The following is a 56,880-nucleotide window of genomic DNA, read 5'->3' as shown; positions in this document are numbered from 1 at the left end:
GGCCAGGCGCTGCTCTACACCGTGGTCTTCGGGGTGCTCGGCGTGCTGCTGCAGGCCCTCGCCTTCCTCGCCCTCGACCTGCTGACACCCGGGAAGATGGGCGCGCTGGTCACCGAGGTGGCCTTCCACCCCGCGGCGCTGGTCAGCGCCGCCGCCCAGCTGTCGGTCGCCGCGATCATCGTCGCCTCCATCTGGCCCTGAGCCCCGACCGCCGGACCCGCGGCAGGCCCACCGCGGGCCCGCCGTAACGTGTCCGGCGCAGCGCGGGCCGCTCCCGGATCCCGGGAGGCGGCCCCCATCCGGAAGGCCGGCGACGACGCCGCCCCACCAGCGAGAGGAACTGCCATGAGCGAGGCCACCCCCCGCGTCGCCATCGTCACCGGCGCCGCGCGCGGCATCGGTGCCGCGACCGCCAAGCGCCTGGCCGCCGACGGCTTCGCCGTCGCGGTGCTCGACCTCGACGAGTCGACCACCAAGGACACCGTGGCCGAGATCGAGGCCGCCGGCGGCACGGCGCTCGGCGTCGGTGCCGACGTCAGCGACGCCGAGCAGGTGCAGGCCGCCGTCGACCGGATCGCCGCCGAGCTCGGCGCCCCCGTCGTGCTGGTGAACAACGCCGGCGTTACCCGCGACAACATGCTGTTCAAGATGACCGAGGTCGACTGGGACGTCGTCATGAACGTGCACCTGCGGGGCTCGTTCCTCATGACCCGCGCCTGCCAGAAGTACATGGTCGACGCGAAGTGGGGCCGCGTGGTCAACCTGTCGAGCGTCTCGGCGCTGGGCAACCGCGGCCAGGCCAACTACTCGACGGCGAAGGCCGGCCTGCAGGGCTTCACCAAGACCCTCGCCATCGAGCTGGGCAAGTTCGGCGTCACCGCCAACGCGATCGCCCCGGGCTTCATCCAGACCGAGATGACCAAGGCGACCGCCGAGCGCATGGGCATCCCCTTCGACGACTTCGTCAAGGGCGCCGCCTCGCAGATCCCGGTGGCCCGCGTCGGCCAGCCCGAGGACATCGCCCACCTGGTGTCGTTCTTCGTGAGCGAGGGCGCGGGCTTCGTCTCGGGCCAGGTCGTCTACGCCGCGGGCGGCCCGAAGGCCTGAGCGACACCCCGCACCACCGAGGGCCCGGCCGGGAGATCCCGGCCGGGTCCTCGTGCGTCGTGCCGCAGCCCACCGGAGCTTCACACCGTGCAACCTTGCACATCGTGCAGCGAGTGGGTCATGCTGGTCGGCGTGACCGGACCGGGGCTGCGCGAGCGCAAGAAGGCCGACACCCGCGCCGCCCTCGCCGCGGCCACGCTGCGCCTGGCCGTCGAGCGCGGCTGGGCCGGCGTCACGGTGGAGGCCGTCGCGGCCGAGGCCGGCGTCTCGTACCGCACGTTCTTCAACCACTTCGCCTCCAAGGAGGAGGCGCTGCTGCAGCCCGGTGGGGCCGAGCCCGGCCGCTTCGCCCGGCTGCTCGCCGAGCAGGACGCGTCGCTGCCGCTGCTCGAGGCCGCCCGCGGCGCGCTGCACGCCGAGCTGGCCGCCGTCGACGACCCCGAGGGCTGGCGACGCCGGATGTCGGTGATGGCCGCCGAGCCCACCCTGCTGGCCCGCGCCGTCGCCGTCGGGTCGGCCGGGGAGCGGGAGATGACCGAGGCGTTCGCCGCCCGCAGCGGCCTGGACGCCGACCGGTCCCTGCACCCCGCGCTGCTCGCCGCCGTCCTCGGCGCCGCCGTCCGGGTGGCGCTGGTCCGCTGGCAGTGCGCCGGCGACGGCGCCGACCTGCACGCGCTGCTCGACGAGGCGCTCGACCTCCTCGCCGCCGGCCTGCCGGTCCCCGCCGGCCCTGCCTGACGCTGCTCCACCCCGCCGCCGGCGCCCGGCCGGTGGTCCGTCCCGCTGCACTCCCCGAGGAGCACCCGTGTCCGCTCCGGCCGATCCCGCCGGCCCGCCGACCGCCACCACCGACAGCCCGCCCGGCACCGCTCCCGACTTCACGGCGCCGATGAGCCGCCGGCAGGTGTTGCAGGCGCTGTCGGGCCTGTTCATGGGCATGTTCGTGGCGATCCTGGCCGCCACCGTCGTGGCCAACGCGCTGCCCACGATCATCCCCGAGCTCGGCGGCAGCCAGTCGGTCTACACCTGGATCGTCACCGCCGAGCTGCTCGCCATGACCGCGACCGTCCCGCTCTGGGGCAAGCTCGCCGACCTGGCCGACCAGAAGCTGCTCATCCAGCTGTCCTTCGGCCTGTTCCTCGTCGGCTCGGTGCTGGCCGGAGCCGCGCAGGACACCACCATGCTCATCGTCGCCCGCGTGCTGCAGGGCGCCGGCGCCGGCGGCCTCACCGCGCTGGTGCAGATCGTGATGGCGGCGATGATCCCGCCGCGCGAGCTCGGCCGCTACGCCGGCGTCTTCGGCGCGATCTTCGCCGTCGGCACGGTGGCCGGCCCGCTGATCGGCGGGGTCCTGGTGGACACCTCGTGGCTGGGCTGGCGCTGGTGCTTCTTCCTCGGCGTGCCCTTCACCCTCGTGGCGATGCTGCTCATCCAGCGCACGCTGACGCTCCCGCCGGTGCAGCGCCGCGAGCGCGTGCACGTCGACTGGCTGGGCGCGCTGCTGCTCACCGCAGGCGTCAGCACGTTGCTCATCTGGGTCACCCTCGCCGGCAACAGCTTCGACTGGCTGTCGGCGCAGACCGCGCTCATGGTCGGCGGCGCCGTCGTCCTGCTGGTCCTGGCCGTCGTGGTCGAGGCGCGTTCGCCCGAGCCGGTGATCCCGCTGGGCCTCTTCCGCAACCGCACGGTGACGCTGGCGATCGTGGCGAGTGCGCTGGTCGGCATCGCGATGTTCGGCGGCACGGTCTTCCTGTCGCAGTACTTCCAGGTGGCACTGGGCTACTCGCCCACGCGGGCCGGCCTGCTGTCGCTGCCGCTGGTCGCGGGCCTGCTGGTGTCCTCGACCGTGGTGGGCGGGCTCATCACGAGGAACGGCCTCTGGAAGCGCTGGCTGGTGCTCGGCGGCGTGCTGATGGTGGCGGGCTTCGGCCTGCTGGCCACCATCGACGCCGCGACGTCGACCTGGCTGCTCGGCGCCTACATGGTCGTGCTCGGCGCGGGCGTCGGCATGCTCATGCAGAACCTCGTGCTCGCCGCGCAGAACGACGTCGCCGCCGCGGAGCTCGGCACCACGACGTCGACCGTGTCGTTCTTCCGCAGCCTCGGCGGCACGATCGGCGTCAGCGTGCTCGGCGCGATCCTCGCCGCCCGGGTCGCCGACGGCCTCGGCGCGCTCGGCGGGGGCGCCCCGGCGCCCGGTGGCGGCGAGGCCGCCGCCCCGGACGTCAGCGCGCTGCCGCCGGAGGTCGTGGCGCTGGTGCAGGGCACCTACGCCGACGCCACCGCGGAACTGTTCCTCGTCGCCACCCCGCTGGCCGCGCTGGCCCTGCTGGTGGTGCTCTTCATCCCGGAGAAGCCGCTGAAGACGACGTCGGGGTCCCAGCGGCTGGCCGAGGAGCAGGCCCCGGCTCGCAGTGGCGAGGAGCAGGTCCCGGCTCGCAGTGGCGAGGAGCAGGCCCCGGCTCGCAGTGGCGAGGAGCAGGCCCCGGCTCGCAGTGGCGGAGAGGGCAGCGCGCCCGCGCCGCTGGCGCACTAGGCGCACGTCACGCCGGCCGGCGGGCACAGCGCCCCGCCGGCCGGCGTTGCACCAACCGTGACCGCTCCGCTCCGCCTCGTCGTCCTCGGTGACTCGATCGCGTACGGGACCGGCGCCGCGCGGGTCGAGGACGGCCTCGGCCCGCGCCTCGCGCAGGTCCTGCGCAGCGAGGGCATCGACACCGAGCTCACCGTGCTCGCCGTCCCCGGCGCCGTCTCCCGCGACCTCGCCGCGCAGGTCCGCCGCGCCGCCTCGCTGCGCGCCGACCTCGCCGTCGTCGTGGTCGGCGCCAACGACCTCGCCCGGTTCCTCCCGGTCGACCAGGCCACCGCCGCCCTCGGGGCCGCCGTGGCCGACCTGCGGGCCGCCGGCACCGACGTGGTCGTCGTCCCCGCCCCGGACATGTCCAGCGTGCCGTTCGTCCCGCCGGCGTTCCGCCCGGCCGTGCAGGCCGCCTGCCGGCTGATGCAGCAGCGGCAGGCCGTCGTCGCCGAGGCGCACGGCGCCGTCGTCGCCCCGGTGGCCGCGGAGGTCGCGGCCTCGTTCACCGCGGAGCCCGGGCTGTTCTCGGCCGACCGGTTCCACCCGTCGTCGGCCGGCTACGCGCGCATCGCCGCGGCCCTCGCGCCGACGGTGCTGGCCGCCGTCCGCGACCGGCGGGAGCGCCGGGCGGCCTGAGCCGCCCGGCGCCCGCGCTCACATGTCGCGGTAGCGCTTCGCGGCGGCGAGGGCCTCGGTGAGCCGGCCGCGGTCGAGGTCGGGTCCGTAGCCGGGGGTGTCGCGCTGGATGCGCCAGCCCTCGGCGAGCGGCCCGAGGTCGACGACGTCGAACCCGAGTTCGTCGATGAACGACGCCACCGTCTCCTTGGCCGACGCGTCGTCACCGGCGATCGCCAGCGCGCGGCGGTTGGCCGTGCCCGGCGGGGTGCGGCGGGCGGTGACGTCGGCGGCGTAGATGTGGTTGAACGCCTTGACCACGCGCGAGGTGGGCAGGTGCGCCTGCAGCAGCTCGGCGGTGGTGGTCGACTCGTCGTCGAGCTCGGCGATGTGGCCGTCGCGCTCCGGGTAGTAGTTGTTGGTGTCGATGACGACCTTGCCGGCCAGCGGCTGGACCGGGACGTCGCCGACCGCCTTGAGCGGCACCGTGACGACGACGAGGTCGCCCGCGGCGCCCGCCTCCTCCGCGGTGGCCGCGCGCACCGACCCGCGCCGCGACGGGCGGGCCTCGATCCGGTCGACCAGGTCGGACAGGGTCTCGGGGCCGCGGGAGTTGGACAGGACCACGTCGTAGCCGGCGTCGGTCGCTGCCTGGGCGAGCGCCGTGCCGATGTGGCCGGCGCCGATGATGCCGAGAGTCGTCATGCCTGCGCCCAACGCGGCCGCCCGCCCGTCATTCCCGCGGCCCGGGTGGGCATTGGAAGCTATCCGCACGTTCCCGGCGCCTGGACGTGCGGATAGCTTCCAATGCCTGGACTACTCGCGGTCCAGCGCGTCGGCGAGAAGCTCGGCGAGGTGGCTGCCCGGGCGGTCGGCCAGCGCGTCGAGCTGGGTGCGGCAGGAGAACCCGTCGGCCAGCACGACGGCGTCCGGACCCGCCTCCCGCACCGCCGGCAGCAGCTGCTGCTCGGCGATCGCCACCGACACGTCGTGGTGACCCTTCTCGACGCCCCAGTTCCCGGCCAGGCCGCAGCAGCCGCCGAGCCGGGTGACCGTGGCGCCAGCCGAGCGGAGAAGCCGCTCGTCGGCCGCCCACCCCATCACCGCGTGGTGGTGGCAGTGCGGCTGCGCGACCACCTCGACGCCGGCCAGCGACGGTGGCGTCCAGCCCTCGGTGGCCCCGAGCAGCTCGGCGAGCGTCCGGGTGCCCGCGGCGACCCGCGCCGCGGCCGGGTCGTCGAGCAGCTCGACGGCGTCGCTCCGCAGCGCCGCGGTGCACGAGGGCTCCACGCCGACGATCGGGACGCCGGCGTCGGCCAGCGGCACGAGCCTCCGCACCGTGTCGCCGAGGATGCGCCGGGCGGTGTCGAGCTGGCCGGTGGTGATCCAGGTCAGGCCGCAGCAGGTGTCGTCGCCGGGCACCTGCACCGCGTAGCCGGCGTCCTCGAGCACCCGCGCGGCCGCGTGCGCGACGTGCGGGGCGAAGTGGTCGGTGAACGAGTCCACCCACAGCGCCACCGGCGCGCCCTCCTGCCGGCCCGGCGTCCACGTCTGCCGGAACGTCCGCGGCGCGAAGGAGGGCAGGTCGCGGCGCTGGTCGACGCCGGCGCCCCACCGCGCGAGCCGCCCGCCGACGCGGGACCGCAGCACGGCGTTGACCAGCCGCGGCGCCCGGGCGGCCAGGTCGGACCACATCGGCAGCTTGCCGAGCGTGTAGTGCGACAGCGGCCGCAGCCGGCGGCGGTAGCTCTGGTGCAGCACCTCGGCCTTGTAGCTGGCCATGTCCACGCCGGTCGGGCAGTCGCGCGAGCAGCCCTTGCACGACAGGCACAGGTCCAGCGCCGCGTGCACCTCCGGCGAGCGCCAGTCCCGCACCGGCCCGCCGGGGGCGAGCATCTCCTGCAGCACGCGGGCGCGGCCGCGGGTCGAGTCCTTCTCCTCGCGGGTGGCCGGGAACGACGGGCACATCACCGCGACGCCGGACGGGTCGGCCCGGCACTTGCCGACGCCGGTGCAGCGGTGCACCGCGTTGGACAGGTCGCCGTCGTCGTGGCGGTAGAGCAGCGCGAGGCCCTCCCGCCTGCGCGGCGCGGCCGCGACCCGGATGTCGGCGTCGAGCGGCGCGGGGCGCACCAGCACGCCGGGGTTGAGCACGTCGCTCGGGTCGAACAGGCCCTTGACCCGCGCGAAGAGCTCCAGCGCGGCGGGGGAGTACATGGTCGACAGCAGCTCGCTGCGGGCGCGGCCGTCGCCGTGCTCGCCCGACACCGACCCGCCGTAGCGGGCCACCAGCCGGGCGGCCTCCTCCACGAAGGCGCGGTAGGCGGCCCGGCCCCGGTCGGGCTCGCGCCCGAACGGGAAGTCGATGCGCACGTGCACGCAGCCGTCGCCGAAGTGCCCGTAGGGGACGCCCTGCAGCCCGTGCTGCTCGAGCAACGCGTCGAACTCCCGCAGGTAGGACCCCAGCGAGGTCACCGGGACGGCGGCGTCCTCCCAGCCGGCGTGCGCGGGCCGGCCGTCGGAGGTGCGCGCGGCGAGGCCCGCGCCGTCCTCGCGGATGCGCCAGATCGCCGCGGCGTGCGCGACGTCGGTGACCACCATGCTGTCGAGCGCGCCGGCGTCGGCGACCACCCGGGCGCCGGTGGCCGCCACCTCGTCGACGGTGTCGCCGGTGACCTCGACGATCAGCCACCCGGCGCCCTTCGGCAGGTCCGGGACGACGGCGGCCGGCACGTCGCGCAGCCGCTGCACGATGCGCTCGTCGAGGCCCTCGACGGCGGTCGGCCCGTGCCGCAGCAGGCCGGGGGTGGCGTCCGCGGCGTCGGCCATCGATGGGTAGCCCAGCACCACCAGGCCGCGGTACGGGGCGTCGGCGACCAGGCGCACCGTGGCGCCGAGGACGACGGCGAGGGTGCCCTCGCTGCCGACCAGCGCGCGGGCGACGTCGAAGCCGTGCTCGGGCAGCAGGTGCTCCAGCGAGTAGCCCGACACCTGGCGGCCGAAGGTGCCGAGCTCGGTGCGGATGGTGGAGAGGTCGCCGGCGACGAGGTCGCGCAACCCGTCCAGGCCGGTCACCGGCGAGCCGGAGGTCAGCCGCAGCCGCTGCCCGGTGCCGGTGACGACGTCGAGGCCCACCACGTTGTCCGACGTCCGGCCGTAGCCCAGCGCCCGCGAGCCGCAGGCGTTGTTGCCGATCATCCCGCCGATCGTGCAGCGGTTGGAGGTGCTCGGGTCGGGCCCGAAGCGCAGCCCGTGCGGGCGCGCGGCGGCCTGCAGCCGCGACTGCACGACGCCCGGGTCGACGACGGCGGTGCGCGCCTCGGCGTCGATCGCGTGCACGCGGGACAGGTACCGGCTGGTGTCGACGACGACGCCGGTGCCCACGGCGTTCCCGGCGATCGAGGTGCCGGCCCCGCGCATGGTCAGCGGGACGCCGAGCTCCCGGCACACCGACAGCGCGGCCACGACCTCGTCGGCGTCGCGCGGCCGGACGACGGCCTGCGGCAGCACGCGGTAGAGCGAGCCGTCGGAGGAGTACAGCGCCCGGGCCAGGCCCGAGTCGTCGACGTCGCCGATGCCGGCCCGGCGGAGTGCTGCGGAGACCTCGGTGGGGGGCGCGTCGACGGTCGTCACGCGCCCAGTGTCCCCGGTGCCGCCCACGGCGTGGACGGCACCGGGGAGGAGTGCGTCTCTCCGGCTCAGTCCTCGGTGGGCGGCTCGTCCTTGCCGGACTCCTCCGCCTCGTCGGCCTCCTCCTTGGTGTGGTGCACCGCGCCGTCGGCGTGCTCCGGCGGGCCGTAGACCGTGTAGAGGACCAGCGGGTTCGGCCCGGTGTTGAGGAAGTTGTGCTTCGTCCCGGCCGGGACGACGACCAGGTCGCCCTGCGCCACCTTCTTGGTGGACCCGCCGACCTTGGCCTCACCGACGCCGCTGACGAAGGTGAGGATCTGGTCGATGTCCTCGTGGACCTCCTCGCCGATCTCCCCGCCCGGCGGGATGGTCATGACGACGAGCTGGGTGTTCTTGCCCGTCCACAGCACCCGGCGGAAGTCGGGGCTCTCCTCGGCGACGGTCGCGATCGTGAAGTGGATGACGGACGCCATCGACGCGCACCTCCTGGTCCTCGCGGCACCCGTGCGGTGCCTCCCGGGACCTCCTGCCCCCGACCTGCGCAGACCATGCGCGGAGCACGCGTGCGGACGTCCCCCGGACGGCTGTGACCGGCGCCTCCGCCCTGCTACGGTGACGCCACGTCGGTTCGGATGTCCAACCGACGCCCGTCGATCCCCTGGGGGCGCGCGTGTCCCGCTCGGTCCAGCAGGCTCCTCCCGCAGCGCCGCCGGCCCCCGCGCCGGCGGTCCAGCGGCGCACGCTCGCCGTCGTCGCCACCAGCACGCTCCTCGTGCTGGCCGCCTTCGTCACCCCGCTGGCCACCACGGTGTCCACCGCGCGCGACCTCGGCACCGGTCCCGGCGGGCAGGCGTGGCTGCTCTCGGCGATGAGCGTGGGGCTCGCCGCGGCGCTGCTGGTGGCCGGGTCGGTCGCCGACGACGTCGGGCGGCGGCTGGTCTTCACCGCCGGCCTGGTGCTGCTCGCCGCCGGGGCCGGCCTGACCGCCGCGGCCGGGAGCACCGGTGTCTTCGTGGCCGGGCGGCTGGTCGAGGGCGTCGGCGGCGCCGCGGTGCTCGCCTGCTCGCTCGGCCTGGTCGCGCAGGTCTTCCCGCTCGGCCCGGCCCGGGCGCGCGCCGCCGCGGTGTGGGGCGCGGCGCTGGGCGCGGGCACCGGCGTCGGCGGGCTGGCCGCGGTGGTCCTCGACGGCGACGACGGCTGGCGCGCCACGCACGTCGCCACCGCCGCCGTCACGCTCCTGCTCGCCGTCGCCGCGCGCCTGCTGCTGCCGGAGTCCCCGCGCCCGCGCCGGCCGCGGGTCGACGTCGCCGGACCCGTGCTGCTCGTCGCCGCCGTCACCTGCCTGCTCGTCGGCCTGGTCGCGCCGCGCAGCGGTGCCGGCGCGCTCCCGACGGCGGTGCTGCTGGGCGGCGGCGTGCTGCTGGCCGTCGGCTTCGTGCTGGCGGAGAGCCGGGTGCGCACGCCGATGGTCGACCTCGGCCTGTTCCGCGTCCGCGGGTTCACCGCCGCGCTGGTCGGCGCCCTGGTCACCGGCGCGGCCACGGTCGGGCTGATGTCCTTCCTCGCCACCGTGCTGCAGCGCGGCCTGGGCGAGAGCCTCCTGGCGACGACGGTGCTCGTGCTGGTGTGGTCGGCGGTGGCCACGGCGACGTCGGTGGGCCTGCGCTGGCTCCCCGCCGTCGACGGGCGGCTGCTGCTGGCCGCCGGGCTGGCCCTCTCGGCCGCGGGCCTGGCCGCCCTCGCCGTGCTCGACGTGGACTCCACCGCGGTGCGGCTGCTGCCCGGGCTGCTGGTGCTCGGCGTGGGCTACGGCGTGGCGAACGCGGCGCTCGGGCGGGAGGCGGTGGCGCACGTGCCGGCGGAGCGGGCCGGCATGGGCAGCGGCGCGAACAACACGGCGCGCTACCTCGGCGCGGCGGTCGGCGCGACGCTGGTCGTCCTGCTGGTCACCGCGGGCACCCCGGCGGGCACCTCGGCGGGCACCGCGGCGGGCACCGCGGCCGGACTGCTGGCCGGGTGGGACGCCGCGGCGCTCGCGGGCGCGGCGCTCAGCGCCGCCGGCGCGCTGGCGGTGCTGGCGCTGCGACCGGCGCGCCGCTGACGGCGGCCCCGGCGACCTGCGCGTCCACGGCCACGTCCGGGGCGTGCGCCCGCCGCAGCCGGAGCAGGCCGACGCCCACCAGCGCGGTGGCCGCCCCGGCCGCGACGGCCGCGACGGCGAGCACCGACAGGACGCCGGCCGCGGCGAGCGCCCCGACGACGGCGGTCTCCACCGCCACGGTGGCCCACACCGCCGCGGCGGTGCGATCGGCCGCCGCGATGCCGTTGTAGAGCAGCAGCTGGGCCAGCGCGAGCAGCGTGCCGGCGGCGGTGAACACCCAGGTCCAGCCGCCGAGGTGGGCGCCGTACGCGGCGCCGCCGACCAGCGGCAGCGCGGCCGCGCCGAGCACCGCGGTGGCCAGCGTCAGCAGCCCGCCGACCGCCGCGACGACGCCGAGCGCCGCGGGCAGCGCCTGCCGCCGCGACGCCGGGTCGGCCAGCCGGGGGAGGAGCACGACGCCGACGCCCTGCGGCAGCCAGTAGGCCACCTTGGCGAACACCGCCCCCACGGCGTACTCGCCGGCCTGCGCCGCGGGCAGGTGGTGGCGGGCGAGCAGCAGGTCGAGGTTGACCAGCAGGACCAGCCCGAGCAGCGCGCCCGCCGCCCGGACCGCCGACCGCGCCGGGCCGCGCAGGCCCCGCGACACCCCCGGCCGCCCGCAGCCGAGCCACGACACCAGCGCGCCGGCCGCGCACCCGGCCGCCATGCCCGCCAGCGCCGCCGCCGGCGTCCCGCCCGCCAGCAGGCCGGTCACGGCTCCGGCCCACTTGAGCCCGCCGAAGGAGACGAACACCGCGGCCAGGCGGCCGTGCCGACCGGTGCCCTGCAGGATGCCGTCGTACCCGCCGACCAGCGTCTGCGGCACCAGCGCGACGGCCAGCCAGACCGCGCCGGTCGCCCCGGGCAGGCGCAGCACCGACACCACGAGCGGCACGGCGGCCAGCGCGACCAGGCCCACGGCGACGCTCGCGACCAGCGCGGTGGCGTGCAGCCGCGGGACGGCCCGCGCCGCCGCCGACGCCGGGTGCCGGCCCAGGTGCAGCGCGGCCGCCGTCTGCAGCCCGGTGGCCGGCACCGACCCGACCAGCAGCACGCCGAGCAGCGCGGCCAGCTCGCCGTAGGACTGCGGGGTGAGCGCCCGGGCGGCGAGCACCGTGACGACGTAGGCCAGGCCGCTGACCAGCAGCAGCGAGCCGGACACGAGCGCCGCCGGGACCGCGCCCGCTCCCGCGGGCCGGGCCGGCGCGGCTCCCTCCTGCGGGTGTCGCGGGCGGGGCAGGCTCACGCGGCCCACCTACCCTGCGGGAGACCTGCGGCCGGGCGCGGGCCGGCGGACGGGGACGGAGGGCGCGCGTGGACGACTGCGTGCTGCCCGACCGCTCCCCCTGGCAGGCCCGCTGGCTGGCGCTCGCCGTCGCGCTGCTCGTGAGCGCCCCGGCGCTGGCGCCCGGACACGTGCTGCTCGGCGACCTCGTCTCGGTGCCGCGGCTCGACCTCGACCTCGACGCGCTCGGTCTGTCCGGCGCCCTGCCGCGGGCCGTGCCCGCCGACGGCGCGACCGCGCTGCTCACCGCGCTGCTGCCCGGGGCGCTCGTGCAGAAGGCGCTGCTCGTCGCCACCGTGTACGCGGCCGTGCTCGGCGCCGCCCGGCTGGTGCCACCGGGACCCGGCGGCCGCCGCGGGCTGGCCGGCGCGGTGGCCGGCCTCGTCTACGGCTGGAGCCCCTACCTGGCCGAGCGGCTGCTGCTCGGCCAGTGGACCCTGCTGCTCGCCTGGGCGGCCCTGCCCTGGGTGGCGCGGGCGGGGGTGCGGCTGCGCGCCGGCGAGCCGGGCGCCCTGCCGGGCCTGGTGCTCGCCCTGGTGCCGGCCGTCCTGAGCCCCACCGGCAGCCTGCTCGCCGCCGGCGCGGTCGTCGCGGGCACCGGCCGGAGGGGCGCCGGGCGTGCCCTCGCGGCGGTCGCGCTCCTGTCGGCCCCGTGGGTGGTCGCCGCCGTGCTCAGCCCGGCGGCCGGCACCTCCGACCCGGCCGGCGTCGCGGCGTTCGCCGCCCGCGGCGAGAACTGGGGCGGGCCGGTGCTCGCCGTGCTCGGCACCGGCGGACTCTGGAACGCCGCGGCGGTGCCGCCGTCCCGCGCCTCGGTGCTCGTCCCCGTGGTCACGGCGCTGCTGCTGGCCCTCGCCGTCGCCGGCTGGGCCGCCCGCGCGGTGCGGGCCGGCACCGGGGCGCGGCTGCTCGTGCTCGGCGCGGCCGGGCTGCTGCTGGCCCTCGCCGGCGCGCTCCCCGGTGCCTCGGCGCTGCTCGAGGCGGCCGTCGCGACCGTGCCGGGCGCGGGCCTGCTGCGCGACGGGCAGAAGTGGGCGGCCTGGGTCGCCCTGCCGCTGGCCGTGGGCGCCGGGCTCGGCGCCCGCCGGGCGTACGCGGCGCTGCGGGACCTGCTGCCCGCGCCCGGCGCCCGGGCGGTCGCCGCCCTCGCGCTGCTCCTGCCGCTGGTCGCCGTCCCCGACCTGGCCTGGGGCGTCGGCGGGCGGCTGCAGCCGGTGGCGTGGCCCGCCGACTGGCAGGCCGTGCGCGAGGTGCTCGCCGACGACGACGCGCCGGGCGACGTGCTGGTCCTGCCCGCCGGGGTCTACCGCGCCTTCGACTGGAACGACGGCCGCCCCCAGCTCGACCCGGCCGCGCGCTGGCTGCCCCGGCCGGTGGTCGCCGACGACACCCTGCGGGTCGACGGCGAGGCGGTGCGCGGCGAGGACACCCGCGCCCGTGCCGTCCTGGCGGCCGCCGGCGACCCGGCGGAGCTGGCCCGCCTCGGCGTCGGCTGGGTGCTGGTGGAGCGCGGCACGCCCGGCCCGGAGGTGCCCTCCGCGGTGGCCGGGCTGCCCGTGGCGTTCGCCGGCGCCGACCTGGTGCTGCACCGCGTGCCGGGCGCGGTCGAGGGCCCCCGGCCGGCGGCCGGCCGGGCGGCCGCGGTGATCGCCGCTCACGGCCTCGCGCTGGGGATCGCCGGGGCCTCTGCGTTGTGGATCACCGTGCGGGCGTCTACGGTGGCGCTCCGTCGTCGCCCTCCGGAGAAACGAGTGACCGCGTGAAGACCCTCCTGGCCGTGCTCCTGTCCCTCGGCGCCGGTGCGGCCGTCGGTGCCGCCGCCGTCGCGGGCGTCACCGCCGTCGTCGACCCGGACACCTCCGCGGTGGAGCAGAGCGACCAGCAGCCGATCGACGTCCTCGACTACGGCACCCGCGGCTGACCCGGTGCCGGCGTCCGCCCGCGCGGACGCCAGCACCGCACCCCAGCCCCGCACGCTCGAGTCCCAGTCCAGCCCGGCCGCGTGCCGGGCCGCGGCCGCCCCCATCGCGGTGCGGCCGTCCTCGTCCTCCAGCAGGCGCTCCACCGCGTCGGCGAGCCCGTCGAGGTCGTCGACCAGCAGGCCCGTGCGGCCGTCGAGCACCGACTCGTTGAGCCCGCCCGCCGAGCGGTAGCCCACCGTGGGCGTCCGGTGCGTGCCGGCCTCGGTGACCACCAGGCCCCAGCCCTCCTTGACCGACGGGCACAGGTGCACCCACGCCCGGGCGAGCTCGGCGTGCTTGGCGGGCTCGTCGAGGAAGCCGTGGAACTCCACCCGCCCGGCGACGCCGAGCCGCTCGGCCTCGGCGAGCAGCCGCTCGTCCCACCAGCCCTCGCCGACCACCGACAGCGTCAGTTCCGGGTACCGCCCGGAGAGCCGGGCGAGCACCTCGAGGGCGTGCTCGACCCGCTTGTGCGGGACGAGCCGGCCGAGCACGACCAGCCGCGGCGACGCCGAGCGGCGCACCGCCACGCGCGGGGCCGGCTCCACGCCGTTGGGCACCACCGCGACCCGCCCGGGCGCGACGCCCAGGCCGGCGAGCTCGGTGCGCGTCGCCTCCGAGACGGTCACGTAGCGGGAGCGCCGGTAGACCCAGGGCGCCAGCCGGGACTCCAGCCACCAGCCCATCGCGCCGCCGAGCCGGCCGAAGACGATCGGCCACTGCTCGCGGTGCACGTGGTGGACGAGCACCACGACCGGCGCCCGGGTGACCAGCGGGCTGCAGAACGGCAGGCCGTTCTGCACGTCCACCACCAGCCGCGGACGGCGGCGCGCGACGTGCAGCAGCGCCCGCGGGTAGACGCCGAGGCGCCCGCCGCGGCGGACCACCCGCACGCCGCGGACGACCTCCTCGCGGGGCGCCCGGCCGTGCGCGGCGCAGAACAGCTCGACGTCGAGCCCGGCGGCCGCCAGCCCCTCGGCGACGCGGTGCACGTACCGTTCCGACCCGCCGCCCTCCGGGTGGCTGTCGTCACGCCAGTTGACGAACACGACGTCGGCCGGTGGTCGTCGGCGGCGGGAGACGCAGATCACCCGCGGCACGATACAGACGGGTACCGGCCATTCCACCCGCCCGAATGGTCGACAGAGGAGGCGCGCAGAGAATGGACCGCTCGGCCACCCTGCGCCGGTCCGTCCGGCTGTTCCGGGCGTTCCTGCGCGAGCAGACCGACCCCGACACCTTCTACGGGGTGCTGGCCGAGGACTCCGTGCGGCAGCTGGCGCGCTGGGCCGACCTCGACGGCGCGACCGTGCTCGACGTCGGCGGCGGGCCCGGCTACTTCGCCCGCGAGTTCCGCGCGGCGGGGGCCACCTACGTGGGCCTCGAGCCCGACGCCGGCGAGATGGCCGCCCGCGGGGAGCCCGAGCCCGGCACGCTGCGGGCGAGCGGGGAGGCGCTGCCGGTGCGCAGCGGCGCGGTCGACGTCTGCTACTCGTCCAACGTGCTCGAGCACGTCGCCCGCCCGTGGGTGATGGCCGACGAGATGGTGCGGGTGACCCGGCCCGGCGGCACGGTGCTGGTCTCGTTCACGCCGTGGCTGTCGCCCTGGGGCGGGCACGAGACGGCGCCGTGGCACTACCTCGGCGGCGGCTACGCGCGCCGCCGCTTCCGCCGGCGCACCGGCCGCGAGCCGAAGAACCGGTTCGGGGAGTCGCTGTTCGCCGTGTCCGCCGGGGGGCTCGTCCGGTGGGCGCGGCGCTGCCCCGACGCCGACCTGCTCGCGGTGTTCGCCCGCTACCACCCGTGGTGGGCCGGCTGGGTCGCCCGCGTCCCGGGGCTGCGCGAGATCGCGTCGTGGAACGTCGTCGTGGTGCTCCGCCGACGGGAGCGGTGACCGCCGGTAACGGGTGGTATCGGCCCGCGTGACGACGGTGGTACGCGCCGGTATCCCCTGGACGGGGGAGTGGTACCGGCGGGAACCGGCCGGGTTTGGCGCGTGACCTACCCGACAGTAGTGTGACCCGCGCCGCGACGCCGGACCGGTCGTCGCACCCCTCGAGGAGGTCCCTCCGCATGCGTCGTCGTGGTCTCGGTCTCGGCCTGGTGGCCGTGGGTGCCGTCCTCCTGGGCGCCGCCCTGGCGATCCGGCTGTTCCTCGCGCCCGACCTGGTCCGCCTGCCGCTGGACCAGTCCGCGTCGGCCACGGCGTCGGGCAGCGACGTCACCTACCTCGACTTCTCCACCCTCGAGGAGGTCGACGGCGTCGACGCCACCGTGCGCCTGACGGTCCAGGGCGACGCGGGCTCCGAGGACGCTTCCGACGACGTCGCCGTGTGGTCCTCGGGCACCACGGTGACCGCCGAGGACGGGACCCTGATCACCGCGAGCAGCTACACCGCCTGCCTCGACCGGCGCGAGGCCGCCTCGGTGGACTGCGGCAGCGAGGCCATCGACGAGGAGCCGGCCGACGTCGACGGGCTGACCGTCACGTTCCCGTTCGGCACCGAGCAGCGCGACTACGACGTCTGGAACGTCACCACCGCCCAGACCTTCCCCGCCCGCTTCGAGGGCGAGGAGGAGATCGAGGGCCTCGAGGTCTACCGCTTCGTGCAGGAGATCCCCGAGACGGTGATCCGCCAGACCGAGGTCCCCGGCGAGCTGGCCGGCGTGCCCGACGAGGAGTCGGTCGAGGCCGACGTCGTCTACAGCAACACCCGCACGCTGTGGGTGGAGCCGACCAGCGGCGTGCTGGTCACCTCCTCGGAGGCCCCGGTCACGGTGCTGCGCGCCCCGGACGGCACCACCGGCGCCACGATCCTGCGGGCCGAGTTCGCCGCCAGCGACGAGACCGTCTCGGCCGGCGTCGAGCGCGCCGAGGACAACAGGGACAAGGTCACGCTGATCAGCCGCACGCTGCCGCTGGCCGTCGCCGCGCTCGGCCTGCTCCTGGTGGTCGCCGGCGTCGTGGTGGCCCTGCGGTCGCGCGGCGGCGCGCACCGGGCGGACGCCGCCGGGGCGCCGGCGCAGGAGCCGGTGTCCTTCGCCAAGTGACCGCTCCCCGGGAGGGGCGCGGCCCCTCCCCGGGGCCGTGGCCGCGCCCCCGCTGACGACCGAGCCCGCCGGACCCCGTCCGGCGGGCTCGGTCGCGTCCCCGGCCCGCCCGGGGCCCGCCCGCGCTGACCGGGCCGCGCCGGACCCCTCGCCCCCGGGCCGGCTGCTCGACCGCGCGCGCCTGGCCGTCGTCTGCCTCGGCCTCGTCGCGCTGGCGCTGTCCCAGTCGCCGGGCCGGGTCGTGTCCGACACCAAGCTCGACGTCTGGGTCGACCCGCTCGGCTTCCTCGGCCGGGCGCTGTCGATGTGGGACCCGGAGGGCTTCGCCGGCCAGGTGCAGAACCAGGCCTACGGCTACCTGTGGCCGATGGGCCCGGTCAGCGCCCTGCTCCGCGGCGCCGGCCTGCCGCCCTGGGTGGTCCAGCGGCTGTGGTGGGCGCTGCTGCTGTGCACCGCCTTCCTCGGCGTCGTGGTGCTGGCGCGGCGGCTGCGGATCGGCTCGCCCGCCGCGGTCGTCCTCGGCGGCCTGGCGTACGCGCTCGCCCCGCGGATGGTCACCTCGCTCGGCGCGACGTCGATCGAGGTGCTGCCCATGGCGGTCGCACCGTGGGTGCTGGTGCCGCTGGTCGGCGCCGCGGCACTGGGCTCCCCGCGCCGGGCGGCCGCGCTGTCGGGGCTGGCGGTGTTCTGCGCGGGCGGGGTCAACGCCGTCGCCGCGGCCGCCGTCCTCCCGCTGCCGGTGCTGTGGCTGCTCACCCGCCGCCCGGGGCGGGCGCGGCGGCGCCTGGCCGCCTGGTGGGCGCTCGCGGTGGTGCTGGCCACCGCGTGGTGGGCCGGGCCGCTGCTGCTGCTCGGCCGCTACAGCGTCCCGTTCCTCGACCTGATCGAGACGGCGGCGACGACCACCGCGCCCACCGACCTGTTGTCAGTGCTGCGCGGCACCGACCACTGGGTCCCGGCGCTGGCCACCTCCGCGGGCCCGCTGTGGCCGGCCGGCTGGTCGCTGCTGCACGACGCCGTCCCCGTGACCGCGACCGTGGTGGTCGCCGCCGCCGGCCTCGCCGCGCTCTGCCGGCCCCGGCTGCGCGAGCGGACCTGGCTGGTGCTGGGCGTCCTCGCCGGCGCGGCGCTGGTGACCATGGGCCACCTGGCCGCCGTCGACGGCGTGCTGGCCGGCTGGCTGCGCGAGGCCCTCGACGGCCCGCTCGCGCCGCTGCGCAACGTGCACAAGTTCGACCCGGTGCTGCGGCTGCCGCTGGTGCTGGCGCTGGTCGACCTCGTCACCGCCGCGGCCGCCGCGGCGGCCCGTCCCGGTGCGGTCCGGCGCCCGGGCCGGCCGCTGCCCGCCCTCCTCGCCCGCGCCGCCGCCCCGGTGCGCCGGGCCGCCCCCGCCGCGGCCCGCGTCGGGTGCCGGGCGACGGTGGCCGTGGTCGTGCTCGGCGTCGCCGGGGTGGCCCTCCCGGCGGTGCAGGGCCGGCTGGCGCCGCCGGCCGGGTTCGAGACGGTGCCCGGCTACTGGCAGCAGGCCGCCGACTTCCTCGCCCGCGACACCCCGTCCGGGCGGGCGCTGCTAGTCCCCGGCTCCTCCTTCGCCACCTACGGCTGGGGGACGCCGAACGACGAGCCGATGCAGGTGCTCGCCGAGTCGCCGTGGGAGGTGCGCAACGCGGTCCCGCTCGCGCCGAACGCGCACGTCCGGGTGCTCGACGCGATCGAGGCCCGGCTGGCCGCGGGGCAGGGCTCGGAGGCGCTCACCCGTTACCTGGCGCGGGCCGGCATCTCGCACGTCGTCGTCCGCAACGACCTCGACGTCGGCGCCTCCGGGTCCCCGCGGCCGGTGCTCGTGCACCAGGCCCTGCGGGACTCGCCCGGCATCCGGCGGGTCGCCGCCTTCGGCCCCGACTTCCCCGGCGCCGCCCTGCTGGGGCGCGTCTTCGACGCCGGGCTCGCCCAGCCGCTGCCCGCGGTCGAGGTGTTCGGCGTCGCCGACCCGGCACCCCGGGCCTGGACGGCGCCGCTCGCGGACGCCGTCACCGTGTCCGGCGGGCCGGACGGCGTCCTGGCGCTGGAGGACCAGGGGCTGGTCACCGGGCGGCCCACCGTGCTCGCCGGTGCCGGCGTCGAGGGCACCGGGGGCGTGGCGGTCTCCGACGCGCTGGTGCGGCGCGAGCGGAGCATGGGCCGCCTGACCGACGCCGCCTCGCAGGGGCTGGCGCCGGAGGACCCGCTCCGCCTCGACGCGCCCGCCCGCGACCACCTGCTCGACGACCAGGCGGCCGCGGAGAGCGTCGTCCGCTACACCGGCGCCGTCCCGGGGGCCGCGGCGTCGGCGTCGGACGCCGACAGCTACGGCGGCGCGGACCCCGCCCGCTCGCCCTGGGCCGCCGTCGACGGCGACCCGACCACCGCCTGGTACCCGCCCGACGACGTCGGGACGCCGGCGCCGGTCGAGTGGACCCTGCGCGCCGACGAGCCGGTCGGCGCCCTCGCCGTGAGCGTGACCCTGCCGCCGGACGTGGCCGCCGACCCGCCGTCGGTGCTGCTGGTCGGCACGGACACCGGCTCGCTGCGGGTCCGGCCGGCCGCGTCGGCGGCGCCGCAGCAGGTGCCCCTCCCGCCGGGCGCCACGCGGTCGATCCGCCTCTCGGTGCCGGCGGGCGAGACGCTCGGGCTGGCCGAGGTGGCGGTGCCCGGCCTGACCGTCACGCGGTCGGTCGTGCTGCCCGAGCCCGGCGCCGCGGCCGACGCCTGGGTGCTCGACGCGGCCGGCGCCCCGGTGGCCGGGTGCGCCACCTCCACCGACGCCGACCTGCGCTGCGGCGCCCCGCTCGTCGACGCCGCCGAGGAGCCCGCCGGCCTCGACCGGGTGCTGACCGTGACGGGGGACGCCTCCTACGACCTGGCGCTCACCGCGGTGCCGCGGGCCGGCCCCGCGCTCGACGAGCTGCTGGCCTCCTCGTCGGGGACCTTCAGCCGGGTGGCCGCGAGCAGCACCGCCGTCCCCGACCCGCGGGCGGGCGCCGCCGCCGTCGCCGACGGGGACCCGGAGACCGCCTGGCACGCCGCCGCCGACGACGGCTCGCCCACCCTGGTGGTCAGCTGGCTGACGCCGCAGACCGTCGACCGGCTGCGCGTGGAGACCGCCGGGTCGGTGACCGGCGCCCGGCCCGGCGCGGTCACCCTCTCCGGCGGCGGGATCACCCGCACCCTGCGCCTCGACGACGACGGCGCGGTCTCCTTCACACCGGTGACCACCGACCGCCTGACGATCACCTTCGAGCTGGCCGGGCGCACCGAGTCGTTCGACCCCTACACGCGCACGACCGCCGACCTCGGCGTCGTCGTGGGCGAGCTCGAGGTCACCGCGCTCGCGGTGCCCGACCCCGGCCGGGTGGTCGAGGTGCCCTGCGGCGAGGGGCCCGGAGTGGCGCTCGACGGGCAGCGGTTCGAGACGTCGGTGCGCACCACCCTCGGCGCGCTGCGCGACCTCACCCCGCTGCCGCTCGAGCTCTGCGACCCGGCGGGGGAGACCGTACGGCTCGGGCCGGGGGAGCACCGGTTCACCGCCGCCGGCACCCCGGAGCTCGCCGTCCGCTCCGCCACGCTGCTGCGCACCGGCGGCGCGCTGGCCGCCACGCCCGGCACCGACGTCGACCGCGCCGCCGCCGACGTCGTCCGGTGGGGGACCGAGCAGCGCGAGGTGCGGGTCGCCGCCCGCGACGAGCCGGCGCTGCTCGTGGTGCCGGAGAACGCCAACCCCGGGTGGACCGCCACGCTGGACGGCACCGCGCTGGAGGGGGTGGCCGTCGACGGCTGGCAGCAGGGCTGGGTGCTGCCCGCCGGAGCCGCGGGCACCGTCCGGCTGGACTACGGGCCCGGCGGCACCTACCGCGCGGCGCTGGCCGGCGGTGCCGCGGCGGTGGCGCTGCTCGTCGCGCTGGCGGTCTGGAAGCCGGCGACCGCGCCCGGCCCGCCCGCGCGCCGGTCCGCCCGGCCCGCCCGCGGCCGGCGGCTCCTCGCGGGGACCGTCGCGCTCGCCGCCCTGGCCGGCACCGCACTGGCCGGTGGGACGGGAGGCCTCGCGGTGCTCGCCGTCGCCGCGGTGCTCGGGATGGCCGCCGGGCGCCGCCGGTTCGCGGTGCTGGGCGTGCTCGCCGCCTCGCTGGTGGCGGCCGCGGGCGTCCTGCTGGCGGTCGACGGCGCCGCCGAGGCGCGTCAGGCGCTCGGCGTGGCCGCGCTGTCGGTCGCCGTCGCCTCGGTCCTGCCGCTGCCGCCGCTGCGCCGCCGGCGGGAGAGCGCCACGCCGTCGGCGGCGTGACGGAACCGCCGCAGGGGCCGCTCCACGAGCACGTACAGCAGCCAGGCGACGCCCACCCCCGCGAGCCAGGTGGCCGGCGCGACCAGCACCAGCGGCCCGGTGAACACCGGCGTGCCGGTGAGGTCGTAGCCGCCGGTCAGCAGCACCACGTGCACGAGGAACAGGCCGTAGGAGACCTCGCCGAGCAGCCGCGCCGTGCGGCCGGACAGCGCCGCCCGCACCCGGCCGCGCTGCTCGCCGAGGACCAGCGGCGCCACCAGCAGGACGGCGACGCCGCCGTAGAGGAGGGAGCGGGTGACCGCCTGGCCGGCCGACGGCGCGGCCAGGCCGAGCGGCCCGGCCACCGGCGTGCAGGCGATCCAGAACAGCACCGCCGCGCCTGCCCAGCAGGTGCCGAGGCTGCCGGCGAGCTCGCGGACCACCCGCACCGGCCGCCAGCCCGGGTCGGCGACGGTCAGCGCCGCCAGCGCGACGCCACCGGCGAACCAGCCCGAGAAGGCCGGCAGCCACAGGTCGGTCGGGACGAAGGTGCGCTGCGCGGTCCAGACGGCGACCAGCCAGGCCAGGCCGAGGAGCGCCGCGCCGCCGAGCGCGGCCAGCACCGGCCAGGGGCGGCGGGGGTCGCGCCGGCCCAGGCGCACCAGCCCGCCGGCGGCCAGCGGCAGGACCAGGTAGAAGGCGACCTCGGTGCACAGGCTCCAGGTGTGCGTGAGGCCTGCCGCGAAGCCGCCGTCGTCGTAGACCTGGACAAGCAGCAGGTGGCGGACCCAGGTCGCGGGCCCGGCGCCGTCGTTGCCGGGCAGGAGCAGCAGCGCCGCGGCGACGGTGATCCAGTAGGCGGGCAGGATCCGCAGCGCCCGCCGCCACAGGTAGGGGACCGCGCGCGGCGCCGGCCGCCCCTCGGCCCCCGCCAGCAGGAACGGGCGGGACAGCAGGAAGCCGGCCAGCACGAAGAACACCGGGACCCCGACGTCGAGGTGGGCGAGGACGCGGCCGGCGGCGGAGGACGTGTGGTCGCCCGTGGCGAACGCGGCGTGGGTGAGCACCACCGCCGTCGCGGCGAGGGCCCGCAGGCCGTCGAGCGCCGGGAACGCCCGCTCGGTGCGCGCGGCCGGGCCCCCCTCCAGGGCGGCGGAAGCCGTCACCGGTCCTCCCGTCGTCGCCGGGGTCCCTCCGGCGGGGAGCCCGTCCCGGCCAGCGTAGGAGGGCGGGGCTACCGGTCGGTAGGGTCCGCCCCCGGACGAGGAGGTGCCGTGCGGGGACGCGGACGGCTGGGCGAGCAGGTGCACGCGGACTGGACCCGGCTGGGCGCCGAGGACCCGCTGTGGGCGGTCTGGGTCGACCCCGACAAGCGGGGCGGCCGCTGGGACGTCGAGGAGTTCCTCGCCCTGGGGCGGGACGACGTCGACCGCACGCGCGCGTGGCTGGGGCGCCTGGGCCTGCCCACGGAGTGGGACCGCGTGCTCGACTTCGGCTGCGGTGCCGGCCGGCTGAGCCAGGCGCTCGCGCCGCACGCCCGGGAGGTGGTCGGCCTCGACGTCTCCGCGCCGATGCTCGACCGCGCCCGGGAGCTCGACCGCAGCGGCGGCCGCTGCCGGTTCGTGCTCGCCGAGGACGCCGACCTGCACCCGGTGCCCGACGCCTCCGTGGACCTGGTGCTCACCGAGCGCGTCCTCCAGCACCTCCCGCCCGGCGGCGCCGAGCGGGCGCTGGCCGGGTTCCTGCGCGTGCTGCGGCCCGGCGGCGTCGCGGTGCTGCACTGCCCGACGACGCCGCTGTGGACCGCCCGCGGGGTCGTCTGGCGGGTGGCCCCGACCCGGCTGGTGCGCTGGGCGCAGACTCGGCTGCTCGGCTACCCGGCGCCGATGCTGATGACCGGCGTGCCGGAGGAGCGGGTGCGGGCGGTCGCCGCGGCCGCGGGCGGCCGCGTGGTGGACGTGCAGGCCGTCGTCGAGCCGGCGACGCACTGGGCGGCCGCCCGCTACGTCGTCGTCAGGGACGCCGGCTGACCCCCGCGGGTCAGGAGCGGCGGGCGACCAGCTGCACGAGGACCTCGGTCGCGACGTCGGTGTCCTCGGCCAGCGAGGTCACCTCGCCGCGCTCGACGCGGGCGAGCATCAGCTCGTTGAGCCCGCCCACGGCGGCGAGCACCAGCGCCCGGCCGACCGGGCGCACCTCCTCGGGGTGCCGCTCGGCGAGCTCGGTGGCCACCGCGCAGATGAGCTCCACGTAGCGGTCGATCACCTGGCGGCGTAGGGCCAGCGCCGGCCGGCCCGCGGCCTGCACCTCGACGAGCGCGGCCCAGGCGACCTCCGGGTTGGCCGCCAGCACCTCGAGGTAGGCGCGGACGGCGGTGCGCAGCCGGTCGGGCCAGGCCAGCCCGGCGGCCGCGCCGCGCTCCTGCGCCGCGTGCACCGTGGCCAGCATCTTGTCGGTGGCCCGCGTGTAGAGCTCGAGGAGGCAGTGCTCCTTGTCGCGGAAGTGCGCGTACACGATCGTCTTGGACACCCGGCCCTCGCGGGCGATGTCGGAGATCGTGGTGGCCCGGTAGCCCTTGGCCGCCATGCAGGTGGCCAGCGCCAGCAGGATCCGGACGCGCCGCTGGGCGTCGTCCTCGGTGAGGTCCTCCGGGGTCACCAGGGCTTCCACGCCCGTGATGCTAGGCGTCGCGGGGCCCCGCACCGGCCTCCGACGCGGCCGCCGTCCCGTTCCCGGCTCCCGCGGACGGCCCGGCGAACGACTCCGCGACGACGACGGCACGCGCGGTGTAGAGCAACCAGTCGTACGGCGTGCCCCACACCTCCTCGACCGGCACCTGCTCCCACCGGGCGCCCGGCCCGGTGGCCCGCAGCGCGGTGAGCCGGGAGAAGGGCAGCGCGCCGGTGCGCAGCGCCTCGTCGAGGTCGGGGTTGTAGCCGACGGGCACGGTCACCCACAGGTGCCCGCCGGGGGCGAGCAGCTCGTGCAGCCGCCGCACCGCCCGCGCCGCCTTGCCGGGGTCGCGCGGCTCCTCGTCGAAGCCGACGTGCTCGAGCGTGCTGATCGCCAGCACCAGGTCGTAGCGCCCGTCCCCGTCGAGGTCGACGACGTCGGCGTTGCGGACCCCCGGCGCCCGCTCGTACTTGTCGACGACGTCGTGGGTGACCGGCCGGTAGTGCGACAGGACGTTGCCGACCTCGAGGACGCGCGGTGCGGGCCCGTGCGCGGCCGGCGCGGCGTCGAGCACCGCCTCGGCGAGCGGCACCTCGACGGCGCGCTCGTTGAGCCACGTCCAGTGGTAGGGGTGGCGCAGCAGCCGGTGCTCGGTGCCCTCGTGCGTGACGGTCGCCGTCCACGGCCGGCCCGCGCGGGCGCGGCCGAGCGCCCAGCGCGTCCCCCAGGACAGGCAGGCGGCGGCGACCGGGACGGCGCCCCGCTGCCGGGTGTGCTGCAGCACGCGGGCGGCGATGGCGGAGGCGGGCACGGCGCAGGAGTGTAGGTGTGCGCCCCGCCCGCCCCGGGCCGGCGGCGCGGTACCGGAGGTCCCGCCGGGTCAGCGCGGCGGCATGCGCAGGGCGCCGTCGAGCCGGATGGTCTCGCCGTTGAGCATCGGGTTGTCGACGATCGCGAGCGCGAGGCGGGCGAACTCGTCGGCGACGCCGAGCCGCCGCGGATGCGGGGTGGCCCGGCCGAGGGAGTCGCGCACCTCCGGCGGGAGCCGGGCGAGGATCGGGGTGTCGAAGGTGCCCGGGGCGATGGTGACGACCCGCACGAGCCGCTGGGCGAGGTCGCGGGCGGCGACGAGGGTGAGCCCGACGATCCCCGCCTTCGCCGAGGCGTAGGGGGCCTGGCCGACCTGCCCCTCGTAGGCGGCGACCGACGCGGTGAGCACGCAGACGCCGCGCTCCTCGCCGTCGAGCGGGTCGTGGGCTGCCATCCGGGCGGCGGCCTGGCTCAGGACGTTGAACGTCCCGACGAGGTTGACCCGCACGACCGCCTCGTACGCCTCGAGCGACCCGGGCCTGCCGTCGCGGTCCACGACGCGCAGCGCGCCGCCGCGGCCCGCGCAGTGCACCAGCGTGCGCAGCGGGGCGAGCTCGTCGGCCACCGCGACGGCGGCCGCCACCGCGTCGGGGTCGGTGACGTCGGCGGCGACGAACCGCGTCCGCCCGCCGAGGTCCGCCGCGACCTCGGCACCGGCCGACGCCGGCAGGTCGACCAGCACGGTGGGCACCCCGAGCCCGGCGAGCCGGCGGGCGGTGGCCAGGCCCAGGCCCGACGCCCCGCCGGTGACGACCGCGGATCCTGCCGTGACGTCCATGGACCTGCCCTCCCTCGGGTGCGCGCCGGGCGGAGCCTCCCACCGCGGGTGAGGGGACTCACCGCCGGTGCGGGAACACATCGCCCGCCGCCGCTGTCGTCCCCTGGGTGACCGCCCCGACGAACGAGCGCACGCCGGTGCGCGCCTACGCCGTCTGGCTCACCGCGCTGGCCGCCTACGTGGTCGCCGTCTTCCACCGCGCCTCGCTCGGCGTGGCGGGGGTGGAGGCGCAGCAGCGGTTCGACGCCGGCGCCTCGGCGGTCTCGCTGTTCCTCGTGCTGCAGCTGGCCGTCTACGCCGGCCTGCAGGTGCCGGTGGGCGTGGCGCTGGACCGCTTCGGCTCGCGGCGGCTGATCGTCGCGGGCGGGATCACGATGGCCGCCGGGCAGCTGGTGCTCGCGCTGGCCACCGACGTGCCCACCGCGATCGCGGCGCGCGTGCTGGTCGGCGCCGGCGACGCGATGACCTTCATCAGCGTGCTGCGCGTCGTCGGCTTCTGGTTCCCCGGGCGCACGGTCCCGCTGGTCACCCAGCTCACCGGCATCCTCGGCCAGGTCGGGCAGATCGTGGCCGCCTACCCGCTGGTGGCGCTGCTGCACTCGGCGGGCTGGCGCAGCACCTTCCTCGGCGCCGCGGCGGCCGGCGTGCTCGTCGTCGTCCTGGTGCTCGCCACGCTGCGCGACACCCCGCCCGGGATCGAGCTCGCCCCCGCCGCCGGCCTCGCCGACGTCCGCCGCAGCCTGGCGCTGACCTGGCGGGAGCCCGGCACCCGGATCGGCCTGTACACGCACCTGGTCACCCAGTTCTCCGGCACCGTGTTCGCGCTGCTGTGGGGCTATCCGTTCCTCGTCGTCGGGCAGGGGCTGTCCCCGGCGACGGCGGCGTCGCTGCTGACCCTGCTCGTCGTCGTCGGCATGGGCGTCGGGCCTCTGTTGGGCCGGCTGTGCGGGCGTTGGCCGCTGCGCCGGTCGGTGCTGGTCTTCTCGATCCTGGTGCTGACCGCGGGCACCTGGACCGTCGTGCTGCTGTGGCCCGGGCGCGCCCCGCTGTGGCTGCTGGTCGTGCTCGTCGTCGTCCTCGGCACCAACGGCCCCGGCTCGATGATCGGCTTCGACTTCGCCCGCACCTGGAACCCTGCCGAGCGGCAGGGCAGCGCCAGCGGGGTGGTCAACGTGGGCGGGTTCGTGGCCTCGCTGCTGACCATCCTCGCCGTCGGCGCGGTGCTCGACGCGCTGACGCCCGGCGCCTCCACCGCCTACGACCTCGACGCCTTCCGCGCCGCCTTCGCCGTGCAGTACCTGTTCTGGGCGGTCGGCCTGGTCGGCGTCGTCAAGCACCGCCGGGCGCTGCGCGCCCGCCTGGCCCGCGACGGCGTCGTGCTCGCGCCGCTGTACGTCGCGGTGTCGGCCCGCCTGCGCGGGGGCAGCGCCTACCGCTGAGCGGTCGCGCCCCGCGGGGCGCGACCGGCAGGATCGCGGCCATGGACGTCGTGGTCGGGCTGGACAGCGGGACGACGGCGACCAAGGCGGTGACCGCGGGCGCCGACGGGCGCGTGCGCGACCTGGTGAGCGTCGGCTACCGCCTGTCGGTGCCGGCGCCCGGCCGCGCGGAGCTCGACGCGCAGCGCCTGGCCGACGCCGCCGTCGAGGCGCTGGCCGCCGTGAGCGCCGCCGCCCGCGAGCGCGGCGACCGGGTGGTCGGCGTCTGCCTGTCCGCGGCGATGCACGGCCTGGTCCCCATGGACGACGACGGCCGCCCGCTCGGCCCGGTGGTCACCTGGGCCGACGACCGCGCCGCCGGCTTCGCCGAGGCCCTGCGCGCCGACGGCCGGGCCGGCGGGCTGCACACCCGCACCGGCACGCCGGTGCACCCGATGTCGCCGCTGCTCAAGCTCGCCGCCCTGCGCGCCGAGGACCCCGACCGGCTGGCGTCGGTGCCGCGCTGGGGCGGCGTCAAGGAGCTCGTGGTCTCCGCGCTGCGCGGCGGCCCGCAGGTGCTCGACCGCGCCTGCGCGTCGGCGACCGGTCTGTACGGCATCCGCGCCGGCACGTGGGACACCGAGGCGCTCGACGTCGCCGGCGTGCGCGCCGCCCAGCTCGGCGAGGTGCTGCCGACGACGGCGGTGCTGCCCGGCCTGCGGCCCGAGGTGGCCGCGGCCACCGGCCTGCCGCGCGACACCCCGCTGGTCCTCGGCGCCTCCGACGGCGTGCTGGCCAACCTCGGCATCGGCGCGGTGCGGCCGGAGGTGGCCGCGGTGTCGCTGGGCACGAGCGGCGCGATGCGGGTCGTCGTCCCCGCGCCCACGGTCGACCCCGCCCACCGGCTGTTCTGCTACGCGCTCACGGACGACCACTGGGTGGTCGGCGGCGCGGTCAACAACGGCGGCTCGGTGGTGCGCTGGGCGGCGCAGGCGCTGGCCGACGGCGACGCGCTGGGCGGTGAGGAGGCCGACGAGCTCGACGCCCGGCTGCTGGAGGAGGCGGCGGGCGTCCCGGCCGGCAGCGCCGGGCTGCTGTGCCTGCCCTACCTGCTCGGTGAGCGGGCGCCGTGGTGGCGCTCGGGCCTGCGCGGCGCCTACGTGGGCCTGCGCCGCGAGCACCGCCGCGGCCACCTGGTGCGCGCCGCCGTCGAGGGGGTGTGCCAGCAGCTGGCGCTGGTGCGCGACGCGTTCTCGGCCACCGGGCTGCCGGTCACCGAGGTGCGGGCGACCGGCGGCGCGGTGGCGTCCCCGCTGTGGGTGTCGACGCTGGCCGCCGCGCTGGACCTGCCGGTGCGGGTGGCCGACTCGCCGGAGGGCACGGGGCTCGGCGCCTGCCTGCTCGGCCTGCACGCGCTCGGGGCGCTGCCCGACCTCGACGCCGCCACCGCGCTGGTCGGCGTCTCCGACCCGGTCGAGCCCGACCCGGCCGCCGCCGACCTGTACCGGCGCACCCGGCCGCTGGTCGAGCAGTCGGCCCGGGCGCTGGCCGACGTCCTCACCACGCTCGACGCCCTCGACGACACCCCGTCCCAGACCCCCGCCTGAGCCCTGGAGGAACCGCCATGCCCGAGGTCGAGCCCGCGCTGGGCGCCGGACCGCTGCTCCTCATCGCCGCCGCCGCGGTGGGGGTCCTGCTGTTCCTCATCATGAAGCTCAAGCTGCACGCGTTCCTGGCGCTCGTCCTGGTGAGCCTGCTGACGGCGCTGGCGGCGCGGGTCCCGCTCGAGGACGTCGTCACCACCCTCACCGAGGGGTTCGGCGGCACGCTGGCCAACGTCGCGCTGCTCGTCGGCCTCGGCGCCATGCTCGGCCGGCTGCTCGAGCACAGCGGCGGGGCGCAGGTGCTCGCCGACAGCCTCATCGGCCGCTTCGGCGAGAAGCGCGCGCCGCTCGCGCTGGGCGTCGCCGCGCTGCTGTTCGGCTTCCCGATCTTCTTCGACGCCGGCCTCGTCGTCTTCCTGCCGATCGTGTTCACCGTCGCCCGCCGGCTGGGCGGCTCGCTGCTCACCTACGGCCTGCCGACCGCCGGCGCCTTCGCCGTGATGCACGCGTTCGTGCCGCCGCACCCCGGCCCGGTCGCGGCCGCCGAGCTGGTCGGCGCGGACATCGGCCTGGTCCTCGTCTTCGGGCTGCTCGTCGGCCTGCCCACCTGGTACCTCGGCGGCTACCTGTTCGGCCTGTGGGCCGGGCGCCGCTACGACGTCGCGGTGCCCGACGCCGTCGACGGCGACGGCGGCACCCCGCAGTCGCCGGAGCCGACCGTCGCCGGCACCGCGCCCGGTGTCGCGGGCGCCTCCGGCGGGAGCCGCACCGAGACGGCCACCCGGCCCGCACCGCCGTCGTTCGGCACCGTCGTCGGTCTCCTGCTGCTCCCGCTGGTGCTGATCTTCCTCAACACCGGGCTCACCACGCTCGCCACCGCGGGCGCCGTGGACGAGGGGTCGTTCGTCGTGCGCGCCGGCCAGCTGCTCGGCGCCACCCCGGTCGCGCTGCTGGTCACCGTCCTCGTGGCGATCCTGGTGCTCGGCCGGCGGCGGGGGGAGAGCGGCGCGCAGGTCGAGTCGATCGTCAACAGCGCCCTGGGCCCGGTCTGCGCGATCATCCTGATCACCGGCGCGGGCGGCATGTTCGGCGGCGTCCTGCGCGCCAGCGGCATCGGCACCGCGCTGGCCGACGTCCTCGGGGACATCGGGCTGCCGGTCATCGTCGCGGCGTTCGTCATCTCGGTCCTGCTGCGCATCGCGCAGGGGTCGGCCACCGTCGCGCTCACCACGGCCGCCGGCCTGATCGCGCCGGTCATCGAGGCCACCGACGGCCTGTCGTCGATCGACCTCGCGCTCATCGTCATCGCCATCGCGGCCGGGGCCACCGTGCTCTCCCACGTCAACGACTCGGGGTTCTGGCTGGTCAGCCGGTTCTTCGGGATGGACGAGAAGACGACGCTCAAGACCTGGACGGTCATGGAGACGCTGCTCGGGACGATCGGCTTCGCGCTGGCGCTCGTGCTCAGCCTCTTCCTCTAGCGGCCGGGGAGCGGACGGCGCGCGGACGCCGCCGTTCCGCGCCACGATGACGGCCGGACCGCAACGGAGCGGGGAGGGGTCGTCATGAGGGGTGCGGCGCGGGCGGCGGTGGCCGGGCTCGGCGCGGTGGCGGCGGTGGCCGCCCGGGACCTGGTGCAGCGGGAGCACACGCTGCTGCGCAACTTCCCCGTGCTGGGGCACGCCCGCTACCTGCTGGAGTCGATCGGCCCGGAGCTGCGGCAGTACCTGGTGGCCGGCAACAACGAGGAGCGGCCCTTCACCCGCGACCAGCGCCGGTGGGTGTACGCCTCGGCGAAGGGCGAGAACAACTACTTCGGCTTCGGTACCGACAACGACCTCGAGTACACCGCCGGCTACCCGGTGATCAACCACCGCACGTTCGGCCGCGCCGTCCCGCCGTCGCACCCGGCCTCGGCGGCCGACGTCGCCCTGCCCTCGGCGAAGGTGCTCGGCGGCCCGCGCGGGCGGGCGCGGGCGTTCCGGCCGGCGTCGGTGGTGAACGTGTCGGCGATGAGCTTCGGCTCGCTGTCGGGGGCCGCCGTCGAGGCGCTCAACCGGGGCGCGGCGCTGGCCGGGTGCCTGCACAACACCGGCGAGGGCGGCCTGTCGGTGCACCACCGGCACGGCGGCGAGCTGGTCTTCCAGATCGGCACCGCCTACTTCGGGTGCCGCGACGACCGGGGCCGCTTCGACCTGCGCCGGCTGCAGGACCTGGTGGCGTCGGCGCCGGTGCGGGCGCTGGAGGTCAAGCTCAGCCAGGGCGCGAAGCCGGGCCTGGGCGGGGTGCTGCCGGCGGCGAAGGTGAGCGCGGAGATCGCCGCGGCCCGCGGGGTGCGCGAGGGCGTCGACTGCGTCAGCCCGTCGCGGCACGCGGAGTTCACCGACGCCGACAGCCTGCTCGACTGGGTGGAACTGCTGGCCGACGCGACGGGCCTGCCGGTGGGCATCAAGTCCGCCGTCGGCGACATGGCGTTCTGGGACGAGCTGACCGGGCTGATGGCCGCGGGCGACCGCGGGGTGGACTTCGTGACGATCGACGGCGGGGAGGGCGGCACGGGTGCCGCGCCGCTCATCTTCACCGACTCGGTGTCGCTGCCCTTCCAGCTCGGCTTCGCCCGCGTGTACTCGGCGTTCGCCCGCCGGGGGATCGCCGAGCGGGTGACGTTCGTGGGCGGCGGGAAGCTCGGCCTGCCCGACAACGCGGTGGTGGCGTTCGCGCTGGGCTGCGACACGGTGAACATCGCGCGGGAGGCGATGCTGGCGATCGGCTGCATCCAGGCGCAGAAGTGCCACACCGACACCTGTCCCACCGGCGTCGCCACCCAGAACGCGTGGCTGGCGCACGGGCTGGACCCGCAGCGGAAGTCGGTGCGGCTGGCCAACTACGTGGCCACCCTGCGCCGCGACCTGCTCAAGGTCGCCGAGGCGTGCGGCGTCGAGCACCCGGGCCTGATCGACACCGGGTCGGTGGAGGTGCTCACCGGGCGGACGGCGTCGACCCCGCTCGGCGAGGTCTTCGGCTACGAGCCGGGGTGGGGGCTGCCCTCGGCCGCCGACCGCGCGGAGATCGTCGCGCTCATGACGGCCGCGGCGCCCCAGGGCGGCTCGGCACCCCCGTCGGAGACGGCTCAGGCATAGGAAGCTCCACGCACGTCCTGGGGTCCAGGACGTGCGTAGAGCTTCCTATGCCTCGCCCCGGAGGAGCTGCTCGAAGGAGGGGACGTCGGCGAAGGGGTCCGCCGGGCGGGCCGACGCCGGGCGCCCGGTGACCAGGTCGGCCAGCTCGCCGGCCGCGCGGGTGACCCGGCCGCTGAGCTCGGCGCTGGTGCCGTCGCCGCCGGCCCAGTCCTCGCTCGCCGCGAACACCGCCGTCGGCACGGTCACCGCCCGCAGGTAGGCGAACAGCGGCCGCATGGCGTGCTCGAGCACCAGCGAGTGCCGCGCGGTGCCCGCGGTGGCCGCCAGGAGCACCGGCTTGCCGGTGAGCGCGTCCTTGTCGAGCACGTCGGCGAAGGACTTGAACAGGCCGCTGTAGGAGGCGGTGAACACCGGGGTGACGGCGACGACGCCGTCGGCCCCGGTGACGGTCTCGATGGCCGCGCGCAGCGCCGCGTTCGGGAAGCCGGTGACGAAGGCGTCGGCGAGGTCGCGGGCGTGCTCGCGCAGCTCGACGACCTCCACCGTGGCGTCCTCGCCCCGCTGGCGCAGGGCGGCGACGGTCGCGGCGGTCAGCCGGTCGGCGAGCAGCCGGGTCGACGACGGCGTCGACAGCCCGGCGCTCACCACGGCCAGGGTCCTGGTGGTGCCGGTGCGGGTGGTCATGCGGGGACCTCCTCGGCGGTGCGCCCGGTGACGTCGTCGCCGGCGGCGTGCACGGTCGGGTCGACCGCGCCGCCGCGCGCGGCGACGCGCGAGGCGTGGGTGGGGGCGTCGGGCACGTGCGCGGGCTTGAGGGCGGCGAACTCGCGGCGCAGCACCGGCACGACCTCCTCGCCGAGCAGGTCGAGCTGCTCGAGCACGGTCTTCAGCGGCAGGCCCGCGTGGTCGACGAGGAACAGCTGGCGCTGGTAGTCGCCGACGTAGTCGCGGAAGCCGAGGGTCCGCTCGATCACCTGCTGCGGGGAGCCGACGGTCAGCGGCGTCTCGCGGGAGAAGTCCTCCAGCGACGGGCCGTGGCCGTAGACCGGAGCCTCGTCGAAGTAGGGCCGGAACTCGGCGACGGCGTCCTGCGAGTTCTTCCGCATGAACACCTGGCCGCCGAGGCCGACGATCGCCTGGTCGGCGCGGCCGTGGCCGTGGTGCTCGAAGCGCGAGCGGTAGAACTCGACCATCCGCTGCGTGTGCTCCTTCGGCCAGAAGATGTGGTTGGAGAAGAAGCCGTCGCCGTAGTAGGCGGCCTGCTCGGCGATCTGCGGGCTGCGGATCGAGCCGTGCCAGACGAACGGCGCGACGCCGTCCAGCGGCCGCGGCGTGGACGTGAAGCCCTGCAGGGGGGTGCGGAACCGGCCGGTCCAGTCGACGACGTCCTCGTCCCACAGCCGGCGCAGCAGCGCGTAGTTCTCGACGGCGAGCGGGATGCCGTTGCGGATGTCCTGGCCGAACCACGGGTAGACCGGGCCGGTGTTGCCGCGGCCCATCATCAGGTCGACGCGGCCGCCGGCGAGGTGCTGCAGCATCGCGTAGTCCTCGGCGATCTTCACCGGGTCGTTGGTGGTGATCAGGGTCGTCGACGTCGACAGCTGCAACCGGCTGGTCTGCGCGGCGATGTAGGCCAGCGTGGTGGTGGGGGAGGACGAGAAGAACGGCGGGTTGTGGTGCTCGCCCAGGGCGAAGACGTCGAGCCCGACCTCCTCGGCCTTCTTCGCGATGGTGACGACGTCCTGGATCCGCTGTGCCTCGCTGGGCGTGCGGCCGGTCGTGGGGTCGGTCGTGATGTCGCTGACCGTGAAGATCCCGAACTGCATCTCGTCCTCCATCTAGTTGAGAGCGCAACTACGGTACCGCGTGCAACACCAGGAGCCCCCAGGCATTCCCGGGCCCGCGTGACCGCGCCGTGACCTCCCCGTCGCTCCGGGTGATCGGTCCGGCACGGCCGGATGTGCCCACTCCGGAGGGGCCCGCGGCGCCCTCCCGCGCGGCAGCGGCGGTGGGAGCCTGTGATCACCGTCTCCGGCGCGCCGGGGCGGGCCGGGTCGGACGGGCACCGAGGGGGAACCGGGATGGCGCAGCAGGACGAGGGCACCGCCCAGCAGCGGGCGGAGGGCGGGGCCGGGCCCCGGCCGGGGAGCGGCCTCGACGGCCTCCTCGGCACGGCCCCGGTGTTCACCGGCGCCGTCCGCGGCTACGACCGCGGCCAGGTCGACGCCTACGTGGACTGGGCCGAGACCGAGGTGCTCGTCCTGCGCCGCGAGAACGACCACCTGCTCACCCGCTACGCCGCCGTCTCGGCCGACCTGCAGGCGGCGCGCGCCCGGCTCACCTCGCTCGTCCGCGAGCGGGACGCCGCGCCCGGCCCGGAGGAGGCGCAGGCCCTCCGCGAGCGCGCGGAGCAGGAGGCCGCGGCGCTGCTCTCCGCCGCCGAGGAGGAGGCCCGGCAGGTCCTCGACGACGCCCGGACCGAGGCGGCGGCGCGCCTGTCCGGCGTCGCGGAGATGCGCGAGGCGGTGACGGCGCTGCGCGACCAGACCCGGTCGGAGGCCGCGGCGGTCCTGGAGGCGGCCCGCCGGGAGGCCGAGGGCCTGCGCCGCGCGGCCGCCGAGGAGCGCGACCGGCTCGACCGGGAGGCCGCCGAGGGGCGGGCGCGTGCCGACGCCGAGGCGGCCGAGCGTCGCCGCGCGCTGGAGTCCGAGCTCGGCCCGCTGCTCGAGCGCTGCGAGCAGGCGCGCGGGTGGCTGCGCCGGCTGACCGGCCAGCTCGACGAGGCGCTCGCCGTGGTCGCGGGGGCGCTGCCCGACGACGTCGCCGTCCTCGCCGACCGCCGGGAGGCCGGCATCGGCAGCGGCGCAGGAGGCGGCTCCGGGGACGGCGCGGCCGCCCCCGCGGACGGCGATGCGTCGCAGCTCACGGTGCTGCAGGGCGGCAGCCGGCCCGAGGTCGCGGCGGCCTCCTGACCGGCGCGGACGGCCGCCCGGCGGGGTCCCGGGGCACCCCGCCGGTCCCGGCCGTCCCACGCACATCTCCGGTCCCGTGTTGTCACGGACCGGTAACGACGCCTACCGTGACCGCGTCCGGTCGGTCGTCTCGTCCCCACCCGGGGAGCCTGACCGGACGCCGCCGAGTCGCGTCCGCACCCGCGGTCGCGAGCCGGGGACCCACCGCAGTCCTGGGGTGAATCGCACCCCGGCGAGCGACCGCTCGCCTGGTGCGTAGGGCTTCTTCCCGCCCGAACCCGTCAGCTAACCCGGTAGGCGGCCACGGAAGGAACGGAGAGTCTCCGCATGCCCGCCTCCGGGCCTCCCCGGCCCGCAGGTGCAGCCGTGCGCGCGCTGCGCGCCCCCGCGTCCGCCTGACGCCGGCTCCCACCTGCCCGCTCCCGGCCCCCCGCCGGGACCCGTGGACCGCGACATCCGCCAGACCGCGTGGCACCGCCCGAACCCCGGGCGACCGCGCACTCTCCCTCGGAGCACCCACCCCCTCATGCGTTCCCGTACCCGCACCTCCGCCGCCGACGCGCCCGCGACCGTCGAGGCCAGCGTCGTCGAGAGCACCGCCGTCGAGAGCACCGCCGTCGAGAGCCCCGCCGTCGAGAGAACCGACACCGCCGTCCTCGAGGCCGTCCGGCCCGCGAGGGTCCGCCGCGGCTCCCCGCTGCTCGGCCCCCGCCGCCCCGCGCTGCTGCTCGGCGCCGCGGCCGCCGGCGCGCTCGTCGTCGGCGTGCTGTCCACCAGCAGCCCCGCCGCCTCCGCCGGCACCGACACCGTCAGCGCCTCGGTGAGCGTGGCCGAGCAGCTCGGCATCCCGCAGCAGCCGGCCGCGTCCGCGCCGGCCGTCGAGGAGACCGACCTCGCGCCGCTGGAGGACCTCGCCGCCTCCCGCAGCCAGCGCTCGGCCGACGAGACCACCGCCGCGCAGGCCCAGGCCGCCGCCGACCAGGCCGAGCTCGACCGCCGCGCCGCCGAGGAGGCCGCGCGGATCGCCGCCGAGCAGGAGGCCGCCCGCCGCGCCGCCGAGGAGGCCGCCGCCCGCGCCGCCGCCGAGGCCGCCGCCGCGGAGCAGGCCGCCGCGGCCGCCGCCCAGCAGCAGTCGACCTCCGCCGCCGCCCCGGCGCCGGCCGCCTCCGCCGCCCCGGCCGCCCGCGGCTCCTTCAAGGAGTACGCGATGAGCAAGGTCGGCAGCGGCGAGCAGTTCTCCTGCCTCGAGAGCCTGTGGGGCAAGGAGAGCGGCTGGAACCCCAACGCGCAGAACCCGAGCAGCACCGCCTACGGGATCCCGCAGTTCCTCGACTCCACCTGGGCCAGCACCGGCATCGCCAAGACCTCCGACGGCTACCGGCAGATCGACGCGGGCCTCATCTACATCGAGGAGCGCTACGGCTCCCCGTGCGCCGCGTGGGCGCACTCCCAGTCCACCGGCTGGTACTGATCGCCGCGTGACGGAGGCCGGTCCCCGGGTCGTGCCCGCGGGCTTCGTCCGCGCGCACACCCAGGTCCGCCGTCCGTCGCTGGTCCCGGAGGTGCGGCTGCACGTCGCCGACGACGTCGTCGCCCTCTGGGAGGCCATGGAGGTCGCCGCGGGCGGCGCCGGTGAGGCGCCGCCGTTCTGGGCGGCCGCCTGGCCGGGCGGGCAGGCGCTGGCCCGCGCGGTGCTCGACGGCGCGGTGCCGGTGGGTGGCCGCCGCGTGCTCGACCTCGGGTCGGGCAGCGGCCTGGTCGCGATCGCCGCGGTGCTCGCCGGCGCCCGGCACGTGCTCGCCAGCGACGTCGACCCGTTCTCGCGGACGGCGGTCGGCGTCAACGCCGGCCTCAACGGGGTGGCCGGCATCAGCGTCACCGGCGACGTGCTCGACCGCGAGCCGCCTGCCGTCGACGTCGTCCTGGCCGGCGACGTCTGCTACGACCGCGAGATGACCGAGCGGGTGCTGCCCTTCCTCGACCGGGCCCGCGCCCGCGGCTGCGAGGTGCTGGTCGGCGACCCCGGCCGCCCCTACCTGCCGCACGAGCGGCTGGAGCCGGTGCTCGCCCTCGACGTCCCCGAGACCGAGGGGCCGGGCCTGCGCCGCACCACCGTCTGGCGGCTGCCCTGACCCCCGGCGGCTAGCGTCCGCGGCGTGCGCCCCTACGACTTCACCGGCACCGCCGTCGTCACCGGTGCCGCCAGCGGCATCGGCGCGGCCCTGGCGCCGCAGCTGGCCGCCCGCGGCACCGACCTCGTCCTGCTCGACCGCGACGGCGACCGGCTGGAGCGCGTCGCCGCGTCGGTGCGGGCGGCCTCCCCGGGGCGGGCCGTGGACACCGTCGTCGCCGACCTGGCCGACGACGGGCAGGTGCGCGCGGCCGCCGACGCGCTGGTCCGCGACCACCCGGCGACGACGCTGCTCGTGAACAACGCCGGCGTCGCGCTGGCCGGCCGCTTCGACCAGGTGACCCTCGAGGAGTTCGACTGGGTCCTCGACGTCAACCTGCGCGCCGCCGTCCGGCTCACCCACGCCCTGCTGCCCACGCTGCGGGCCCATCCCGGCGCGCACGTCGTGTGCGTGTCCAGCCTGTTCGGGCTGATGGCGCCGGCCGGGCAGGTGGCCTACGCGACGAGCAAGTTCGCCGTCCGCGGCTTCGCCGAGGCGCTGCGGCACGAACTCGCGGACGACGGCGTGGGCGTCACCAGCGTGCACCCCGGCGGCATCGCCACCCGGATCGCCGAGACCGCGCGGCTGGGCAGCGGCGTCGATCCCGCGGAGGCCGCGCGGGGCACCGCCGAGTTCTCCCGGCTGCTGCGCTACCCGGCCGACCGCGCGGCGCGGCGCATCGTCGAGGCCGTGGAGCGCCGCCGCCCGCGGCTGCTCATCGGCGCCAGCGCCGTCGTGCCCGACGTCCTCGTGCGGCTCGCGCCCGGCTCCTACGGGCGGGTGCTGGCCGGCGCCGCGCGGCTGGCGGGCCTCCGCCGCGGGGCCTGAGCCCGCCGGTGGCCGTCCACGTCGGCACGTCGGGGTGGAGCTACGACCACTGGGACGGCGTCCTGTACCCGCCGGGGACGCCGCAGCGGGACCGGCTGGCGCACTACGTGCGCCGGTTCGGCACCGTGGAGCTCAACGCAGCTTCTACCGCTGGCCGTGCACCGCCGCCTTCGCCTCGTGGCGGCGCCGGCTGCCCGAGGGCTTCCAGATGTCGGTCAAGGCCCCGCGCGGGCTCACCCACGCGAAGCGGCTGTACGGCCCGGAGGCGTGGGTCGAGCGGATGGCCGCGGCCTGGCACGAGCTCGGCCCCCGGCGGGCGGTGCTGCTGGTCCAGCTGCATCCGGCGGCGGCGCGGGACGACGCCCGGCTCGCGTACTTCCTGTCGCTGGTGCCGCCGTGGATGCGGGTCGCCGTGGAGTTCCGGCACCCGAGCTGGCACGACGAGGCCGTGTTCGCGCTGCTCGAGCGGCACGGCGCCGCCTACTGCGTCATGAGCGGCGCCGGCCTGCCGTGCATGCTGCGTGCGACCGCGCCGTTCGTCTACGTCCGGCTGCACGGCCCCGACCCGGCGCACCTGTATGCCGGCTCCTACCCGGACGCCGACCTGCGCTGGTGGGCCGACCGGATCGGCGAGTGGGCGGGGCAGGGCCGCGACGTGTACGCCTACTTCAACAACGACGGCCACGGCCACGCGGTGCGCGACGCGGAGTCGCTGCGGGCCCTGGTCGGCTGAGCGCGGCCCCGCCGCTGCCGCGAGACTGGGCCGGGACCCGCCGGCGGCGGTGGGCGGAGCCGGGGGAGGACGACGTGACCGAGCCGGAGGAGACGCCGCGCGACGGCGGCCGGGTGGCGCGCACGGTCGAGGACTTCGTCGCGCAGCTGCGCGGCTTCACCGACCGGGCCACCCGGCTCGCCGCGGGCGCGGTGCCGTCGGGGCTCGCGCTGCCGCGGCTGCCCTCGCCGCCGGGGGCGATGTCGGCGGCGCAGGTCCGCTCGATCGCCGCGTCGGTGAAGGCGCAGCGGCAGCTGATCGAGGGCCTGGTCGGGCAGCTGCAGGCCTTCGACGAGCAGCTCGCCGTCTTCGAGCGGATCCTCGACCCGCTGGTGGAGTGGAGCTCCACCTGGGCGCGGCTGGAGGAGTCCTTCGCCGACGTCGTCCGCCGGTCACCGACCGATCCTCAGACCCCGTCCTCGTAGCAGGCGGTGAGCGCCGCCACCACGAGCGGGACGTCGAGCGCCGAGGCCAGCTCGCGGCAGGAGTGCATGGCCAGCATCGGCGCGCCGACGTCGACGGTGGTCAGCCCCAGCCGGGTCGCCGTCAGCGGGCCGATCGTCGAGCCGCACGGCAGGTCGGCGCGGGAGACGAACGTTTGCACCGGCACGCCGGCCTCGGCGCACCGCTCGGCGAACCACGCGCCGCCGGCCGCGTCGGTGGCGTAGGCCTGGTTGGCGTTCACCTTCACCACCGGGCCGCCGCCGAGCTGCGGGGCGTGGGCGGGCTCGTGCCGGTCGTACCGGGTCGGGTGGACGGCGTGCGCCATGTCGGCCGAGACCAGCCGCGAGCGGGCCAGCGCCCGGGGCAGGGCCTGCGGGTCGCCGCCGTCGGTGACCGCCACGACCCGCCGGACGACGTCCTCGAGGAAGCTGCCGCGCGCGCCGGACATCGAGCCGCTGCCCACCTCCTCGTGGTCGTTCGCCACGAACACCTGCGTGCGGGCGCCGGGTGCGGCGGCGATCAGCGCGGTGACGCCGGCGTGGCAGCTGGCCAGGTTGTCCAGCCGGGGCGCGGCGATCCAGGTGCCGTCGGCGCCGGTGGTGCCCGCCGGCTGGGTGTCGGCCAGCACGAGGTCGGAGGCGAGCACGTCGGCGGGCGCGACGCCGCCGGCCTCCGCGAGCGCCTCGGTCAGGCCGGGCTCGGTGCCGAGGTCGCGCGACCACACCGGGACCAGGTGCCGCTGCGGGTCGAGGGTCAGGCCCTCGCGCACCGAGCGGTCGAGGTGGATGGCCAGTGAGGGAAGCCGCAGCGGGGCGCCGTCGAGCCGGACCAGCTCCGTGCGCCCGCCGCGCAGCACCACGCGGCCGGCCACGGTGAGCTCGCGGTCGAGCCAGGTGTGCCACAGCCCGCCGCCGTACGGCTCGACGCCGACCAGCCGGTAACCGGCCTGCCGTACGTCGGAGCGGGGCCGCACGCGGAAGGTGGGGGAGTCGGTGTGCGCGCCGGCCAGCCGCATGCCCGCCTCGGCGAGCGGCGCCGTGCCCAGCCGGAAGGCGACGACGCTGCCGCCCCGCACCACGGCGTACAGGCCGCCGGGGGCGAGGGTCCAGGCGTCGTCCTCGGCCAGCACGGTGGCGCCGGCCGCGGTCAGCCGGTGGGTGAGCTCGGCGACGGCGTGGAAGGGGGACGGCGAGGCGTCGACGAGGGCGCGCAGGTCGTCGCCGGGGGAGAGGCCGGGGGAGAGGTCGGGCACCTCCGCGATCCTGCCCCACGGACCGGACGGGCTCGACCCCGGTCGTGAATGGTCATGCGTGAGCGTGCATAATCTCTCTCGTGTCCAAGGTGCTCACGTCCCTGCCCGTCGGCGAACGCGTCGGGATCGCCTTCTCCGGTGGTCTCGACACCTCCGTGGCGGTCGCCTGGATGCGCGACAAGGGCGCCGTCCCCTGCACGTACACCGCCGACATCGGCCAGTATGACGAGCCCGACATCGCCTCGGTGCCCGGCCGTGCCTCCGCCTACGGCGCGGAGATCGCCCGGCTGGTCGACTGCCGGGAGGCGCTGGTCGAGGAGGGGCTGGCGGCCCTGACCTGCGGCGCCTTCCACATCCGCTCCGGCGGGCGCAGCTACTTCAACACGACGCCGCTGGGCCGCGCGGTCACCGGCACGCTGCTGGTGCGCGCGATGCTCGAGGACGGCGTCGGCATCTGGGGCGACGGCTCGACGTTCAAGGGCAACGACATCGAGCGCTTCTACCGGTACGGCCTGCTGGCCAACCCGTCGCTGCGCATCTACAAGCCGTGGCTGGACGCCGCGTTCGTCGAGGAGCTCGGCGGCCGGCAGGAGATGTCGGAGTGGCTGACCGCGCACGGCCTGCCCTACCGGGACAGCGCGGAGAAGGCCTACTCCACCGACGCGAACATCTGGGGCGCCACCCACGAGGCCAAGCGCCTCGAGCACCTCGACGCCGGCATCGAGATCGTGCAGCCGATCATGGGCGTCCGGTTCTGGGACCCGGCCGTCGAGATCGAGACCGAGGACGTGACGATCGGCTTCGCCAACGGGCGGCCGGTGTCGGTGAACGGCAAGGAGTACGTCTCCGCCGTCGACCTGGTGCTCGAGGTCAACGCGATCGGCGGCCGGCACGGGCTGGGCATGTCCGACCAGATCGAGAACCGGGTGATCGAGGCCAAGAGCCGCGGCATCTACGAGGCGCCGGGCATGGCGCTGCTGCACGCCGCCTACGAGCGGCTGGTCAACGCGATCCACAACGAGGACACCCTCGCGACCTACCACACGGAGGGCCGGCGGCTGGGCCGGCTGATGTACGAGGGCCGGTGGCTGGACCCCCAGGCGCTCATGCTGCGGGAGTCGCTGCAGCGGTGGGTCGGCATGGCCGTCACCGGTGAGGTCACGCTGCGGCTGCGGCGGGGCGAGGACTGGTCGATCGTCGACACCACCGGCCCCGCGTTCAGCTACCACCCCGACAAGCTGTCGATGGAGCGCACCGAGGACCCGGCGTTCGGCCCGACCGACCGGATCGGCCAGCTGACCATGCGCAACCTCGACATCGCCGACTCCCGCGCCAAGCTCGAGCAGTACGCCCGGCTCGGCATGGTCGGCGGCGGCGGGAGCGAGACGGCGGTCATCGGTGCGGCGCAGGCCGCGGCCACCGGCCTCATCGACGGCATGACCGAGGGCGGCGCCGAGGCGATCGCCGGCCGCGCCGTCGCCGGGGTCGACGACGAGGCCCTCGACCGCGCCGCCATGGAGTCCGGCACCGACTGACGCCCGGGTCCGCCTCCCGCGCGCGGGAGGCGGACCTCGGCGGAGTGGCCGTCAGGTGCCCCCGCGGAGGGCGTCGACGGGCTCGATGCGGGCCGCGCGACGGGCCGGCAGACCGCCGGCGACCAGGCCGACGACCGCGCCGAGCAGCGCGCCGCCCAAAGCGACCCACGGGTCGACGACGGGGGTCCAGCCCCGCACCACGGAGACGCCGACGACGGCGAACACACCCAGGGCCGCGCCGATCAGGCCGCCGAGCAGGCCGACGACGACCGACTCGGCGACGAACTGCCCGGCGATCTGACGCCCGGTCGCCCCGATCGCCCGGCGCAGGCCGATCTCGCCGACCCGCTCCATCACCGACAGCGTCGTCACGTTCGCGATGCCCACCCCGCCGGCGAGCAGCACGATCACCGACAGGACGAGGAACACCTCGTTCACGTCGGCCTGCACGTCCCGCCCGAGCTCGGACCGGCCGTCCGGGGCGTCCACCTCCAGGCTCTCCGGGTCGTCCGGTGCCAGCGCGAGCGCGGCCTGGCCGCGCAACTGGGGGCCGGCCCCCACGGCGATGCGGGCCTGCGCGTCGCCGGGGGCGGCCAGTCCGAAGTCGGCACGGGCCGTCCCGGTGGGGAGGATGACCGCGCCGAGCAGCTCCGCGCGGGCGTCGAGCGAGGCGACCACGCCCACCACGGCGTAGGCGATGCCGTCGATGAACACCGAGGGCTGCGTGTCGACCCGGACGACGCCCAGCCGCTCGGCCACGCGGGCGCCCAGGACGGCCACCCGGTCGGCCCGGCGGTCGTGCCCGGCGTCGAAGAAGCGGCCGGTGGCCAGCTGCCCACCGAGGGTGTCGAGCAGCTCGTCGGAGGCCGCGTACACCGGGGGAGGGGCGCTCGGCGGCTGCGACGGGTCGTTGACCGGCACCGTCGTGACGACCGCCTCGGGCAGCGGCACCTCGGCCAGCAGTGTCGCCGACTCGATCCCGGCGAGCCGCTCCAGCCGGGGGACGGCGTCCCAGGGCAGCGCCGTCGTCGCGACGGTCGTCCCGCCCCCGGTGCTCGCCGTCCGCGGGGTGACGACGAGCTGGGTGACCGAGGCGGCGTCGAACTGGCGGGCGATCTGCGCGGCAGCGGTCTGGGCGAGGCCGATGGTGGCGACGAGCGCGGTGATGCCGAGCACGGTGCCCAGGACCGTCATCACCAGGCGCCCGGGCCGGGAGCCGATGTCGGCGGTGGCCTCGCCGAGCAGGTCGGTGAAGCGGAAGCGGTCGGCCGGCGCGACCGGGCTCCCGGGAGTGGGGACGGGCCGCCGTCGCAGGCGGGCCGGCAGGTGGGGCCGGGGCAGGCGCCGCACGCGGGACGGCGGGGTGGCCCGGCCCGTCACCCCGCCTCGCTCACGCGGCCGTCGGCGAGCCGGATCCGCCGGGAGGCCCGCCGCGCCACGTCCGCGTCGTGGGTGATGACCACCAGGGTCAGCCCGTCGGCGTGCAGCTCGTCGAACAGGGCCATGATCTCCCCGGACGTGGCCTGGTCGAGGTTGCCGGTCGGCTCGTCGGCCAGGAGCACGCGGGGACGCGAGGCGACCGCGCGGGCCACGGCGACCCGCTGCCGCTCTCCTCCGGAGAGGGTCCCGGGCAGGAAGCCGACGCGGTGGCCGAGGCCCACCCGCTCGAGGGCCTCCCGGGCCCGCGGCTCCCGCTCGGCGCGCGGGGTGCCGTTGTAGAGCATGGGCAGCAGTACGTTCTCCAGCACGCTGCGCCGGGACATCAGGTGGAACGCCTGGAAGACGAAGCCCAGGTGCCGGGCGCGCAGCGCGGCCCGCTCGTCCTCGTCGAGCGTCCCGGTGAGCACCCCGCCGAGCCGGTACTCGCCGACCGTCGGGCGGTCGAGGAGCCCGAGGACGTTGAGCATCGTGGACTTACCCGACCCGCTGGGGCCGGTGACGGAGACGTAGTCGCCGTCGGCGACGGACAGGCTGACCCCCTTGAGCGCCTGCACCTCGGGAGGGCCGGGGAACGACCGGGTGACGTCCCGCAGCTCGATGGCCGGCGGCGCGGCGGGCTCGGTGGCAGACAGGCTGGCCGGCAGCGTGGCCGACACCGTGGCAGGGACGGTGGCCGGCAGCGGCTCCGTCGCCGGGTCGGCGGCCGCGGCCGCGGGCCCGGTCGTCACCGGCCGACCACCACGAGGTCGTCCTCCTCGAGGTCGCCCTCGACGGGGCGGACCTCGACGGCGCCGTCGGCGGCCAGCCCGGTCTCGACCACGACCGTGCGGGTCTCGACGCGGGCGCCGTCGCGCGGGTCGCCCTCGACCACCTCGACCCGTGCCTCCCCGCCGGGCCCGGCGCTCAGCGCGGCCAGCGGCACGGAGAGCACGTCGCCGTCCGTCGCCCCCACCGGGATCCCGACCCGCACGTTGGCGCCCTGCAGTTCGGCGACCTGCTCCGGCGTGAGCGGGGCGGGCTCCAGCTGCACGGTCCACCGGGCCTCCTCGCCCTCGCCCGGGGTGACCTCGGTGACCGTGGCGGGGTGCTCGGTGCCGTCGGGCAGGTCGAAGGCGGCCGTCATGCCCGGGCTCAGCAGCCGGGCGTCCGCCGCCGCCACGGTGCCCGACAGGCTGAGGGTGGCTCCGGACACGGTCATCGCCGTGCCCTGGAGCACCGCACCGCGCCGCGCCTCCACCGCGTCCACCCGGCGCGGGAGCTGCGTGAGGTAGAGGACCTCGCCGGCGGGCAGGGCCGGCAGGGCGGCCTCCCGCGCCCGTCCGAGCTCCTCGCGCGCCAGGGCGAGCTGGTCCTCGGCGGCGGACAGCGAGGCCCGCTGCGCCGTGGTGTCGGGCGGTGCGTCGAGCGCCTGGCGCCGCAGCTGGGCGAGGGCCAGGGTGTCCCGCAGGTCGCCGATCGTGACCGCGTCGTCGGGCGTCGCGGCGAGGGCGGCGTCGAGGGCGCGCCGCGCGCTGGCGACCGCGTTGTCCGCCTCCCGGACGTCGACCGCCGACGGTCCGCTCCGGGCGCTGGTCAGCTCGGCCTGCGCGGCCGCGACCGCCTGCTCCGCGCCCCGGACGGCGTCCTGCGCCGCCAGCACGCCGTCCTCGGAGCCCTCCTCGGGAGCCGGTGGCGGGTAGCCGGCCTGCGCGTAGAGCGCGGTCACCGCGGCGGCCGCGGTCTGGTCGAACACGTCGTTGCCGGGGTCGCCGGCGTCCAGGCCGACGGCGCGCACGGCCTCCTTGAACTGGACGACGTCGGGTCCGGAGACCCCGACGCGCAGCGTCCGGTACGCCGGCAGCTCTCCCGGCAGGACGACGACCGGGCGGCCGGCGATCTCCAGGGCCACCTCCACCGCGTCCAGCTCGGAGCCGACCTCCGGCACCTGGCCGGTGACGACGGCGGGGCCGGGGACGGCGGAGGTGTCGATGGTGACCTCGACGGAGTCGGCGTACCCGACCTCGCCCCGGATGGTGACGTCGTTGCTCAGCGCCCCGAAGGCCACGGGCACGGTGACCAGGCCGGGCGCCGGCGCCTCGTCCGACGTGGCGTCCGGCGCGACGAGGAACCGGCCGGTGAGCAGTCCCGCGACCAGCGCGACGACCGCCACCGCGGCGGTGCCCCACAGCGGGCGGTTGCGGTGCAGCAGCGAGAGCCAGGCCGACCACCGGGAGGCCCTCGTCCCGGTCGTGGCCGGCGGGTCGAGGTCCTCCACGTCCGGTCCGGTCACCGTCAGTCCCGCTCGGCCGCGGCGACCAGCGCGTCCAGCTCCGCCCGGTGGTCGTCGATGAACTGCTCCTCGACCTCGTGGGTGATCTCGGTCGAGCGGTCGCGGTAGTCGGTCTCCTCACGGCAACCCAGGTCGGCCAGGGCGAGCTCCACCTCGCGCTCGGCCAGCGCGTCGAGGGCGGCCTGGTCGGGCTCGCCGGTCGAGGTGCCGTCCTCGGACATGGCGACGTCCTCGTAGACCGCGTTCAGGTCGTCGTAGACGGAGTTCTGCGCGTCGACCTGGGTGGCGTGACCCCCGTGGCCGGCGGCGTCCATGCACGCGGCCCACTCGGCGTCCAGCTCGGCCATGCCCGGCCACGTCGGCATGTTGGTGTACAGCTCGTCGATGGCCGCGAACAGGGACGCGAACTCCTCGGACTGGGAGAGGTCCTCGCCGGCGACCTCGTGCTGGGCGGCGCCCTGGCAGCCGGCGGTGGTCCAGTCGTACTCGTAGGAGCCGTCCTCGGCGAGGTCCTCCTCGTCGGGCATCGGGCCCGACAGCGCCTCGTAGAAGGCCGTCTGCTCCGACTCCGACAGGCCCGCCACGTAGTCGGCGTTGGGGTCGACGAACTCCTCCTCGGGCGCCGGCTGCTCGGTGTAGGGGGACGTGACCGCGCCGTAGCCGTACTGGCTCACCCAGTCCCGGTCGTCCGGCTCCCACTCGACGTCCTCGTAGGAGACGAAGCCGGCCGACTGCGTGTTCGGCGTGTACTCGAAGCCCTGCTCCTGCATGCAGCCGGCGATGAGCTCCTCCGTGCGCTCCTGCTCCTCGGCGAACCGGCGCTCCTGCTCCTCCGGGGAGAGGTCGCCGCCGTAGAGGGCGTCCAGGTACTTCGACAGCGGGGAGGTCTGCTCGGCGGCGTCGGCTGCCGCACCGGAGTCACCGTCCGAGCCGGAGCAGCTGGACAGGAGCAGCGCGAGGGCGGCCACGGCCGACACCCGGGCGAGAGCAGGACGGATGTTCACGAGGCCTCCCGACGGACGATCTGTGCGCACCGTAGGGGGCCGGAACCGCTGCGTACATCATCCTCGGGACGGATCCGCACGGGTGTCGTCCGGGAGGGTCGCGGCGGCCCCGGCACGTCCCGGAGGCCCGCCCGCGGCCGCGTAGTGGAGTGCTCGACAGCGCAGCTTGGGTGTACGGTTCAACGACCTTTGAACCTGCTGTCAGGGGAGCATCCGATGACGACGCAGACCGGACCCGTCGGTACGGGCGATCAGTCGGCTGACCGTGCGACCACCGAGGAGCGCCACAGCGGTGTCCTCATGACCGGTCACGACGGGGAGGACGGGACGAAGGCCTTCTACATCCTCATCGAGGCGCGCCCCGGCAAGACGGACGAGGTGCGCGAGATGCTGGCCGACATCCTCAGGTGCGTCCAGGACGAGCCGGCCACCGGCCCCTGGTACGCGGTGCAGCACTCGGAGACCACCTTCGCGATCTTCGAGGTCTTCCCGGACCTCGCGGGGCGTCGGGCGCACGTGGCCGGCGGGGGCGGCGACGTCTTCCGTGACGTCGAGCGCATGAACGACATCCTCGCCAGGCCGGCTCACGTGCAGAAGGTCGACGTCCTGCTGAGCAAGCAGGTCTTCACGGCGCTGCCGCGGTGACCCGGGACCAGCTGCACCCGGACCTGGACCAGATCGGCATGGCCCAGGTCCTGCACGGGTTCGCCGACCCCGCGCGCCTCCACATGGTCAAGACGATGTACGAGCTCGGCGAGTGTCGGTGCTCGCTCGTCTACGCCGATCTCGGGCTCAGCAAGTCCAACGCCTCGCACCACTTCCGGGTCCTGCGGGAGAGCGGCATCCTGCGGCGCAGCCAGCGGGGCGGCCAGCAGTACGCCGCGTTGCGCGCCGAGGAACTGGAACAGCGCTTCCCGGGGCTGCTCGCCTCCGTGTTGGGCAACATCGACGTCGCGGAGCCCGACCGGAGCGCTCCTCGCACGCAGTAGCGCCATCGGTCCTCCGTGCGGTCGTGGCGCCACCGTGTGCCGTGGGCCGCGTCGAGGCGGCTCCACGCCGTACCTAGGTCCGCTCGGCGCCCCAGCGTGCGAGCGCGACGATCGCCTCGCGCAGGGCGAGCCCGCGATCGGTCAGCGCGTAGGCCCGGGTGTTGTGCCGCAGCGGCAGGCGGGTCAGGACGCCGGCCGCTTCGAGCTCGCGCAGGCGGGTCGCGAGCACGTTCGTGGGGACCCCGAGGTCGCGCTGCAGATCGCCGTAGCGCTGCGGCCCGTCGAGCAGTCTCCCCACGATCAGGAGGGCCCACCGGGCTCCGACGACGTCGAGCGCCGCGGCGAGGTCGCTCACGCGGTCGGATCGTCGGCCGGCTTCATCCAGAACGGCGAGTAGTGGTAGCCGTCGAGGTCGTCGAACTGGCGCTGGTACATGAAGGGGTAGTCGTCGGTGTCGCCGATCCGCCCGCCCGCGGCGCGGGCGCGCTCGGTGAGCGCGTCGACCGCCTCGCGGCTGCCCAGGTCGAAGGAGACGGTGACCTTCGAGGGCGTGCCGGGTCCGCCCACCAGGTCCTCGGTGCCGCCGACGCTCGCGTACATCTGGCGGCTGCCGAGCATGACGTACTGCTCGGGCGCGATCGCGAAGCACGACACGTTGTGGTCGGACATCTCGGCGTCGAGGGTCCAGCCGAGGGCGGTGTAGAAGGCGGTCGCGCGCTCGACGTCCTCGACCGGGCAGGTGATGAAGAGGCTCATGCGGTGGACACTTGCAAAATGCAAGTGCGGCGTCAAGTCCCGGTCGCGTGCTCCGTGTCGACGTCCCTCGGGCCGCCCCCAGGGACGTGTGCCGTCGGGTCCGCCCCCTGGGCGGCCGGCGTCACCCGGGCGGGCGGACGTCGACCCGCAGCGGGTGGTCGGCCGGCACCTCGACGAGCACCAGCGCGACGCCGTCGGGGTCGGCGACCGTCGCCTCGAGCAGCCCCCACGGCATGCGCTCGGGCGGGGAGACGACGGGGACGCCGGCCCGCGAGAGCCGGTCGGCCTCCGCGGTGAGGTCGCGCACCTGGACCCACAGCGCCAGGCCCCGCGGCGGCTCGGCGGCCTGCCCGGACACCTCGAGCAGGCCGTTGCCGAGGAAGAACACCACCCCGCGGTCCCCCGGCGGGCCGAACTCGCGGTACACGGCCAGCCCGAGGACGTCCCGGTAGAAGGCCTGCGAGCGGGCGGCGTCGGTGGGGCGGAGGAGCACGCGGCTGCTCAGCACGTCCATGCCGCCCATCCTCTGCCCGCCCGTCCTCTGCCCGCGCATACCCTCGGCCGGTGACCCCTCCCGCCCCGCCGGCGGCGCCTCCCGCCGACCGGCGGCGGGACCTGCGCGCCGACTGCTCCGCCTGCGCGGGCCTCTGCTGCGTGCTGCCCGCCTTCGCCGCGTCGGCGGACTTCGCGCTCGACAAGCCGGCCGGACAGCCGTGCGTCCACCTGACCGGCCTGGACGTCGGGGCGGCGCGCTGCGGCATCCACGCCGACCTCCGGCAGCGCGGCTTCCCCGGCTGCACGGTGTTCGACTGCTTCGGCGCCGGCCAGCGGCTCGTGCAGGTCGCCGCCGTGGAGCGCCCGGCATCCGACCCCGGCGTGGCCGCCGCCTTCCCCGTCCTGCGCCAGCTGCACGAACTGCTCTGGTACCTCACCGAGGCCGCCACGCTGCCGCTCGAGGCACCGCTGCGGGACGACGTCGCCGCTCTGGCGGAGCGCACCGAGCGCCTCGCGGCCGGCACGCCGGCCGAGCTGTCGGCCGTCGACCCCGCTGCCGTCCGCGCGGAGGCCGGCGAGCTGCTCGGCCGGGTGAGCGCCGCCGCCCGCCCCGGCGGGCGCGACCGCCGCGGCGCCGACCTCGTCGGGGCGGCGCTGCGCGGCGCGGACCTGCGGCGGGCCGGCCTGCGCGGCGCCTACCTGATCGCCGCCGACCTGCGCGGCGCGGACCTGCGCGGCGCCGACCTCCTCGGGGCGGACCTGCGGGGCGCCGACCTGCGTGGCGCCGACCTCACCGGCGCGCTGTTCCTCACCCGCCCGCAGGTGGCCGCCGCCCGCGGCGACTCCGCCACCCGGCTGCCGGCCGGGCTGGAGCGTCCGCCGCACTGGGCAGCAGCGGTCAGCCCGCCGCGTCCTCGTCGTCGGGGCGGCCGCGGCGGCGCAGCAGGCCGGTGACCCCGATGACCCGGTTCTGCGCCTGACGGATCGTCGCGATCATCGGCATGAGGTCCTCGTCGATCGTGCGGATGATGTCCGGCACCGCGTCGACGGCGGGGTCGTCGAGCACCCGGCCGACCCGCTCCAGCCCCGGCTTCAGTGCGCGCACCGGCTCCTCGAGCTCGCCGACCAGCGTCTCCAGCCGCTCGGCGGTGCGCTGCGCCGAGGAGATCGCCGACGTCGCCGTGGAGGTCGCGGCGATCAGCTCGCGGACCGCGCCGTTGAGCTCGGTCAGGGTGCGCGGCAGCTGGGCCAGCGCCTCGGTCTGCGTCTGCAGGAGCGTCAGCAGCTCCGTGAAGCCGGGGATCTTCGGCATGCCGAGACGGAAGGGGTCCACACCGCCAACCGTCGTCCCCCCGCCGTGCGCACCGCAACTCAGCCGGGCAGCACCTCGCGCCACCGCTTGCCGGCGGCCCGGCCGCTGCGGACGTCGGCGAGGCCCCGCATGGCGTAGAGGTCGTGCCAGGTGCCGGTGAGCAGCCCGAACACCCCGACGCCGGTCTCGAGCATGGAGGGGTTCGGCGGAGGCATGCCGTTGGGCCGGACGAAGGTGACCTTCCACCGCTGACCGGCCGCCGTCAGCTTGAGTCCGCCGCCGAACCACCACCACGGCCAGGACACGTCGGTCACCTGCGCCAGCGGGACGTCGAACACCGGGGTGTCGCTGACGAAGGTCAGCCCGCCCTGCGCCGTCGCCAGGTAGCCGGGGACGTTGCGCAGCCCCCCGATGAGCCACGCCGGTGAGACCAGTGCCTGCGTCGTGGGGTGCACGCCGTTCCTCTCAGAGAGCCCTCAGGATGTCCTCGACCCGCTCGCGCGCGTCGCCGAACAGCATCCGGGTGTTCTCGCGGAAGAACAGGGGGTTCTGCACGCCGGCGTAGCCGGTGCTCATCGACCGCTTGAACACCACCACGTGCTCGGCCTCCCAGACGTGCAGCACCGGCATGCCGGCGATCGGGCTGCCCGGGTCCTCGGCCGCGGCCGGGTTGACCGTGTCGTTGGCGCCGATGACCAGCACCACCGACGTCTTGGCGAGGTCGTCGTTGATCTCGTCCATCTCGAGGACGACGTCGTAGGGCACCTTCGCCTCGGCGAGCAGCACGTTCATGTGCCCGGGCAGCCGTCCCGCGACGGGGTGGATGCCGAAGCGGACCTCGACGCCCTTGTCGGTGAGGGTGCGGGTGAGGTCGGCGACGGCGTTCTGCGCGTGCGCGACGGCCATGCCGTAGCCGGGGGTGATGACGACGGAGTCGGCGTCGCGCAGCAGCTGCGCGACCTCCTCGGCGGTGACCTCGGTGTGCTCGCCCTCGACGGCGGCCGCCGCGGTGCTGCCCTCGTTGCCGAAGCCGCCGGCGATCACCGACAGGAACGAGCGGTTCATCGCCTGGCACATGATGTAGCTGAGGTAGGCACCCGAGGAGCCGACCAGCGCGCCGGTGATGATGAGCAGGTCGTTGTCGAGCAGGAAGCCCGACGCCGCGGCCGCCCAGCCCGAGTAGCTGTTGAGCATCGAGACGACGACCGGCATGTCGCCGCCGCCGATCGAGGCGACCAGGTGCCAGCCCAGGCCCAGCGCCAGCACGGTGAGCCCCGACAGCACGCCGAGGCCGGGGGAGACGACGAAGACGACGGTCAGGCCGACGAACACCGCGAGCGCGCCGACGTTCAGCGCGTTCTTGCCCGGCAGGACCAGCGGGTTGCTCCTGATCCGCCCCGACAGCTTGAGGAACGCGACGATCGAGCCGGTGAAGGTGACCGCGCCGATGAAGACGCCGATCGCCACCTCGGCGGAGTGGATGCCGACCGGCAGCCCCAGCTCCTCGGCCTCGCCGGCGGGCGCGCCCTCCACCGACAGGTAGCCGTTCCAGCCGACGAGCACCGCGGCCAGGCCGACGAAGCTGTGCAGCAGCGCGATGAGCTCGGGCATGCCGGTCATCTCGACGATGCGCGCCCGCCAGATGCCGATGGCCGCACCCAGGGCCATGGCGACGACGATCAGCCCGACGGCGAGCGCGTCGCCGTTGCGCCAGGCCAGCCCGATGGTGGCGACCAGCGCGATGGCCATCCCGGCGATGCCGTAGGCGTTCCCGGCCTTCGCCGTCTCGTGCCTCGACAGGCCGGCCAGGCTCAGCACGAACAGCAGGCCCGCGACGATGTAGGCGGCCGAGGCCGCGGTGGTGGCGGACATGGCGTCAGGCCCTCCGGAACATGCCGAGCATGCGGCGGGTCACCGCGAAGCCACCGAAGACGTTGATGCTCGCCAGCAGCACGGCGAGGAAGGCGAGCACGGTGACCACCGTGCTGACGTGCCCGAGCTGGAGGATCGCGCCGACCACGATGATCCCGGAGATCGCGTTCGTGACGCTCATCAGCGGGGTGTGCAGCGCGTGGTGCACGTGCCCGATCACGTAGAACCCGACGACCACCGACAGCGCGAACACCGTCAGGTTGCCGATGAGCTGGTCGGGGGAGAACGCGGCCAGCAGGAACAGCAGCGCGGCGCCGAGCCCGACCAGCGCGGCCCGCCGCCCCGGTGGTGCGGGGGCCTTCGCGGCCGGTGGTGGCAGCGGCGCGGGGGCCGGGGCCGCCGCGGGCGCCGCGGAGACCTGCACCGGCGGCGGGGGCCACAGCTGCTCGCCCGCCCGGGCCACGGTCATGCCGCGGACGACGACGTCGTCGAGGTCGAGGACCAGCCGCCCGTCCTTGCCGGGGGTGAGCAGCTTGACCAGGTTCACGAGGTTCGTGGCGAACAGCTGCGAGGCCTGCGCGGGCAGCCGGGCGGGCAGGTCGGTGTAGCCGATGATCGTCACGCCGTTCGGCGTCACCACCACCTCGTCGGGCACCGAGCCCGCCACGTTGCCGCCCTGCGCGGCGGCCATGTCCACGACCACCGACCCGGGCTTCATGCTCGCCACCATGTCCTCGGTGAGCAGCCGGGGCGCGGGGCGGCCGGGGATCAGCGCGGTGGTGACGACGACGTCGACGTCGCGGGCCTGCTCGGCGTACATGACGGCGGCGCGCGCGTTGAAGCTCTCCGAGGTGACCGACGCGTAGCCGGTGCCCGATCCCGATGCCCGACCGGCGGCCTGCTCCTCCTCGTCCGCGGGGACGCCCACATACTCCCCGCCGAGCGAGCGCACCTGCTCGGCCACCTCGGGGCGGACGTCGGTGGCCCGCACGATCGCGCCCAGGCTGCTCGCGGCTCCGATCGCGGCGAGCCCCGCGACGCCGGCGCCGGCGACGAACACCTTGGCCGGCGGCACCTTGCCCGCGGCGGTGACCTGGCCGGTGAAGAACCGGCCGAACGCGTGCGCGGCCTCCACGACGGCGCGGTAGCCGGCGATGTTGGCCATCGACGACAGCACGTCCAGCGACTGGGCGCGGGAGATGCGCGGGACGGCGTCCATGGCCAGCGCGGTGACCCCGCGGGCGACCAGCGCGTCGAGCAGGTCGGGGGACAGCGCGGGGGCGAGCAGCGAGACGAGCACCGCGTCGGGCCGCAGCCGCGCGACCTCGTCGGGGGTGGGGGCGTTGACGTGCAGGACGACGTCGGCACCCCACGCCTGGGCCGCCGACCCGATGCGGGCGCCGGCCGCGACGTAGGCCTCGTCGGGGAAGTCGGCGCGCCCTCCGGCGCCGGACTGGACGAGGACCTCGTGACCGAGGGCGAGCAGTTGCCCGACGCTCACGGGCGTCGCGGCCACCCGCGTCTCGTTCCGTCGGGTCTCTGCCGGCACACCGATGAGCACGCGCACTCCAACGTCAGTTCGGGCCGGCCCCGTTGCCGGCGTGACTGGGTGGTGCAGCGGGGAGGCGGGCGGCCCGACCCCGGTGAGGCATCGTGGCAGGCCGATCCGGCATCCGACCCCAGCCGGCCCCGTTTCGTGACGCGGATCGCACCGGGCCCGGGTCAGCCCACGCGGTCGGCGACGTCGCGCAGCACCGCCGTCCAGTCCTCGAGGACGGCCTCCCGGCCCGTGCGGACGACGACGACGTCGGTGGCCGGGTCGACGTAGACGAACTGGCCCTTGTTGCCGCGCGCGGAGAACCGGCCCTCGCGCTCGGTGTCCACCCACCACCAGTACTGGTAGTGCTCGGCCGGGTCGCCGCTGGTGTCCCGCGCGGTCGCCTCGGCCACCCAGTCCGCGGGCACCACCTGCCGGTCGCCGGCGCGGCCCTCGCGGGCGAACAGCAGGCCGAAGCGGGCGTAGTCCAGCGCGCGGGCGTTGAAGCCGCTCTCCATCTTCGGGAAGCCCGACGCCGTGCTGTCGGCGCTCCAGCTCGCGTCGGCCTCGGCGCCCATCGGCCCCCACAGCGCCTCGGCGGCGAACTCCTCGACCGGCTCGCCGACGGCCCGCTCGAGCACCATCCCGACCAGCAGCGGGTTGTAGTTGTTGTACAGCCAGGTCCGCCCCGGCGGCTCCTCGACCTCGGCGGTCAGCGCGAGCGCGCGCAGGTCGGGGGCATAGTAGGTGAGCGCGTCGTCGCTCCAGGGCAGGCCCTGCTCCTCGTAGGACAGGCCCGAGGACATGGTGACCAGGTGCCGCAGGGTGACCTCGGCGAAGCGCGGGTCCCGGTCGAGGAGCTCGGGGACGTAGGTCGTGACCGGGTCCTCCAGGCTGCCGATGTACCCGCGCTCGATCGCCAGGCCCACCAGCGTCGAGAGCACCGACTTGGCCACGGAGAACGACGTCTGCAGCGACTCGCGGGACTGCCCCTCGCCGTAGCTCTCCAGCAGCACCTCGTCGCCGCGCAGCACCACGAACGCCGTCGTCTCCGTGCGCTGCAGCAGCGCGTCGAGGTCCTCCTCGCCGGAGCCGGGCACCGTCACGCGGTCCAGGACGCCGTCCGGCAGCGAGCCCTCGCGCAGCGGCAGGACGTCGTCGCCGGCCGGCACCGGCAGGGCGGGGAAGCGCAGCCGGTCGTCGACGTCGGCGTCCATCCACACCAGCGCCCGGGCGATCCCGGACGAGTCGAGCGAGGCGCGCGCCCACAGCTGCGAGCCACCGCCGAGCGCGAGCGTCCCGACGAGGACGGCGACCAGGCCCGCGGCGACCCGTCCGCGGCGGCGGCGGACCAGCCGCGCGGCGCCCCATCCCAGGGCGACGGCGACGACGGCGACGAGGAGCAGCCAGACGACCACGGCAGCGCAGGGTAGGTGCCCGGGGCCCGGAACGGCAGCGGCCGGCGCCCCCCGGAGGGGACGCCGGCCGCCGTCGGTGAGGTGCTGGAACGGCCTCGGTGCAGGGGCCCACCGCGAGCGTGCGAGCGGTGGGGGGCAGCGAGGTCCTTATCCCGTGTAGGGCGCGCCCAGCGGGTCGACCGTCGGGTAGCTGTCGACGGAGGCGGCGAGGCGGTCGGCCGCCCAGTCGCCGTCGCCGAGCACGTGGTCGATCGCGGTGAGCCGGCTGGTGTAGTGGCCGACGCTGTACTCCGCGGTGACGCCGATGCCGCCGTGCAGCTGGATGGCCTCCTTGCCCACGTGCCGGCCCGCGCGGCTGGTCTGCAGGCGGGCCCGGTCGCCGGCCGCGACGACGTCGCCGCCCGCGTCGGCCACCATGCTCGCCCACAGCGCGGTGCTGCGGGCCAGCTCCACGGACACGTACATGTCCGCGGCGCGGAAGGTGAGTGCCTGGAACCGGTTGAGCGTGACGCCGAATTGCTTGCGGGTCTTCAGGTACTCCGCGGTGATGCGCAGCGCGCTCTCCATCGCCCCGACCGACTCGTTGGCGTATGCGATGCGGGCCAGGGCCTGCACCCGCTCGACGTCGGCGCTGCGGTCCGCGGTGCCCTCGCCGAGCAGCTCGGCCGGGGTGCCGTCGAGGGTCACGTTGGCCGCGCGGCCGCCGTCGTGGGTGCGGTAGCCGGTGCGGGTCAGGCCCGCGGCGTCGCCCCGGACGAGGAACAGCGCGGTGCCGCCGTCGACCGCCGCCGACACGACCAGCACGTCGGCGCGGGCGCCGTTGGCGACCGGCTCCTTGACGCCGGTCAGCCGCCAGCCGTCGCCGTCCTGCGTGGCGGTGACCGCCGACGCCGACGGGCTCCAGCGGGTGGCCGGCTCCGCGTGCGCGAAGGCGAGCACGCTGCCGCCCTCCGACAGCGGCCCGAGGACCGCCGTCCGCTGCGCGGCGGTGCCGACGGCGGCCACCAGGCCGCCGGCGAGGACCACGGCCTCGACGAAGGGCTCGGGCGCCAGCACCCGGCCCATCTCCTCGGCCACGATGCCGACCTCGATCGGGCCGGCGCCCATGCCGCCGTCCTCCTCGGCGAAGGGCAGGCCCAGCACGCCCATCTCGGCCAGCTGCGCCCACGTCTTCTCGTCGAAGCCGGGGTCGCTCCCGACGACCGAGCGGCGCCGCTCGGTGTCGGGGTAGGCGCGCTGCAGCAGGCCGCGCACGGCCTCCCGCAGGTCGTTCTGCTCGCTGTCGTAGGTGAAGTCCACGTCTACCTCACAGCCCCAGGATCGTGCCGGCGATGATGGTCCGCTGGACCTCGTTGCTGCCTCCGTAGATGGAGACCTTGCGGTAGTTCAGGTACTCGGGCGTCGCCACCCGGGCCCAGTCGGGGACCGCGGAGCCGCCGTCGGCGAAGGAGGCCAGCGAGAGCGGGCCGGCGATGTCGACGATCAGCTCGGTGGCCGCCTGCTGCAGCTCCGAGCCGCGCAGCTTGAGCACCGACGACGCCGGGTGCGGCTTGCCGTCGGCGGAGTTCGCGACGACGCGCAGCGCGGTGAGCTCCAGCGCCAGAAGCTCGTTCTCCAGCTCGGCGATGCGGGCGGTGGTGCGGGGGTCCTCCGACAGCGGACGGCCGCCGGCGGTGATCTCGCGGGCGAACTCCTTGGCCTGCGCGATCAGCTTTTTGGTGGCGCCGACGCGGGCGATGCCGACGCGCTCGTTGCCGAGCAGGAACTTGGCGTAGTCCCAGCCGCGGTTCTCCTCGCCGACGAGGTTCTCGGCGGGGACGCGGACGTCCTCGAAGAAGACCTCGTTGACCTCGTGGCCGCCGTCGATGAGCTGGATGGGCCGCAGCGTGACGCCGGGGGTGTCCATCGGGAAGACCAGCATCGAGATGCCGCGCTGCTTCTTCTCCGCCGTCGGGTCGGTGCGCACCAGGCAGAAGATCCAGTCGGCGTGCTGGCCGAGGGTGGTCCAGGTCTTCTGACCGTTGACCACCCAGTCGTCGCCGTCGCGGACGGCGGTGGTGCGCAGCGACGCGAGGTCGGAGCCGGCGTCGGGCTCGGAGAAGCCCTGGCACCACCAGATGTCGAGGTTCGCGGTCTTCGCCAGGAAGCGCTCCTTCTGCTCCTGGTTGCCGAAGGCGGCGATGACCGGCCCGATCATGCTGGTGTTGAAGGCCAGCGGCTCGGGGACGCTGGCCAGCTGCATCTCCTCGCGCCAGATGTGGCGCTGCAGCGGCGTCCAGTCGCGGCCGCCCCACTCGACCGGCCAGTGCGGCACGGCCAGGCCGGCGGCGTTGAGGGCCCGCTGGGCCTCGATGTACTGCTCACGGCTCACGTGCCGCCGCGCCGCGACCTGGTCGCGGATCTCCTTCGGCACCTGCGTGGTGAAGAAGGTGCGCATCTCATCCCGGAAGGCCTCCATCTCCGGGGAAAGCTGCAACCGCATGGGACCTCTCTCCTGACGGCGACGGCGCCGTCTCGACGTGTCCCCCGACGATCCCACACCTGTTACTCGGGAGTAGATCCGGAGTGACCGGGCGCGTCGGGCCGGGGGAGGGTGGACGTACCCGGGCCCCGGACGGCGGCTGCCGCCCGGGGCCCGGGGTGCTGCTCAGCGCGTCAGAACGTGTC

52 protein-coding genes and 1 riboswitch (2 of these 53 running past the window's edge) are annotated in these 56,880 nt (G+C 76.4%); of the genes, 25 read left to right on the top strand and 27 right to left on the bottom strand.

All coding sequences use genetic code 11. The features are described 5' to 3' along the window. From WA616_RS03560 to WA616_RS03540, 5 genes are all read left to right on the top strand, one after another. Window positions 1–201, top strand: the final stretch of a protein-coding gene (locus WA616_RS03560; RefSeq protein ID WP_336027356.1) for a DUF350 domain-containing protein. 219 nt of this gene lie to the left of the window's left edge; only the last 201 of its 420 coding nucleotides appear in the window; its start codon lies beyond the left edge, outside the window; it ends in the stop codon at window positions 199–201. Between the two features lie 144 nt (window positions 202–345). Then, a complete protein-coding gene (gene fabG, locus WA616_RS03555) occupies window positions 346–1,107 on the top strand; it encodes a 3-oxoacyl-ACP reductase FabG (protein WP_336027354.1) in 762 nt (253 codons plus the stop codon). Between the two features lie 132 nt (window positions 1,108–1,239). Further along, window positions 1,240–1,845 carry a TetR/AcrR family transcriptional regulator gene (locus WA616_RS03550; RefSeq protein WP_336027352.1) on the top strand — a complete coding sequence of 202 codons (606 nt, stop codon included), beginning with the start codon at window positions 1,240–1,242 and terminating at the stop codon, window positions 1,843–1,845. Between the two features lie 67 nt (window positions 1,846–1,912). After that, complete coding sequence (locus tag WA616_RS03545; protein WP_336027351.1) at window positions 1,913–3,643, top strand: MDR family MFS transporter; 1,731 nt, start codon at window positions 1,913–1,915, stop codon at window positions 3,641–3,643. Window positions 3,644–3,700: 57 nt separating this feature from the next. Further along, complete coding sequence (locus tag WA616_RS03540; RefSeq protein WP_336027350.1) at window positions 3,701–4,321, top strand: GDSL-type esterase/lipase family protein; 621 nt, start codon at window positions 3,701–3,703, stop codon at window positions 4,319–4,321. Window positions 4,322–4,339: 18 nt separating this feature from the next. Here the strand turns inward: WA616_RS03540 and WA616_RS03535 are convergent, their stop codons facing one another. The 3 genes from WA616_RS03535 to WA616_RS03525 all read right to left on the bottom strand — a co-directional run bounded on the left by WA616_RS03535 (window position 4,340) and on the right by WA616_RS03525 (window position 8,403). Further along, a complete protein-coding gene (locus WA616_RS03535) occupies window positions 4,340–5,005 on the bottom strand; it encodes an NADPH-dependent F420 reductase (RefSeq protein ID WP_336027349.1) in 666 nt (221 codons plus the stop codon). A gap of 111 nt (window positions 5,006–5,116) precedes the next feature. Next, complete coding sequence (locus WA616_RS03530; RefSeq protein WP_336027348.1) at window positions 5,117–7,933, bottom strand: FAD-binding and (Fe-S)-binding domain-containing protein; 2,817 nt, start codon at window positions 7,931–7,933, stop codon at window positions 5,117–5,119. Window positions 7,934–7,998: 65 nt separating this feature from the next. Next, a complete protein-coding gene (locus tag WA616_RS03525; protein WP_073420751.1) occupies window positions 7,999–8,403 on the bottom strand; it encodes a cupin domain-containing protein in 405 nt (134 codons plus the stop codon). 197 nt (window positions 8,404–8,600) lie between these two features. On the opposite strand from WA616_RS03525, the gene WA616_RS03520 reads away from it, so the two are divergent. Then, a complete protein-coding gene (locus tag WA616_RS03520) occupies window positions 8,601–10,031 on the top strand; it encodes an MFS transporter (RefSeq protein WP_336027346.1) in 1,431 nt (476 codons plus the stop codon). Here the strand turns inward: WA616_RS03520 and WA616_RS03515 are convergent. Then, a complete protein-coding gene (locus WA616_RS03515) occupies window positions 9,979–11,316 on the bottom strand; it encodes a lipopolysaccharide biosynthesis protein (RefSeq protein WP_336027345.1) in 1,338 nt (445 codons plus the stop codon). The genes WA616_RS03520 and WA616_RS03515 overlap by 53 nt on opposite strands. Window positions 11,317–11,384: 68 nt before the next feature. Between WA616_RS03515 and WA616_RS03510 the strand changes: the two genes are divergently transcribed. Beyond that, a complete protein-coding gene (locus WA616_RS03510; RefSeq protein ID WP_336027343.1) occupies window positions 11,385–13,118 on the top strand; it encodes a hypothetical protein in 1,734 nt (577 codons plus the stop codon). On the opposite strand, the gene WA616_RS03505 is transcribed toward WA616_RS03510, so the two are convergent. Further along, window positions 13,010–14,407: a glycosyltransferase family 4 protein gene (locus WA616_RS03505; RefSeq protein WP_336027341.1), complete on the bottom strand. Its 1,398-nt coding sequence runs from the start codon at window positions 14,405–14,407 to the stop codon at window positions 13,010–13,012. The genes WA616_RS03510 and WA616_RS03505 overlap by 109 nt on opposite strands. Window positions 14,408–14,478: 71 nt before the next feature. Between WA616_RS03505 and WA616_RS03500 the strand changes: the two genes are divergently transcribed. From WA616_RS03500 to WA616_RS03490, 3 genes are all read left to right on the top strand, one after another. Beyond that, window positions 14,479–15,210, top strand: coding sequence for a class I SAM-dependent methyltransferase (locus WA616_RS03500; protein WP_073420195.1), 732 nt, complete (start codon window positions 14,479–14,481; stop codon window positions 15,208–15,210). Window positions 15,211–15,389: 179 nt separating this feature from the next. Further along, window positions 15,390–16,367, top strand: coding sequence for a DUF3068 domain-containing protein (locus WA616_RS03495; protein ID WP_336027338.1), 978 nt, complete (start codon window positions 15,390–15,392; stop codon window positions 16,365–16,367). Window positions 16,368–16,404: 37 nt separating this feature from the next. Beyond that, window positions 16,405–20,685: an alpha-(1->3)-arabinofuranosyltransferase domain-containing protein gene (locus WA616_RS03490; RefSeq protein WP_336027337.1), complete on the top strand. Its 4,281-nt coding sequence runs from the start codon at window positions 16,405–16,407 to the stop codon at window positions 20,683–20,685. Here WA616_RS03490 and WA616_RS03485 read toward each other — a convergent pair. After that, window positions 20,583–21,830, bottom strand: a complete 1,248-nt coding sequence (locus WA616_RS03485; RefSeq protein ID WP_336027335.1) for an acyltransferase family protein — start codon at window positions 21,828–21,830, stop codon at window positions 20,583–20,585. The genes WA616_RS03490 and WA616_RS03485 overlap by 103 nt on opposite strands. Before the next feature lie 108 nt (window positions 21,831–21,938). On the opposite strand from WA616_RS03485, the gene WA616_RS03480 reads away from it, so the two are divergent. Continuing rightward, a complete protein-coding gene (locus tag WA616_RS03480) occupies window positions 21,939–22,694 on the top strand; it encodes a class I SAM-dependent methyltransferase (protein WP_336027334.1) in 756 nt (251 codons plus the stop codon). Window positions 22,695–22,704: 10 nt separating this feature from the next. Here WA616_RS03480 and WA616_RS03475 read toward each other — a convergent pair whose 3' ends face one another. The 3 genes from WA616_RS03475 to WA616_RS03465 all read right to left on the bottom strand — a co-directional run bounded on the left by WA616_RS03475 (window position 22,705) and on the right by WA616_RS03465 (window position 24,985). Further along, entirely contained in the window at window positions 22,705–23,334 is a 630-nt protein-coding gene (locus WA616_RS03475) for a TetR/AcrR family transcriptional regulator (RefSeq protein WP_336027333.1), read from the bottom strand. A gap of 10 nt (window positions 23,335–23,344) precedes the next feature. Continuing rightward, window positions 23,345–24,148 (bottom strand): class I SAM-dependent methyltransferase, encoded by an 804-nt coding sequence (locus tag WA616_RS03470; protein WP_336027332.1) that lies wholly within the window; start codon window positions 24,146–24,148, stop codon window positions 23,345–23,347. A gap of 69 nt (window positions 24,149–24,217) precedes the next feature. Then, entirely contained in the window at window positions 24,218–24,985 is a 768-nt protein-coding gene (locus WA616_RS03465) for an SDR family NAD(P)-dependent oxidoreductase (RefSeq protein WP_336027331.1), read from the bottom strand. A 107-nt stretch (window positions 24,986–25,092) separates the two neighbouring features. Between WA616_RS03465 and WA616_RS03460 the strand changes: the two genes are divergently transcribed. The 4 genes from WA616_RS03460 (at window position 25,093) to WA616_RS03445 (ending at window position 31,147) form a co-directional block, all read left to right on the top strand. Next, complete coding sequence (locus WA616_RS03460) at window positions 25,093–26,424, top strand: MFS transporter (protein WP_336027330.1); 1,332 nt, start codon at window positions 25,093–25,095, stop codon at window positions 26,422–26,424. A gap of 41 nt (window positions 26,425–26,465) precedes the next feature. Further along, on the top strand, window positions 26,466–28,010 hold the full coding sequence (locus tag WA616_RS03455) for a gluconokinase (protein ID WP_336027329.1): 1,545 nt from the start codon (window positions 26,466–26,468) through the stop codon (window positions 28,008–28,010). Between the two features lie 17 nt (window positions 28,011–28,027). Further along, complete coding sequence (locus WA616_RS03450; RefSeq protein WP_336027328.1) at window positions 28,028–29,488, top strand: GntP family permease; 1,461 nt, start codon at window positions 28,028–28,030, stop codon at window positions 29,486–29,488. Between the two features lie 84 nt (window positions 29,489–29,572). Further along, complete coding sequence (locus tag WA616_RS03445; protein WP_336027326.1) at window positions 29,573–31,147, top strand: FMN-binding glutamate synthase family protein; 1,575 nt, start codon at window positions 29,573–29,575, stop codon at window positions 31,145–31,147. A gap of 45 nt (window positions 31,148–31,192) precedes the next feature. On the opposite strand, the gene WA616_RS03440 is transcribed toward WA616_RS03445, so the two are convergent. Together WA616_RS03440 and WA616_RS03435 are read right to left on the bottom strand one after the other, a co-directional pair. Continuing rightward, window positions 31,193–31,831 (bottom strand): FMN reductase, encoded by a 639-nt coding sequence (locus WA616_RS03440; RefSeq protein ID WP_336027324.1) that lies wholly within the window; start codon window positions 31,829–31,831, stop codon window positions 31,193–31,195. Further along, window positions 31,828–32,973 (bottom strand): LLM class flavin-dependent oxidoreductase, encoded by a 1,146-nt coding sequence (locus tag WA616_RS03435; protein WP_336027322.1) that lies wholly within the window; start codon window positions 32,971–32,973, stop codon window positions 31,828–31,830. Before WA616_RS03435 ends, WA616_RS03440 begins: the two co-directional genes overlap by 4 nt. 255 nt (window positions 32,974–33,228) lie before the next feature. On the opposite strand from WA616_RS03435, the gene WA616_RS03430 reads away from it, so the two are divergent. From WA616_RS03430 to WA616_RS03405, 6 genes are all read left to right on the top strand, one after another. Beyond that, window positions 33,229–34,119, top strand: coding sequence for a DivIVA domain-containing protein (locus tag WA616_RS03430; RefSeq protein WP_336027320.1), 891 nt, complete (start codon window positions 33,229–33,231; stop codon window positions 34,117–34,119). A 151-nt stretch (window positions 34,120–34,270) separates the two neighbouring features. After that, a riboswitch (cyclic di-AMP (ydaO/yuaA leader) is annotated at window positions 34,271–34,434 on the top strand. Between the two features lie 211 nt (window positions 34,435–34,645). Continuing rightward, the gene (locus WA616_RS03425; protein ID WP_336027317.1) at window positions 34,646–35,590 is read left to right on the top strand and encodes a transglycosylase SLT domain-containing protein; all 945 of its coding nucleotides are present in this window, start codon (window positions 34,646–34,648) and stop codon (window positions 35,588–35,590) included. 7 nt (window positions 35,591–35,597) lie between these two features. Then, a complete protein-coding gene (locus WA616_RS03420) occupies window positions 35,598–36,251 on the top strand; it encodes a class I SAM-dependent methyltransferase (protein ID WP_336027316.1) in 654 nt (217 codons plus the stop codon). Between the two features lie 24 nt (window positions 36,252–36,275). Further along, window positions 36,276–37,118, top strand: a complete 843-nt coding sequence (locus tag WA616_RS03415; protein WP_336027314.1) for an SDR family NAD(P)-dependent oxidoreductase — start codon at window positions 36,276–36,278, stop codon at window positions 37,116–37,118. A gap of 34 nt (window positions 37,119–37,152) precedes the next feature. Then, on the top strand, window positions 37,153–37,851 hold the full coding sequence (locus WA616_RS03410) for a DUF72 domain-containing protein (RefSeq protein WP_336027312.1): 699 nt from the start codon (window positions 37,153–37,155) through the stop codon (window positions 37,849–37,851). Between the two features lie 74 nt (window positions 37,852–37,925). After that, entirely contained in the window at window positions 37,926–38,315 is a 390-nt protein-coding gene (locus tag WA616_RS03405; RefSeq protein WP_073420179.1) for a hypothetical protein, read from the top strand. Here the strand turns inward: WA616_RS03405 and WA616_RS03400 are convergent. Further along, entirely contained in the window at window positions 38,297–39,586 is a 1,290-nt protein-coding gene (locus tag WA616_RS03400) for a M18 family aminopeptidase (protein WP_336027311.1), read from the bottom strand. The genes WA616_RS03405 and WA616_RS03400 overlap by 19 nt on opposite strands. An 80-nt stretch (window positions 39,587–39,666) precedes the next feature. Here WA616_RS03400 and argG point away from each other — a divergent pair, with 80 nt between their 5' ends. Further along, entirely contained in the window at window positions 39,667–41,121 is a 1,455-nt protein-coding gene (argG, locus tag WA616_RS03395) for an argininosuccinate synthase (protein WP_336027309.1), read from the top strand. Window positions 41,122–41,172: 51 nt separating this feature from the next. Here argG and WA616_RS03390 read toward each other — a convergent pair whose 3' ends face one another. Genes WA616_RS03390 through WA616_RS03375 form a run of 4 tightly spaced genes read right to left on the bottom strand, consistent with a single transcriptional unit; the run spans window position 41,173 to window position 45,834 of the window. After that, window positions 41,173–42,471, bottom strand: a complete 1,299-nt coding sequence (locus WA616_RS03390; RefSeq protein ID WP_336027308.1) for an ABC transporter permease — start codon at window positions 42,469–42,471, stop codon at window positions 41,173–41,175. Window positions 42,472–42,497: 26 nt separating this feature from the next. Next, window positions 42,498–43,289 carry an ABC transporter ATP-binding protein gene (locus tag WA616_RS03385; protein ID WP_336027307.1) on the bottom strand — a complete coding sequence of 264 codons (792 nt, stop codon included), beginning with the start codon at window positions 43,287–43,289 and terminating at the stop codon, window positions 42,498–42,500. Further along, complete coding sequence (locus tag WA616_RS03380; protein WP_336027305.1) at window positions 43,286–44,830, bottom strand: hypothetical protein; 1,545 nt, start codon at window positions 44,828–44,830, stop codon at window positions 43,286–43,288. The genes WA616_RS03385 and WA616_RS03380 overlap by 4 nt, the downstream gene beginning before the upstream one ends. A gap of 2 nt (window positions 44,831–44,832) precedes the next feature. Further along, window positions 44,833–45,834: a hypothetical protein gene (locus WA616_RS03375; RefSeq protein WP_336027303.1), complete on the bottom strand. Its 1,002-nt coding sequence runs from the start codon at window positions 45,832–45,834 to the stop codon at window positions 44,833–44,835. A gap of 300 nt (window positions 45,835–46,134) precedes the next feature. Here WA616_RS03375 and WA616_RS03370 point away from each other — a divergent pair, with 300 nt between their 5' ends. Next, window positions 46,135–46,479: a putative quinol monooxygenase gene (locus tag WA616_RS03370; RefSeq protein WP_336027301.1), complete on the top strand. Its 345-nt coding sequence runs from the start codon at window positions 46,135–46,137 to the stop codon at window positions 46,477–46,479. Further along, on the top strand, window positions 46,476–46,823 hold the full coding sequence (locus WA616_RS03365; protein WP_336027299.1) for an ArsR/SmtB family transcription factor: 348 nt from the start codon (window positions 46,476–46,478) through the stop codon (window positions 46,821–46,823). The genes WA616_RS03370 and WA616_RS03365 overlap by 4 nt, the downstream gene beginning before the upstream one ends. A 73-nt stretch (window positions 46,824–46,896) precedes the next feature. Here WA616_RS03365 and WA616_RS03360 read toward each other — a convergent pair whose 3' ends face one another. From WA616_RS03360 to WA616_RS03350, 3 genes are all read right to left on the bottom strand, one after another. Beyond that, a complete protein-coding gene (locus WA616_RS03360; protein WP_336027298.1) occupies window positions 46,897–47,178 on the bottom strand; it encodes a winged helix-turn-helix transcriptional regulator in 282 nt (93 codons plus the stop codon). After that, on the bottom strand, window positions 47,175–47,579 hold the full coding sequence (locus tag WA616_RS03355) for a VOC family protein (RefSeq protein WP_336027297.1): 405 nt from the start codon (window positions 47,577–47,579) through the stop codon (window positions 47,175–47,177). Before WA616_RS03355 ends, WA616_RS03360 begins: the two co-directional genes overlap by 4 nt. Before the next feature lie 121 nt (window positions 47,580–47,700). Then, window positions 47,701–48,093 carry a VOC family protein gene (locus WA616_RS03350; RefSeq protein ID WP_336027296.1) on the bottom strand — a complete coding sequence of 131 codons (393 nt, stop codon included), beginning with the start codon at window positions 48,091–48,093 and terminating at the stop codon, window positions 47,701–47,703. Window positions 48,094–48,143: 50 nt separating this feature from the next. On the opposite strand from WA616_RS03350, the gene WA616_RS03345 reads away from it, so the two are divergent. Next, window positions 48,144–49,028, top strand: a complete 885-nt coding sequence (locus WA616_RS03345; RefSeq protein ID WP_336027295.1) for a pentapeptide repeat-containing protein — start codon at window positions 48,144–48,146, stop codon at window positions 49,026–49,028. Here WA616_RS03345 and WA616_RS03340 read toward each other — a convergent pair. From WA616_RS03340 to WA616_RS03305, 8 genes are all read right to left on the bottom strand, one after another. Next, window positions 48,973–49,407 (bottom strand): hypothetical protein, encoded by a 435-nt coding sequence (locus WA616_RS03340; protein ID WP_073420172.1) that lies wholly within the window; start codon window positions 49,405–49,407, stop codon window positions 48,973–48,975. The two genes, WA616_RS03345 and WA616_RS03340, sit on opposite strands and share 56 nt — an antisense overlap. Before the next feature lie 38 nt (window positions 49,408–49,445). Next, entirely contained in the window at window positions 49,446–49,841 is a 396-nt protein-coding gene (locus tag WA616_RS03335) for a hypothetical protein (protein WP_336027293.1), read from the bottom strand. 10 nt (window positions 49,842–49,851) lie between these two features. Further along, a complete protein-coding gene (gene pntB, locus WA616_RS03330) occupies window positions 49,852–51,258 on the bottom strand; it encodes a Re/Si-specific NAD(P)(+) transhydrogenase subunit beta (protein ID WP_336027291.1) in 1,407 nt (468 codons plus the stop codon). A 4-nt stretch (window positions 51,259–51,262) separates the two neighbouring features. Further along, entirely contained in the window at window positions 51,263–52,807 is a 1,545-nt protein-coding gene (locus WA616_RS03325; protein ID WP_336027289.1) for a Re/Si-specific NAD(P)(+) transhydrogenase subunit alpha, read from the bottom strand. A 173-nt stretch (window positions 52,808–52,980) separates the two neighbouring features. After that, window positions 52,981–54,213, bottom strand: coding sequence for a serine hydrolase domain-containing protein (locus WA616_RS03320; protein WP_336027288.1), 1,233 nt, complete (start codon window positions 54,211–54,213; stop codon window positions 52,981–52,983). A gap of 147 nt (window positions 54,214–54,360) precedes the next feature. After that, complete coding sequence (locus WA616_RS03315; RefSeq protein WP_336027286.1) at window positions 54,361–55,512, bottom strand: acyl-CoA dehydrogenase family protein; 1,152 nt, start codon at window positions 55,510–55,512, stop codon at window positions 54,361–54,363. Window positions 55,513–55,519: 7 nt separating this feature from the next. Continuing rightward, entirely contained in the window at window positions 55,520–56,695 is a 1,176-nt protein-coding gene (locus WA616_RS03310) for an acyl-CoA dehydrogenase family protein (protein ID WP_336027285.1), read from the bottom strand. Window positions 56,696–56,868: 173 nt separating this feature from the next. Then, a protein-coding gene (locus WA616_RS03305) for a carboxylesterase/lipase family protein (RefSeq protein ID WP_336027283.1) crosses the window boundary here: on the bottom strand, window positions 56,869–56,880 show its end. Its footprint extends 1,662 nt past the window's final position; 12 of the gene's 1,674 nt are visible here — the last part of the coding sequence; the start codon falls outside the window, past its right edge; it ends in the stop codon at window positions 56,869–56,871.

Source organism: Geodermatophilus sp. FMUSA9-8 (assembly GCF_037034165.1).
GTDB lineage: Bacteria > Actinomycetota > Actinomycetes > Mycobacteriales > Geodermatophilaceae > Geodermatophilus > Geodermatophilus nigrescens.
Note: the sequence above shows the minus strand (reverse complement) of the source record. Positions and strands in the feature narration are given on the sequence as shown.

What these genes read in the sequence shown, in the direction of transcription:
- WA616_RS03500 (WP_073420195.1), top strand. Translation starts at nt 14,479, where the DNA reads ATGGACCGCTCGGCCACCCTGCGCCGGTCCGTCCGGCTGTTCCGGGCG.
- WA616_RS03350 (WP_336027296.1), bottom strand. Translation starts at nt 48,093, where the DNA reads ATGGACGTGCTGAGCAGCCGCGTGCTCCTCCGCCCCACCGACGCCGCC.
- WA616_RS03450 (WP_336027328.1), top strand. Translation starts at nt 28,028, where the DNA reads ATGCCCGAGGTCGAGCCCGCGCTGGGCGCCGGACCGCTGCTCCTCATC.
- WA616_RS03445 (WP_336027326.1), top strand. Translation starts at nt 29,573, where the DNA reads ATGAGGGGTGCGGCGCGGGCGGCGGTGGCCGGGCTCGGCGCGGTGGCG.
- WA616_RS03430 (WP_336027320.1), top strand. Translation starts at nt 33,229, where the DNA reads ATGGCGCAGCAGGACGAGGGCACCGCCCAGCAGCGGGCGGAGGGCGGG.
- pntB (WP_336027291.1), bottom strand. Translation starts at nt 51,258, where the DNA reads ATGTCCGCCACCACCGCGGCCTCGGCCGCCTACATCGTCGCGGGCCTG.
- WA616_RS03310 (WP_336027285.1), bottom strand. Translation starts at nt 56,695, where the DNA reads ATGCGGTTGCAGCTTTCCCCGGAGATGGAGGCCTTCCGGGATGAGATG.
- WA616_RS03465 (WP_336027331.1), bottom strand. Translation starts at nt 24,985, where the DNA reads ATGGACGTCACGGCAGGATCCGCGGTCGTCACCGGCGGGGCGTCGGGC.
- WA616_RS03425 (WP_336027317.1), top strand. Translation starts at nt 34,646, where the DNA reads ATGCGTTCCCGTACCCGCACCTCCGCCGCCGACGCGCCCGCGACCGTC.
- WA616_RS03355 (WP_336027297.1), bottom strand. Translation starts at nt 47,579, where the DNA reads ATGAGCCTCTTCATCACCTGCCCGGTCGAGGACGTCGAGCGCGCGACC.
- WA616_RS03370 (WP_336027301.1), top strand. Translation starts at nt 46,135, where the DNA reads ATGACCGGTCACGACGGGGAGGACGGGACGAAGGCCTTCTACATCCTC.
- fabG (WP_336027354.1), top strand. Translation starts at nt 346, where the DNA reads ATGAGCGAGGCCACCCCCCGCGTCGCCATCGTCACCGGCGCCGCGCGC.
- WA616_RS03455 (WP_336027329.1), top strand. Translation starts at nt 26,466, where the DNA reads ATGGACGTCGTGGTCGGGCTGGACAGCGGGACGACGGCGACCAAGGCG.
- WA616_RS03435 (WP_336027322.1), bottom strand. Translation starts at nt 32,973, where the DNA reads ATGCAGTTCGGGATCTTCACGGTCAGCGACATCACGACCGACCCCACG.
- WA616_RS03440 (WP_336027324.1), bottom strand. Translation starts at nt 31,831, where the DNA reads ATGACCACCCGCACCGGCACCACCAGGACCCTGGCCGTGGTGAGCGCC.
- WA616_RS03495 (WP_336027338.1), top strand. Translation starts at nt 15,390, where the DNA reads ATGCGTCGTCGTGGTCTCGGTCTCGGCCTGGTGGCCGTGGGTGCCGTC.
- WA616_RS03535 (WP_336027349.1), bottom strand. Translation starts at nt 5,005, where the DNA reads ATGACGACTCTCGGCATCATCGGCGCCGGCCACATCGGCACGGCGCTC.
- WA616_RS03525 (WP_073420751.1), bottom strand. Translation starts at nt 8,403, where the DNA reads ATGGCGTCCGTCATCCACTTCACGATCGCGACCGTCGCCGAGGAGAGC.